This window comes from Vibrio sp. 10N.222.51.C5 (genome assembly GCF_041474575.1).
Lineage (GTDB): Bacteria > Pseudomonadota > Gammaproteobacteria > Enterobacterales > Vibrionaceae > Vibrio > Vibrio crassostreae_C.
This window is the reverse complement of sequence record NZ_JBFRUJ010000026.1, coordinates 1-45,965: the sequence shown is the minus strand read 5'-3', so window position 1 is coordinate 45,965 and position 45,965 is coordinate 1. Positions and strand designations below refer to the sequence as shown.

Annotated in this window: 40 protein-coding genes and 1 tRNA gene; 32 read left to right on the top strand and 9 right to left on the bottom strand. The window is 44.1% G+C overall.

Annotation, left to right across the window (positions count from 1 at the left end; translation table 11 throughout):
• The first annotated feature begins 23 nt into the window (after positions 1–23).
• A tRNA-Gly gene (locus AB4558_RS09420) sits at positions 24–99 on the top strand.
• Positions 100–711: 612 nt separating this feature from the next.
• Here the strand turns inward: AB4558_RS09420 and queG are convergent.
• Positions 712–1,890 (bottom strand): tRNA epoxyqueuosine(34) reductase QueG, encoded by a 1,179-nt coding sequence (gene queG, locus AB4558_RS09415; RefSeq protein WP_017059922.1) that lies wholly within the window; start codon positions 1,888–1,890, stop codon positions 712–714.
• Between the two features lie 240 nt (positions 1,891–2,130).
• On the opposite strand from queG, the gene tsaE reads away from it, so the two are divergent.
• The 8 genes from tsaE (at position 2,131) to hflC (ending at position 11,659) form a co-directional block, all read left to right on the top strand.
• Positions 2,131–2,595, top strand: a complete 465-nt coding sequence (gene tsaE / locus AB4558_RS09410; RefSeq protein ID WP_004735870.1) for a tRNA (adenosine(37)-N6)-threonylcarbamoyltransferase complex ATPase subunit type 1 TsaE — start codon at positions 2,131–2,133, stop codon at positions 2,593–2,595.
• Positions 2,589–4,304: an N-acetylmuramoyl-L-alanine amidase gene (locus AB4558_RS09405; RefSeq protein WP_372158715.1), complete on the top strand. Its 1,716-nt coding sequence runs from the start codon at positions 2,589–2,591 to the stop codon at positions 4,302–4,304. Before tsaE ends, AB4558_RS09405 begins: the two co-directional genes overlap by 7 nt.
• Positions 4,305–4,406: 102 nt before the next feature.
• Positions 4,407–6,611, top strand: coding sequence for a DNA mismatch repair endonuclease MutL (mutL, locus tag AB4558_RS09400; protein WP_372073257.1), 2,205 nt, complete (start codon positions 4,407–4,409; stop codon positions 6,609–6,611).
• A gap of 97 nt (positions 6,612–6,708) precedes the next feature.
• Positions 6,709–7,641, top strand: coding sequence for a tRNA (adenosine(37)-N6)-dimethylallyltransferase MiaA (gene miaA, locus AB4558_RS09395; protein WP_017059926.1), 933 nt, complete (start codon positions 6,709–6,711; stop codon positions 7,639–7,641).
• A 192-nt stretch (positions 7,642–7,833) separates the two neighbouring features.
• On the top strand, positions 7,834–8,097 hold the full coding sequence (hfq, locus tag AB4558_RS09390) for an RNA chaperone Hfq (protein WP_017059927.1): 264 nt from the start codon (positions 7,834–7,836) through the stop codon (positions 8,095–8,097).
• 44 nt (positions 8,098–8,141) lie between these two features.
• On the top strand, positions 8,142–9,449 hold the full coding sequence (hflX, locus tag AB4558_RS09385; RefSeq protein ID WP_017059928.1) for a ribosome rescue GTPase HflX: 1,308 nt from the start codon (positions 8,142–8,144) through the stop codon (positions 9,447–9,449).
• A gap of 27 nt (positions 9,450–9,476) precedes the next feature.
• Positions 9,477–10,679: an FtsH protease activity modulator HflK gene (hflK, locus tag AB4558_RS09380; protein ID WP_017063176.1), complete on the top strand. Its 1,203-nt coding sequence runs from the start codon at positions 9,477–9,479 to the stop codon at positions 10,677–10,679.
• A 2-nt stretch (positions 10,680–10,681) separates the two neighbouring features.
• Positions 10,682–11,659 carry a protease modulator HflC gene (hflC, locus tag AB4558_RS09375; protein ID WP_372158713.1) on the top strand — a complete coding sequence of 326 codons (978 nt, stop codon included), beginning with the start codon at positions 10,682–10,684 and terminating at the stop codon, positions 11,657–11,659.
• A gap of 190 nt (positions 11,660–11,849) precedes the next feature.
• Here the strand turns inward: hflC and AB4558_RS09370 are convergent, their stop codons facing one another.
• Complete coding sequence (locus AB4558_RS09370) at positions 11,850–12,038, bottom strand: DUF2065 domain-containing protein (protein WP_010434105.1); 189 nt, start codon at positions 12,036–12,038, stop codon at positions 11,850–11,852.
• Positions 12,039–12,210: 172 nt separating this feature from the next.
• On the opposite strand from AB4558_RS09370, the gene AB4558_RS09365 reads away from it, so the two are divergent.
• Positions 12,211–13,527 (top strand): adenylosuccinate synthase, encoded by a 1,317-nt coding sequence (locus tag AB4558_RS09365; protein WP_010434108.1) that lies wholly within the window; start codon positions 12,211–12,213, stop codon positions 13,525–13,527.
• Positions 13,528–13,826: 299 nt separating this feature from the next.
• On the top strand, positions 13,827–14,462 hold the full coding sequence (gene motX, locus AB4558_RS09360) for a flagellar protein MotX (RefSeq protein ID WP_048661600.1): 636 nt from the start codon (positions 13,827–13,829) through the stop codon (positions 14,460–14,462).
• A 128-nt stretch (positions 14,463–14,590) separates the two neighbouring features.
• Here the strand turns inward: motX and AB4558_RS09355 are convergent, their stop codons facing one another.
• Complete coding sequence (locus AB4558_RS09355; protein WP_372158711.1) at positions 14,591–16,000, bottom strand: amidohydrolase; 1,410 nt, start codon at positions 15,998–16,000, stop codon at positions 14,591–14,593.
• Between the two features lie 247 nt (positions 16,001–16,247).
• Between AB4558_RS09355 and rnr the strand changes: the two genes are divergently transcribed.
• From rnr to rplI, 5 genes are all read left to right on the top strand, one after another.
• A complete protein-coding gene (rnr, locus tag AB4558_RS09350; RefSeq protein WP_017063179.1) occupies positions 16,248–18,749 on the top strand; it encodes a ribonuclease R in 2,502 nt (833 codons plus the stop codon).
• Positions 18,750–18,925: 176 nt separating this feature from the next.
• Positions 18,926–19,666: a 23S rRNA (guanosine(2251)-2'-O)-methyltransferase RlmB gene (rlmB, locus tag AB4558_RS09345; protein ID WP_017063180.1), complete on the top strand. Its 741-nt coding sequence runs from the start codon at positions 18,926–18,928 to the stop codon at positions 19,664–19,666.
• Between the two features lie 277 nt (positions 19,667–19,943).
• Complete coding sequence (gene rpsF, locus AB4558_RS09340; protein WP_004741278.1) at positions 19,944–20,333, top strand: 30S ribosomal protein S6; 390 nt, start codon at positions 19,944–19,946, stop codon at positions 20,331–20,333.
• Between the two features lie 112 nt (positions 20,334–20,445).
• A complete protein-coding gene (rpsR, locus tag AB4558_RS09335; protein ID WP_000090472.1) occupies positions 20,446–20,673 on the top strand; it encodes a 30S ribosomal protein S18 in 228 nt (75 codons plus the stop codon).
• A 38-nt stretch (positions 20,674–20,711) separates the two neighbouring features.
• Entirely contained in the window at positions 20,712–21,164 is a 453-nt protein-coding gene (gene rplI / locus AB4558_RS09330) for a 50S ribosomal protein L9 (RefSeq protein ID WP_010434182.1), read from the top strand.
• A 180-nt stretch (positions 21,165–21,344) separates the two neighbouring features.
• Here the strand turns inward: rplI and AB4558_RS09325 are convergent, their stop codons facing one another.
• The gene (locus tag AB4558_RS09325; protein WP_372158709.1) at positions 21,345–22,262 is read right to left on the bottom strand and encodes a DUF481 domain-containing protein; all 918 of its coding nucleotides are present in this window, start codon (positions 22,260–22,262) and stop codon (positions 21,345–21,347) included.
• A 176-nt stretch (positions 22,263–22,438) separates the two neighbouring features.
• Here AB4558_RS09325 and AB4558_RS09320 point away from each other — a divergent pair, with 176 nt between their 5' ends.
• The 3 genes from AB4558_RS09320 to AB4558_RS09310 are packed head-to-tail and all read left to right on the top strand — an operon-like array spanning position 22,439 to position 26,151.
• Complete coding sequence (locus tag AB4558_RS09320) at positions 22,439–23,830, top strand: replicative DNA helicase (RefSeq protein ID WP_016767560.1); 1,392 nt, start codon at positions 22,439–22,441, stop codon at positions 23,828–23,830.
• 6 nt (positions 23,831–23,836) lie between these two features.
• Positions 23,837–24,922, top strand: coding sequence for an alanine racemase (gene alr / locus AB4558_RS09315; protein WP_017065624.1), 1,086 nt, complete (start codon positions 23,837–23,839; stop codon positions 24,920–24,922).
• 23 nt (positions 24,923–24,945) lie between these two features.
• A complete protein-coding gene (locus AB4558_RS09310) occupies positions 24,946–26,151 on the top strand; it encodes a BamA/TamA family outer membrane protein (RefSeq protein WP_372158707.1) in 1,206 nt (401 codons plus the stop codon).
• A gap of 118 nt (positions 26,152–26,269) precedes the next feature.
• Here the strand turns inward: AB4558_RS09310 and AB4558_RS09305 are convergent, their stop codons facing one another.
• A complete protein-coding gene (locus tag AB4558_RS09305) occupies positions 26,270–26,689 on the bottom strand; it encodes a secondary thiamine-phosphate synthase enzyme YjbQ (protein ID WP_372158705.1) in 420 nt (139 codons plus the stop codon).
• 326 nt (positions 26,690–27,015) lie between these two features.
• On the opposite strand from AB4558_RS09305, the gene pgi reads away from it, so the two are divergent.
• Positions 27,016–28,668, top strand: coding sequence for a glucose-6-phosphate isomerase (gene pgi / locus AB4558_RS09300; RefSeq protein WP_017071572.1), 1,653 nt, complete (start codon positions 27,016–27,018; stop codon positions 28,666–28,668).
• A gap of 138 nt (positions 28,669–28,806) precedes the next feature.
• On the opposite strand, the gene AB4558_RS09295 is transcribed toward pgi, so the two are convergent.
• Positions 28,807–29,268 carry a chemotaxis protein CheX gene (locus AB4558_RS09295; protein WP_017059940.1) on the bottom strand — a complete coding sequence of 154 codons (462 nt, stop codon included), beginning with the start codon at positions 29,266–29,268 and terminating at the stop codon, positions 28,807–28,809.
• 17 nt (positions 29,269–29,285) lie between these two features.
• Positions 29,286–29,744: a zinc uptake transcriptional repressor Zur gene (zur, locus tag AB4558_RS09290; RefSeq protein ID WP_017059941.1), complete on the bottom strand. Its 459-nt coding sequence runs from the start codon at positions 29,742–29,744 to the stop codon at positions 29,286–29,288.
• Positions 29,745–30,177: 433 nt separating this feature from the next.
• On the opposite strand from zur, the gene AB4558_RS09285 reads away from it, so the two are divergent.
• The 5 genes from AB4558_RS09285 to AB4558_RS09265 all read left to right on the top strand — a co-directional run bounded on the left by AB4558_RS09285 (position 30,178) and on the right by AB4558_RS09265 (position 35,885).
• Positions 30,178–30,387, top strand: coding sequence for a hypothetical protein (locus AB4558_RS09285; protein WP_372158703.1), 210 nt, complete (start codon positions 30,178–30,180; stop codon positions 30,385–30,387).
• A 24-nt stretch (positions 30,388–30,411) separates the two neighbouring features.
• A complete protein-coding gene (locus AB4558_RS09280) occupies positions 30,412–31,566 on the top strand; it encodes a hypothetical protein (protein ID WP_102394619.1) in 1,155 nt (384 codons plus the stop codon).
• 216 nt (positions 31,567–31,782) lie between these two features.
• The gene (locus AB4558_RS09275) at positions 31,783–33,261 is read left to right on the top strand and encodes a glycerophosphodiester phosphodiesterase (protein WP_372158701.1); all 1,479 of its coding nucleotides are present in this window, start codon (positions 31,783–31,785) and stop codon (positions 33,259–33,261) included.
• A 43-nt stretch (positions 33,262–33,304) separates the two neighbouring features.
• Complete coding sequence (locus AB4558_RS09270; protein WP_372158699.1) at positions 33,305–35,668, top strand: hypothetical protein; 2,364 nt, start codon at positions 33,305–33,307, stop codon at positions 35,666–35,668.
• An 85-nt stretch (positions 35,669–35,753) separates the two neighbouring features.
• Complete coding sequence (locus AB4558_RS09265; protein ID WP_017059946.1) at positions 35,754–35,885, top strand: hypothetical protein; 132 nt, start codon at positions 35,754–35,756, stop codon at positions 35,883–35,885.
• Between the two features lie 203 nt (positions 35,886–36,088).
• On the opposite strand, the gene AB4558_RS09260 is transcribed toward AB4558_RS09265, so the two are convergent.
• Both AB4558_RS09260 and AB4558_RS09255 read right to left on the bottom strand, forming a co-directional pair.
• Positions 36,089–36,925: a hypothetical protein gene (locus AB4558_RS09260; RefSeq protein ID WP_372158697.1), complete on the bottom strand. Its 837-nt coding sequence runs from the start codon at positions 36,923–36,925 to the stop codon at positions 36,089–36,091.
• A 346-nt stretch (positions 36,926–37,271) separates the two neighbouring features.
• Positions 37,272–38,354, bottom strand: a complete 1,083-nt coding sequence (locus AB4558_RS09255; RefSeq protein ID WP_372158695.1) for a tyrosine-type recombinase/integrase — start codon at positions 38,352–38,354, stop codon at positions 37,272–37,274.
• Positions 38,355–38,464: 110 nt separating this feature from the next.
• Between AB4558_RS09255 and dusA the strand changes: the two genes are divergently transcribed.
• The 7 genes from dusA to AB4558_RS09220 all read left to right on the top strand — a co-directional run bounded on the left by dusA (position 38,465) and on the right by AB4558_RS09220 (position 45,619).
• Complete coding sequence (gene dusA / locus AB4558_RS09250; protein ID WP_016787865.1) at positions 38,465–39,466, top strand: tRNA dihydrouridine(20/20a) synthase DusA; 1,002 nt, start codon at positions 38,465–38,467, stop codon at positions 39,464–39,466.
• Between the two features lie 206 nt (positions 39,467–39,672).
• Entirely contained in the window at positions 39,673–39,894 is a 222-nt protein-coding gene (gene pspG, locus AB4558_RS09245; protein WP_017059950.1) for an envelope stress response protein PspG, read from the top strand.
• 135 nt (positions 39,895–40,029) lie between these two features.
• On the top strand, positions 40,030–40,701 hold the full coding sequence (locus AB4558_RS09240; protein ID WP_372158693.1) for a TIGR04219 family outer membrane beta-barrel protein: 672 nt from the start codon (positions 40,030–40,032) through the stop codon (positions 40,699–40,701).
• 202 nt (positions 40,702–40,903) lie between these two features.
• Positions 40,904–41,134 (top strand): hypothetical protein, encoded by a 231-nt coding sequence (locus AB4558_RS09235; protein WP_004735813.1) that lies wholly within the window; start codon positions 40,904–40,906, stop codon positions 41,132–41,134.
• Positions 41,135–41,257: 123 nt separating this feature from the next.
• Positions 41,258–43,123 carry an assimilatory sulfite reductase (NADPH) flavoprotein subunit gene (locus tag AB4558_RS09230; RefSeq protein ID WP_372158691.1) on the top strand — a complete coding sequence of 622 codons (1,866 nt, stop codon included), beginning with the start codon at positions 41,258–41,260 and terminating at the stop codon, positions 43,121–43,123.
• Positions 43,123–44,850, top strand: coding sequence for an assimilatory sulfite reductase (NADPH) hemoprotein subunit (gene cysI / locus AB4558_RS09225; RefSeq protein WP_017065747.1), 1,728 nt, complete (start codon positions 43,123–43,125; stop codon positions 44,848–44,850). The genes AB4558_RS09230 and cysI overlap by 1 nt, the downstream gene beginning before the upstream one ends.
• A complete protein-coding gene (locus tag AB4558_RS09220; RefSeq protein ID WP_017059954.1) occupies positions 44,843–45,619 on the top strand; it encodes a phosphoadenylyl-sulfate reductase in 777 nt (258 codons plus the stop codon). Before cysI ends, AB4558_RS09220 begins: the two co-directional genes overlap by 8 nt.
• The last annotated feature ends 346 nt before the right edge of the window (positions 45,620–45,965 follow it).

The following is a 45,965-nucleotide window of genomic DNA, read 5'->3' as shown; positions in this document are numbered from 1 at the left end:
AGTATGAGCAGCGAATAACTTATGCGATACTAGCTCAGTTGGTAGAGCGCAACCTTGCCAAGGTTGAGGTCATCGGTTCGAACCCGATGTATCGCTCCAGCTTTCTTCTAAAAAAGCTAATAAGTACTTTAAACCTCTGTGTTTAAAGGCGACCGCAAAGGTCACGCTCTTTCTTTAATGCTGCGAAGCATAATCCCCCAAAAAAGCAAATAATCCTCCATCATGGTGGATATTTTTTTGTCTTAAATTTTTCTTAGCAACTGAAATGCTAGTAAATATCAGGTCTCTGAAGCAGACACTTGAGGTTTTTCACATCTATAAACAGACTTATCCACAAAATGTTAGGTGTGGATAACTTGGTTGATAAAGTTGTTTCAGGCTTAATTCTTTACCTATCCCTAAAAGATCTTTCTTGTTTTCAATATATTAGATGAATTGCAGCGATCGTAACTTGTTGTTTTTTATCAAGTTGGATGCCTATCTTGGATTTAATAAAAGATCGTTAACTTGTTGTTTTTTGATCTTAATCATTTATCGGTACTGTGTTTAACTTTGCTCGGGTGTCGGAAGTTTACGAGAGTTCTGAATTTTTTCCACATTGTTAGAATTGAGAACAAGGTCAAACATTGTTCTAAAATTATGTGCAACGAGTTGTCTTAAATATTGGACTATCGTTGTGGGTGTCGCTGTCAATCGTTGATACCAAAAGGGCTAGGCGTCTCTTGGTAGTCCTTTCTCAACGATGCGTATCAGCCGGTGCTTTTTGGTGGAGATTTTGCTGTTACTTTTTTGCACACAGCTATTTTTCTGCGTAGAGCTATCTTCTTGCACACTGCTAGCGTTGGGTAACTGCTGTAGTTGTTTATTCAAAGCCCACTCAATATGCACATCAAGCATTTCGTTTTTGCCTTGATGAGACTCCAGGGTTTCAATAATGCGTTGTTGAAATGGTGCATTGCCCATCGCAACAAAGATATTGCGTAACCACTGGGTGTGGCCGATACGTCTGATTGCTGAGCCTTCCATTTTCTTTAGGAAGGTTGCTTCGTCCCAACTTGAAAGTGAAACCAGATCGGCTTCTTGGAAATCTTCTCTGCGGTGAAAGTCTGTTTGCTCTGTGAGTTCGGCATGACGATTCCACGGGCAAACTAACTGACAATCATCGCAACCGTAGATACGGTTACCAATGGCATCTCTATACTCTTCAGGGATCACACCATCATATTCAATGGTTAAGTACGAGATACATTTGCGAGCATCCACTACGCCATCAGCAATAATGGCACCCGTTGGGCAAGAAGTGATACATGCGGTGCATTTGCCGCACTCATCAACACTGGGTTCATCCGTGGGAAGAGGGATGTTAACTAACAGCTCCCCTAGAAAGAACCAAGAGCCAGCGTCTTTATCAAGAATTAATGAGTGTTTACCTGTCCAGCCCAACCCTGCTTTTTGAGCGAGTGGTCTTTCCAAAATGGGCGCTGAATCGACGAAAGGGCGTGAGTCTAAACCCTCGACCTCTTTTTCAATTCTTTGTCCTAGCTTTTTCAACTGGTTACGGAACAATTTGTGATAGTCGCGGCCTAAAGAATAGCGGCTGATGTAGCCTTGAGTGGTATCGCTTAGGTTAGAGGCGAACTGAGCTTCTGGTGGTAGGTAGTTCATTCGAGCGCTGATCACTCGAATTGTGCCTGGGTGAAGTTCATCAGGACGTGCACGCATCATCCCATGTCGAGCCATCCAATCCATTTCGCCGTGGTTGCCAGCATCTAGCCATGCTTGAAGAGGGGCTTCGTGTTCACTTAAATCAACATCGCAGATGCCAACTTTTTGAAAGCCCAGCTCTTTTCCCCAGATTTTAATTTTTTCAGCAAGATGGTCTAGATTCATGGCTTATTTCTTATTTTCTCTGTTTTACAATTAGAGATAAGGCTAATTAAAATTAGGTTCGGCAAAAATGGGGGCGGATCTTAACGGATCTTAGTGGTGTTGACCAGAACAGACGCGTTTTGAGCAGTATTTTTCATAGAACTTACACTTGAGTGCTTGTCTCCCAAAAGCATCACGGTTTACTATTCTTGTTCTTTTGATTTTTATATAGTCAACGATCGATTTTTAGAGAACGTATTCATGAGCACGAAACAATTTACTTTGAAAGATGAACAAGCAACGATTCAATTAGGAACGGAGCTTTCGAATCTTTGCTCACAGCAGACGACTATTTATCTGCATGGTGATCTTGGCGCAGGCAAAACGACCTTTAGTCGTGGCTTTGTAAAAGCACTTGGCCATCAAGGAAATGTAAAAAGCCCAACGTATACTCTAGTTGAACCTTATCAACTTGCAGATTGGCAGGTGTACCACTTTGACCTTTATCGCCTAGCAGATCCTGAAGAGTTAGAGTTTATGGGAATTCGTGACTATTTTACGCCGGATGCTATCTGTTTGGTTGAGTGGCCTGAGAAAGGTTATGGGATGCTACCAGAAGCCGATTTGGATATTGATATTCGTTACCAAGACGATCACCGTATTGTTTCTTTAACCGCTAATAGTGAATACGGACAGCGCTTACTTAGTCAGTTGGAGTTATGTTGATTTCTAAACGCCTTATTTCAACAGTGGCCATGATGGCTGCTGTTTTTTCTATACTGTTTTCTTCACTTGTTTCTGCAAACTCACTGAAAAGTTTAAGGGTTTGGCCTTCTCCAGAAGAAACTCGTGTGGTTATCGACTTAAAATCAGAAGCGGACTTTAGCTATTTCACCCTGAGTAGCCCGAGTCGCTTAGTGGTTGATTTAAAAAATACCAGTCTTGCGACTAAGTTACCGGTCGAGGTGAAAGACAGCCCTGTTCTATCTAAGATTCGTAAGAGCTCACCGCCAGACAAAAACACCTATCGCTTGGTTTTTGAGTTAAAGAAGTCGTCTAAAGCAGAATTATTCAAACTGAGCCCGACCCCAGGTGGTCAGTATGGACACCGTTTGGTGATCGACTTACCTCATGGTGCGGCATTTAAAGCGACATCGACACCGAGTAAGCCAACGGTAAGTAAGAACATTAATCAGGTTAAGCGCCAGAAAGATATTCTAATTGTGATTGATCCTGGCCACGGTGGTGAAGACCCAGGTTCGATTGGTCCTACGCGTAAATACGAAAAAGACGCGACTCTGAGTATTTCTAAGAAGTTAGCAGCTCAACTGAATGCGGTCCCGGGGATCAAAACTCGTATGACTCGTAATGCTGATTACTTTGTGAACCTGAATCGACGTGTTGCGATTGCTCGAGAGAATGAAGCTCACCTGTTGATCTCTATTCACGCCGACGCCTTTACGACGCCTCAACCAAGAGGTGGTTCAGTGTTTGTATTGAACACTCGACGCGCAAATACAGAGATCTCTCGTTGGATTGAGAATAAAGAGAAACAGTCTGAATTGCTTGGTGGTAGCGGTGCAGCGTTCACAAGCAATATTGATGATAAGAACGTAAACCAAACCCTGCTTGATTTGCAGTTTAGCCACTCTCAAAAAGAGGGCTACAAACTGGCAACGGCAATTCTGTCTGAAATGGGTAAGGTTGCGAAACTGCACAATAGCAAGCCGATTAACACCAGCTTAGCAGTATTACGTTCACCACAGATCCCATCAGTACTGGTAGAGACAGGTTTTATTTCGAATCCGACGGAAGAGAAGCTTCTTTTCCAACGTTCGCACCAAGATAAATTGGCACGAGCAGTGACTAAAGCGGTGGTTAAGTATTTGAAGGCTAACCCGCCTGAAGGGATTATCTTGTCTAACGCAACGTCATCAACGGGCAGCGTGAGCCAACATAAAGTCTCTCGTGGTGAGTCTTTGTCTGTGATTGCGAGCAAGTATGGTACGTCGACACAGACGTTGATGAAGTTCAACAATCTGAAATCGAGCAGCCTAGCAATTGGTCAAGTACTTAAGATTCCAGGCAGTGCTTCAACTTCATCATCAAGCAGTGCGGTTAAAACTAAGACCATCACTCACACGGTTAAGTCTGGAGAGTACCTAGGTAAGATCGCCAGCCGCTATAAAGTGTCGGTGGCTGATATTAAACGTGAGAACCGTTTGAAATCAGAGACGGTAAGAGTAGGCCAAAAGTTACGTATTACGGTTGAAGTTAAAGATGTTCCTCTGCGCAAACACAAAGTTGCAAGAGGTGATTACCTTGGCAAGATAGCTTCGAAATACGGCGTGAGCGTCAACAGCATTCGCCAAGCGAATAAGCTAAGATCTGACAGTCTAGCTATCGGCCAAGTGTTGATTATTCCTCACAAGTAGTCTTGGGAATGCTAAACAGCTTCAGGTATATCAATGATAAAAAATAAGAACTAGTGCAAACGTAGCAGCGTTTCCATCAATGGCAGTAAGGTAGCTATAAATATGACGATCAAAATACTGCCAGCTCGGTTAGCTAACCAAATCGCAGCGGGTGAGGTGGTAGAAAGACCCGCTTCTGTTGTAAAAGAGTTGGTTGAGAACAGTTTGGATTCGGGTGCCACTCGTATCGATATTGATATCGAGAAAGGTGGCGCCAAGATGATCCGCGTTCGTGACAATGGTAAAGGCATCGTAAAAGATGAGCTTGCCTTGGCACTGAGTCGTCATGCTACCTCCAAAATCCACACTCTTGATGACCTAGAGGCGATCGTCAGCCTCGGTTTCCGTGGTGAAGCGCTGGCGAGTATTAGCTCGGTTGCGCGCTTGACCATGACTTCACGCCCTGCCACTCAAGATCAAGCTTGGGCAGCACACAGTGAAGGCCGTGATATGCAGGTGAAACTGCAGCCTGCGGCGCATCCTATTGGCACTTCGGTTGAGGTGTTGGACCTGTTCTTTAATACGCCAGCACGCCGCAAATTCTTACGTACCGAGAAAACTGAATTCACCCATATTGATGAGTTGCTTAAACGCATCGCATTGAGTCGTTTTGATGTGACGATCAACCTTCGTCATAACGGCAAGATGATTCGTCAGTACCGCGCTGCAAAAACACAAGTTCAAGCAGAAAAGCGAATCGCTGCGGTATGTGGCAATCCTTTTGTTCGTCATATGCTTAAGATCGAACTTGAGCATCAAGGCCTAAAACTTCATGGCTGGATCACCACGCCAGAAGGAGCAAGACAACAAAGCGACCTGCAATACTGCTATGTGAATGGTCGTATGATGCGTGACAAGCTGATCAATCATGCGATTCGTCAAAGCTACGAAACCAGCCTGCGTCCAGACCAATTCGCGACGTATGTGTTGTTCATTGAACTCGACCCACATCAGGTGGACGTGAATGTCCACCCTGCAAAACATGAAGTGCGTTTTCATCAAGCGCGCCTTGTGCATGACTTTATTTACCAAGCATTGAGTGATGGTTTAGCACAGAGCAAGCAGATCGATGCTGCACCAATCAATCAGTCGGCTTTTCATCAGTCAGAAGTGATTCATCATCAGCAAGATAGTACGAGCTCTGCAGTTGATGGTGTTGCAAGTTTCGCTGAGCCAGAAAGCGTAATGCCTAGCAGTTCGGATCAAACCCAAGTTTCGGATAGGGTGCGACACGCTATTGAGCAAACGCCTGCCTACCCGAGAAAAGCAGAATCAGAGCACGCTTTTGATAAGCCTCAACACAGCGTTAATGATGGTGGGCGACATTATGTTTCATCAATTAGCCCAAGCTCATCAACCAGTCCAAGTTCATTAGCTGGCCGAAGCTCGTCTGCTAGTGAAAGCAACTTTACAGGCTCTCCTCGCCAAGAGTGGATTGAGTCTCGACCTGAACCTAAAAAAGAGAAAGAGCCACACCAACATCATGGTGAACCCGCGCCATCTAAGCGAGAAGTGAAAGCCTATAAAGAGCTTCTGAAAACGCCAGATTTTGATGAGCAAGTTGTACAGCCTTCATCTTCTCAAGAGCATGTGGCACCAGTAGAAACCAGAGACAACTTAGAAAATAAAGAAAATAAAGAAGCTAAGCCTGCTCAACAGAATCCTGTTCATTTAAAGCCAAGATCACCTGTAACGGACTTGGGCAAAGCGGTCTCGATTGTGGAACGTCAGTATCTGGTAATGGGCAATAAGAACGGCAGTGTGCTGGTTTCCTTAGCTAAGGCTGAGTTATTGCGTGTTGTTGGTCAGCTTGATACTCGAGGTGGTGCGTTAAAAAGCCAACCACTATTGGTGCCTTTATCGATTAAGCTGGGTAGTGAACTTGTCGAAGTTGCTAAGGCGCTGAGTCAAACTCTGGCATTACTGGGGATTGAGCTTAAGGCGCGAAACAGCGAGGCGGTAATGGTGATGGGCGTGCCTTCTCCTTTAAGGCAGCAAAACTTACAAATTTTGATCCCAGATCTGTTATCTTACGCGGCTTCAATAAATGCCCAGGGTGCAGTGAAGCAACCTAATGACATGTTGTCAGCTTTGGTTAACTGGATCGGGATTCAAACCGCACAAGTAAAAAGCGACTACACTTTATCTGAAGCGGTTCAACTAGTTGGGGAACTAGAACAACTTTGGCATGGTCTACTTCCATTAGATGATCCAGAGTTTGTTAATCCTATCGACTTTTCAGCGACTATAGCCGCGTTTACGGTTTAATTTTTTCGCGACGACCTTTGTCTTTTTAGCTGAATACGTCGCGACACAAAGCCCTTTGCTAAAAAGCGCTAAAACAGAGAAGCAAATACAAAATATCATGACTGAAAAATTACCTTTAGCGTTGTTTTTAATGGGCCCAACGGCGTCAGGAAAAACAGATTTAGCTATCCGCTTACGTCAGAAATACCCTGTAGAGATCATCAGCGTCGATTCGGCATTGATCTACAAAGACATGGATATTGGTACCGCTAAACCGGATGCGGAAGAGCTTGAGCTCGCGCCTCATCGCTTGATTGATATTTTGGATCCAAGCGAAGCGTATTCTGCGGCAGATTTTCGTCGTGATGCGATCAATGAAATGAATAAGATTGTAGCGGAAGGCAAAATCCCGTTACTTGTTGGTGGCACAATGCTGTACTACAAAGCATTGTTGGAAGGTTTATCGCCATTACCAGCCGCGGATCAAGAGATTCGTAAGCAGATTGAAGCGGAATCTATCGAACAAGGTTGGCAGGCATTGCACGATCAATTAAGAGAGATAGATCCCGTATCCGCTGAAAGAATACACCCAAATGATCCACAAAGGCTTTCAAGGGCATTGGAAGTTTACCGAATTTCGGGTAAAACATTAACAGAGCTAACTCAAACGAAAGGCGATAGCCTGCCATTTCGTGTAAAACAATTTGCAATAGCTCCCAAGGAAAGGACTGAACTCCATCGCCGCATTGAGCTGCGTTTCGAGAAGATGATAGAAGCTGGGTTTGAAGATGAAATGAAGGCGTTGTACGCGAGAGAAGATCTTCACCCTGAACTGCCATCGATCCGATGCGTTGGTTATAGGCAGATGTGGGATTATTTAGACGGTAATTGTGATTTAGACGAAGCGGTTTTCCGTGGTGTCTGTGCAACCCGTCAGTTGGCCAAGCGACAAATCACCTGGTTGCGCAGTTGGGATGATTTAACTTGGTTAGATAGCGAAAACATTGATCAAGCGTTAGAAACTCTTTCAGATGCAATAGCATCTGATTAGTATTGCTGTGTATAATGTGATCGCTTTTGCGTGAATATACTCTGGAAAGGATCCGTTATTGAGGCTTTTAAAAATCACAGCCTTTCAATAACAACGGAGTTTTTTTATTCATTTAGCTCAGATGCAAAGGCCGCACCTTTTTGTGCACCACTAGCTAAATAATTACAACAAAATACAAATAAGGAAAATAAAATGGCTAAGGGGCAATCGCTACAAGACCCATTCCTAAATGCACTCCGTCGTGAGCGCATTCCAGTCTCTATCTATCTTGTTAACGGCATTAAGCTGCAAGGTCAGATCGAGTCTTTCGATCAATTCGTGATCTTATTGAAGAACACAGTAAACCAAATGGTTTACAAGCATGCGATTTCTACTGTGGTACCTGCTCGCGCAGTTAGTCACCACAGCGGCGAGCAACGCACGCCATCTGATCGTCCAGAGAAGACTGAAGATTAATCGTTCAATTTGTACAGCTTGCGCTGTAATAAGGAGTTGGTTGCTTGTTTGACCGTTATGAATCCGGCGAGCGAGCCGTACTTGTTCATATCAACTTCACGCAAGAGGGAGAATGGGAAGATCTAAGCGAATGTGAAATGCTGGTCTCCTCTGCGGGGGTAGAAACGCTACAAGTGATTACTGGTAGCCGACAATCCCCACTCCCTAAATACTACGTTGGAGAAGGTAAAGCCCTAGAAATCGCACAAGCTGTTCAGCTGACCGGTGCTGAAATTGTGATTTTTAACCACTCCCTCTCTCCTGCCCAAGAGCGCAACCTCGAGCAATTGTGTAAATGTCGTGTGATTGATCGCACGGGTTTGATCTTAGATATTTTTGCACAACGTGCGCGAACTCATGAAGGTAAGCTACAAGTTGAGCTCGCTCAGCTTCGTCATATCTCTACCCGATTGATTCGTGGTTGGACTCACCTTGAAAGGCAGAAAGGTGGTATTGGTCTTCGTGGTCCAGGTGAAACTCAACTGGAAACCGATCGACGTTTGTTGCGTGACCGTATAAAGGCAATACTACGTCGTTTAGCGAAAGTTGCTAAACAGCGTGAACAAGGACGACGTGCTCGTAATCGAGCTGAAATCCCAACAATTTCTTTGGTTGGTTATACCAACGCAGGGAAATCAACACTTTTCAATCGCATCACAAGTGCTGGTGTTTATGCGGCAGACCAACTGTTTGCAACCCTAGACCCAACACTACGTAAGATTGATTTGGCAGATGTCGGGCCTGCAATTCTCGCAGATACCGTAGGTTTTATCCGTCATCTACCACACGACTTGGTCGCTGCGTTCAAGGCAACATTACAAGAGACGCAGGAAGCTGACATTTTGTTACATGTTGTTGATGCCAGTGATGACCGTTTTCGTGAGAACATTCAGGCTGTTCATGAAGTATTAGAAGAAATCGATGCTCATGAAGTGCCAACCCTTGTAGTCATGAACAAAATTGACTGCATGGAAGACCAAAAACCTCGAATTGAAAGAGACGAAGAGGGCGCACCTCGCGCTGTTTGGGTTTCTGCAATGGAAGGAGAAGGTATTGAGCTACTGTTTGAAGCTTTAACTGAGCGTTTAGCTAGCCAGATGGTTCAATTCCGGTTGTGTATTCCACATCAACATCAGGGTCGCATTCGCAGCTTATTCTTCGAGATGAAATGTATTCAACAGGAAGAGTATGATGAAAATGGTAACTTGTTGATAGATATCCGAATGCAACAAATAGATTGGTCTAAACTTGAAAAAAGAGAAGGGGCGCTCTTAGGTGACTTTATCGTTACCAAAGAGACTGCTACAGTATAACGTCATATCAAATGATGGAGCTTTCTAATGGCGTGGAATGAGCCTGGAAATAACAACAACGGCGATAATAACGGCCGCGATAATGACCCTTGGGGTAATAAAAATAATCGCGGCGGCCGAGATCAAGGACCGCCAGATCTAGACGAAGTGTTTAATAAACTAAGTCAAAAGTTAGGTGGCAAGTTTGGTAAAAAGGGTGGCAACGGTAACGGGCCATCTATTGGTGGTGGCGGTGCAATTGGCTTTGGTGTCATTGCCGTTATTGCTATTGCTATCTGGTTCTTCGCTGGTTTCTACACCGTTGGCGAAGCAGAAAGAGCAGTAGTACTTCGACTGGGTCAGTTCGACCGTATCGAAGAACCTGGTCTTAACTGGCACCCACGCTTCATCGATGAAATCAGTGATGAGCAACTAGTAAACGTTCAAGCGATTCGTTCTCTACGTGCTGCTGGCACGATGCTAACGAAAGATGAAAACGTTGTGACCGTTGAAATGGGTGTTCAATACCGTGTTTCTGACCCATACAAGTACTTGTATCGTGTAACGAATGCAGACGACAGTTTACGTCAAGCAACCGATTCCGCGCTTCGTGCGGTAATTGGTGACTCACTAATGGATAGTATCCTGACAAGTGGTCGTCAGCAGATTCGTCAAAGCACTCAAGAAACGTTGAACCGTATTATTGATAGCTACGATATGGGTATTCTGATTGTTGATGTGAACTTCCAGTCAGCACGTCCACCTGAGCAAGTGAAAGATGCATTTGATGATGCTATCGCGGCTCGTGAGGATGAAGAGCGTTTCGAGCGTGAAGCTGAAGCTTACCGAAATGACATTCTTCCAAAAGCAACAGGTCGTGCTGAGCGTTTGAAGAAAGAAGCGGTGGGTTACTCAGAGCGCACAGTTAATGGTGCTCTAGGTCAAGTTGCTCAATTCGAGAAACTGCTACCTGAATACCAAGCTGCTCCTGAAGTAACACGTAACCGTATGTACCTAGATACAATGGAAAAAGTGTACTCAAGCACATCGAAAGTCCTGATTGATTCTGAATCAAGCGGTAACTTGCTATACCTACCAATTGATAAGCTAGGCGCACAAGGTGGTTCTCAGTCGGGCTCTCGCCCTGCAAAAGCATCATCAACTTACGATCAAATTGAGTTAGAAACTCAAGCGGATCCAAAGCCTAGCACTCAAACTCGTTCAGACAGTTCACGCCAAGGGAGATACTAATAATGCGTAAATTAATGATCCCTGTATTAGTTGTGACGATTGCCCTTCTATTGATGTCAGTGTTTGTGATTCAAGAAGGTGAGCGTGGCATGGTAATTCGTTTTGGTCGAGTTCTCGATGACAACGGCGTATCACGAATCTATGAACCAGGTCTGCACTTTAAACTACCGATGTTTGATCGCGTAAAAGTACTTGATGCTCGTATTCAAACGATGGATGGCCGTTCTGACCGTTTCGTAACATCAGAGAAAAAAGACGTTCTAATTGATACTTACGCAAAATGGCGTATTGCTGATTTTGGACGTTTCTATCTGAGTACCGGTGGCGGTAATATCATGACGGCAGAAGCACTTCTTGAGCGTAAAGTGACAGATGTTCTTCGTTCTGAAATTGGTTCTCGTGAAATTAAGCAGATCGTGTCAGGCCCTCGTAACAAGGACATCCTGCCAGACTCTGCTGATAGCGAAGTCGTCACAACGGTAGCGGCTGCAGAAGCACTAGAAGTTGATGGCGAACGCGATAAGATCATGGAAAACGTTTTGTCTGGAACGGCAGAAAGTGCGATGGCTGATTTAGGTGTTGAAGTTGTTGATTTTCGTATGAAGAAGATTAACCTTCCTGACGAAATCAGTGAATCTATCTACCGCCGTATGCGTGCAGAACGTGAATCGGTTGCTCGTAGACACCGTTCTCAAGGTCGTGAGAAAGCGGAAGTTATCCGTGCTCAAGCTGAGCTAGAAGTGGCAACAGTTCTTGCTGAAGCTGACCGTACAGCTCGAATCACTCGTGGTGATGCGGATGCAGAAGCAGCGAAGATCTACTCTGATGCGTTCAGCAAAGATCCTGAGTTCTACGGCTTCATGCGTTCATTGCAAGCTTATGAGACATCATTTAACGATAAGAGCGACATTCTAGTACTGGATCCGAAGACTGACTTCTTCCAATACATGAATCAAGCAAGCGGCGCTCCAGCAAAATAAGCTGATGCGTTAGCGAATGCTTAGCTTAATAAGCAAAATACGTTAAAACTTAAAAGGCTCCCATTGTGGGAGCCTTTTTGTTTTCTATGACTTCTTTCAGGAGGAGACATGTTTGTGGATTCACTATTGGGGCGCGAGGGAAGGCGCTTAACAGAGTGGTATTTATAAACAGATTAGTACTTATAGAAACCTAGCGGTAGGTCATGAAAGCGATAACCGCTCCAGCCACCACAAGACAGCCTCCAATGCGGCGCAGTTGCGTGTCTGGTTGCTCGCTCAGTTGCGCGACCATGTTTCTCCAGCCATTGGGTGCAATCAAGGGGCCGAGCCCTTCCACAATAAGTACGAGCCCAATAGCGAGCCAAATTGATTGAGACATGGTTCTGCCTTTTGTCTGTAAAAAAGCAATGATATCAGTATCTTTACACATCTGCCCCCAGTTATGGCTGGTTTATTTTTGTACAGCGTTAACGTTTATGAACAAAAAGTGACTGCAAGAAGTGTGATTCAGTGCTAGAATCCATTTTTAATTAGCAACAGAAATTGGAAAGATGGGAAATAACGTAGTCGTTCTAGGCACCCAATGGGGTGATGAAGGTAAAGGTAAAATCGTTGACCTTTTAACTGAAGATGCAAAATACGTGGTTCGCTACCAAGGCGGTCACAATGCAGGTCACACACTTGTAATTGACGGTGAAAAAACCGTTCTTCACTTAATTCCATCAGGCATCCTACGTAATAACGTTAAATGTGTTATTGGTAACGGTGTAGTATTATCGCCTGACGCACTTCTAAAAGAAATGAAGCCTCTTGAAGATCGCGGTATTCCAGTACGTGAACGTCTTTTCATCTCTGAAGCTTGTCCTCTAATTCTTCCGTACCACATTGCAATCGACAACGCGCGTGAAATCGCTCGTGGCGCTAAAGCTATCGGTACAACGGGTCGTGGTATCGGTCCTGCTTACGAAGATAAAGTTGCTCGTCGCGGTCTACGCGTTGGCGACCTTTTCGATAAAGAAGCATTTGCTGAGAAGCTAAAAGAAGTGATGGAATTCCACAACTTCCAACTAGAGCACTTCTACAAAGCTGAAACAGTAAGCTACGAAGAAGTTCTTGAGCAAGCGATGAGCTACGCAGATATGTTAACTGCGATGGTTATCGACGTAACTGACGAACTAGACGCAGCACGTAAGCGCGGCGACAAGATCATGTTCGAAGGTGCTCAAGGTACGCTACTAGATATCGACCACGGTACTTACCCATACGTAACGTCTTCTAACACGACTGCTGGTGGTGTTGCTGCAGGTTCTGGTTTCGGTCCTCGTCACATCGGTTACATCCTTGGTATTACTAAGGCTTACTGTACTCGTGTTGGTTCAGGTCCATTCCCTACTGAGCTATACGATGGCCTTGAGAAGCAAGACCCAGTTGGTAAACACCTAGGCGATGTTGGTCACGAGTTTGGCGCAACAACTGGTCGTCTACGTCGTACTGGTTGGTTCGATGCTGTTGCTATGCGTCGTGCAATCCAAATCAACTCTCTATCTGGTATGTGTCTAACTAAACTAGACGTTCTAGATGGCCTAGAAGAACTAAAAATCTGTACTGGTTACAAGATGAAAGATGGTTCTATCCTAGAAGTTTCTCCAATGGCTGCTGAGTCATTCGAAGAAGCGACGCCAATCTACGAAACAATGCCTGGTTGGTCTGAAAACACATTTGGTGCTAAATCTATCGACGCGCTTCCACAAGCTGCTCTAGATTACATCAAGCGTATCGAAGACCTAACTGGCGTTCCAATTGATATCGTATCAACTGGCCCAGATCGTAACGAAACTATCATCAAGGTTCACCCATACGGCGCTTAATGCCCGCATGAGTGATTACCAGGCACGAACAGTGCTTTGATAATGAAATAGTTTTCTAAAAGCCGACTTTATTAAGTCGGCTTTTTAATACCTGCAATTTAGCCGTTCACTCTTTGATGGTGATCTTTTAAGCGTCATCTGGCAAAATATTGCCCATTAGCGGCAAGTTTTGTCTAAAGCCATCAGGGTTATTGCCGATACAGATATCATGGAAAGTGAAGTTCACCCTGTTTTGTGCGTGTAGAAATCCTCTGCACCCCTCAATAGATAACTTTAGCGACAGATAATAGAGTGCAGGTATGAAGCTACGAATTGTAGCAGCTTCATTGATAATGGCGCTGAGCTCATCCTTGAGTCATGCTAATTTGGCTGATGTGGGAGAGCCCGTTCCAATATATACAGAAGCTGAACTGATTAATTTAATCGAAAATAATCAACATCTAGAGCGAGTGAAAGCTGATAAGTGCCAGTTAGTTGAAGATATCGTTGCTCGTGCAACGCGTATTAGCTTGCCTTCTTATGAGTTTTTATACGGCGATATGTTGGCTTGGGGTGTGTGTGTTCCACAAGATGTAGAGCTTGGCCTTTACTATATGGAAAACGCGGCACATCAAGGTTTACCCGCTGCATTAGAGCAGTTAGGTCGTTATTACTCTCGTGGTACTTTGGTACAACAAGACAAAGAGCGTGCGATTCCGTATCTACGTGAAGCGGCTTCGATGGGGAATCTAAGTGCGAGTATTCACTTAGCTGAACTCTTGTTACGTGACTACGGTAGTCCATTGGATTATGAAGATGCTTACCGTTGGTTGTATAACTCGGTAACGGCAGACCAAAGACAACACAGACGTATCACTGTGCTTCGTAGTGGTCTGGAACAGAGAATGCCAGACAATATTATTGCTCGAGCAAAACGTCGAGACGTGTTCTGGTAATACCGAGCAAAAAAACTGTAATGATCCCTGCACTCATTGTTACAGGAAATAAGATTTAAAAAGCCCCGCCTAATTGAATTAGTGCGGGGCTTTTTACGTTTAGATGGTCATGCTATTCGATAGCGAGCTTATTGAACAACCTCACCAGACTCAATGACCGTTTCACGAACAACCTTGGTGAAATCGAGTGCTTCTTGACGAATCTTGTCTTCGTCTACCGTTAGCATGTCGCGGTCTTGCATGATGATCTTGCCATCAACGATGGTGTGGCGAACGTTACCCGAGTTAGCAGAGTAAACTAATGCTGAGTATGGGTTGTACACTGGAACCATGTTTGGTGCCTTGGTATCGATCACTATGATGTCGGCGAGTTTGCCTGCTTCAAGAGAGCCAATCTTATCTTCCATGTGTAGCGCTTTTGCTGCGCCCATGGTCGCCATGTCGATCACTTTGATCGGCGGCATCGCAGCACGATCTTTATTAACTAGCTTGTGAACCTTAGCGACTTGGTTGAACTCATCAATCGTGCTCAGTGTGTTACCAGACATTGGGCCATCGGTACCTAAACCGATACGCACGTTCTCGTCATACATCTTAAGGGCAGGTGATACACCTTTTGCTGACTTGATGTTAGCACTCATGTTATGAGCTACACCCATATCCGATTTCTTCACCAGTTCGATATCATGTTCGTCAACGAGGATCATGTGTGCACCCACCAAGTTCTTGTTGAGTGCGCCAATGCTGTCCATGTATTGAACCGGGGACAATCCATCAGAACGCTCTGCGATTTTCTCTTCTTCACGGTGTGATTCTGCAAGGTGAATCATTACTGGAACATCTAATTCTAGGGAGAGCTTAGATATTTTCTGAAGGATCTCTGTGGTGTTGGTGTAAGGCGCATGTGGGGCAAACGCTGGTGTGATGCGTGGGTGATCTTTGTATTCTTCAATGAAGTTCAACGCGTACTTAATGCCTTCTTCTGCGTTGGCCGCGTCGGCGACTGGGAACTTAATCACCGTTTCACCTAGGATGGCACGCATACCGATCTTATCGACGGTTTTTGCGACTTCATCTTCGAAGTAGTACATGTCGGCGTAAGTGGTCACACCGCCTTTCACCATTTCAACGTTACCTAGGTTGGCACCAATGCGTACCATGTCTCGCGATACTAGCTTCTTCTCTAGCGGGAAGATGTAGCGGTGTAGGCGATCTGGCACATCATCGGCCAACGAACGAAAAACTGTCATTGATACATGAGTATGAGTATTGATGAGACCCGGCATAACGATATCGCCATCAACGTCTAACACTTGCTTAGCTTGGTACTGCTTCTCTAGTGAAGCATCACCCACCGCAATGATTTTGTTGTCTTTGACGACAACAGTACCGCTTTCATAAACCGTTTTGTCTTGGTTCATGGTTAGAACCATCGCATCGGTAATCATCAGGTCAGCCTTTTCCATTGCCGAACTTGCGAATGGGAACAGCGCTAGGCTCGCCATAGCTGAAGCCAATAAAGTGCGTTTTAGTTTCATATCATACCCAGAACAGGAGTTGGTAAAGTGCGTGGATAATAGTGTATTTCATTCATGGCGCAAACGTTTGTTTTATCGTTTGCTTGAAGTTTTGATGATAATCCACGTCTATGAAGCGATGTTTCACAAAGTGAAGATATGTATCAATCTGAGGTTATTTGAGTGTTTTCTAAAGCATATCTGTAGCTTACCCCTAGCATCAGATATACTAGGGGTATATACCTTCCTTGCTTAAGCAGGCCCGCCTATGTCAAAAAACACACCAACGTCAGAAAATACGACAGCGACAACCACTGTTGATCCTTTTGCCGACCGAGAGTCGAAAAATTACGATAACCCAGTACCAAGCCGAGAGTTCATTATTTCGTTTCTAACAGACGCGAATATTCCGATGAACCGCAACGATCTATTCGAAGCTTTGGGTCTTGCTGGAGAGGAACAATATGAAGGGCTGCGTCGTCGTTTGCGTGCAATGGAGCGTGATGGACAGCTTATCTTTACTCGTCGTCAGTGCTACGCATTGCCTGAGAAGATGGAACTGATCAAAGGCTATGTGATTGGTCATAAAGACGGTCATGGTTGGGTTCGCCCAGACGGCAGTGTGGGTAAAGACAATGATATCGTGCTGCCGCATCATCAGATGAAAACCATCATGCACGGTGATTACGTATTGGTTCAGCCTACTGACAACAGTAAGCGTGGCCGTCGTGAAGGTCGCTTGGTTCGTGTGCTTGAAGAGCGTAAAACGCCACTTGTTGGTCGCTTCTTCCTAGAGTACGGGCATTCTTACGTTGTTGCTGATGATTCGCGTATTAGTCACGACATCCAGATCCCTACTGAGCATAAAGGCGGTGCTCGAATGGGTAATGTGGTTGTGATTGAAATTACGGATCGCGGTGGTCGTTCTCGTAACATGATGGGGAAAGTAACCGAAGTTCTTGGTGAAAACATGGCGCCGGGTATGGAAACGCAGATTGCGATCCGTACTCACCAGATCCCACAAGAGTGGCCTGAAGCGGTAGATAAGCAAATCGAAAACCTCGGTGAGCATGTTCCTGAAGAAGCAAAAGAAGGACGTGTAGACCTGCGTAAACTGCCATTGGTTACCATTGATGGTGAAGATGCGCGTGACTTCGATGATGCGGTTTACTGTGAAGCGAAGAAAGGCGGCGGCTGGCGTCTATGGGTAGCGATTGCTGACGTAAGTTACTACGTTCGCCCAGATACAGCGCTAGACAAAGAAGCGATTAACCGTGGTAACTCGGTATACTTCCCGTCACAAGTCGTGCCAATGCTGCCAGAAGTGCTTTCAAATGGTTTGTGTTCATTGAACCCTCAGGTAGACCGTTTATGTATGGTGTGTGAGATGACTATCTCAGACAAAGGTAAACTGTCAGGCTACAAGCACTACGAAGCGGTAATGAATTCTCATGCTCGTCTTACTTATAACAAAGTAGGCGCGATCTTAGATGGCAATGAAGAATTACGTGAGCGTTACGAACCTGAAGTACCACATCTTGAAGAGCTTCATAAGATGTATAAGGTGCTTAAGAAAACGCGTGACGAACGTGGTGCGATTGAATTTGAAACGGTAGAAACTAAGTTTATCTTCAATGCGGATCGTAAGATTGACCGTATTGAGCCAGTAATTCGTAACGATGCACACAAGATCATCGAAGAATGTATGATTCTTGCGAATATCGCATCGGCATCTTACGTAGAAAAAGCGAAAGAGCCTGCGCTGTACCGTGTTCACGAAACTCCGGGCGAAGAGCGCTTAATGGGCTTCAAGAGCTTTTTAAGTGAATTAGGTTTAACACTGGAAGGTGGTCTGTCGCCATCACCAGTAGACTATGCACAACTGATGCAACAGATTAATGAACGTGAAGATCGTGAATTAATCCAAACTATGCTGCTACGCTCAATGAAGCAAGCGGTATACAACGCGGATAACGCGGGTCACTTTGGTTTAGCTCTTAAACGCTATGCTCACTTTACCTCGCCAATTCGTCGTTACCCAGATTTGCTATTGCACCGTGCGATTAAGTACCTTATTGCGAAAGAAGAAGGTCGTAACAGCGAACGTTGGACGCCAACTGGTGGTTACCACTACACTTTCGATGATATGGACTTCTACGGCGAGCAGTGTTCAATGACTGAACGTCGTGCTGATGACGCAACGCGTGAAGTAAACGACTGGTTGAAGTGTGAATACATGCAAGACCATGTCGGTGAGGTGATGGATGGTGTGATTGCCAACGTGACTGGTTTTGGCTTCTTTGTTCGTCTAACTGAACTGCACATTGATGGCTTGGTACACATCTCAGCGCTAGCGAATGATTACTACCAATTTGATGCTGTTGGTCAGCGTCTAGTGGGTGAAAGCTCAGGTAATATCTACCGCTTGGGTGATTCGGTTAAAGTGAAGGTTTCTGCGGTTAATTTAGAAACTCGCCAAATCGACTTTGACTTAGAAGACACTGATCGTCAGCCGCGTGGCAAAGGCAAAACAGCCAAGAAGCGTGCAGCCGAAGCGATGAAAAAGGCGAAAAGCAAGAAGCGCTCAGCAGTGAAGAGTAATAAGCCAGGTGTATCAGCGAAGCCTATGGTTGAGCCAACTAAGCGACCTGACGGAAGCAGCGAAGGCCCTGCTAAGAAGAAAAAGCCAGCGAATAAAACCGGTGCTGCTAAAGCTCGCGCTAAGAAAAAGCGTGCAGCAAGCCGTAAGCCAAAGGCTGATAACTCTTAAGACTGATAAATCTTAAGGCTAATAAGGCGCTCTGCTAATCAGGTTTAGCGCCTAACTGATTTAATTTAATGCGAGAGTATCAGGCGTAAGACGCTACTCTCGAAATGAACAACACAGAGAGGGATGCATCGGCATTGATGTCATTCTTCTCTGAGCAATAAGAGTAACTTGAGACAATGAGTAACGAATTTATTTACGGTATTCACGCGGTGAAAGCCGTACTAGAAAAAGATCCTGCACGTTTTATCGAAGCGTATGTATTGAAAGGTCGCCAAGACGAGCGTCTTCTTCCATTACTGAACCAACTGCAACAGTTTGGTGTGTCGATTCAACAGATGGGTCGTAAGCCGTTGGATGAAAAAGCACAAGGTGCGAATCACCAAGGTCTTATTGCTAAGGTGAAGCCTGCTAAGCAGCTTAATGAAACTCACCTAGACGATATCCTAGCGCAGCACGAACAGCCTTTGCTGTTAGTTCTAGACGGCGTAACAGACCCTCATAACCTAGGCGCTTGTCTACGTAACGCGGATGCCGCAGGTGTCGCTGCTGTTATCGTACCTAAAGATCGCTCTTCGCCGTTAACAGCAACGGTAAGCAAGGTTGCATGTGGCGCAGCTGAAACGGTTCCTCTCGTGCGCGTAACCAACCTAGCTCGCACAATGCGTGCACTGCAAGAGCAGGGCGTATGGTTTGTGGGTACGGCAGGTGAAGCAACGCATGATATCTATCAAGCGAAGCTAACGGGTCCTCTTGCGGTAGTTATGGGTGCAGAAGGTGACGGTATGCGTCGTTTAACTCGTGAAACTTGCGATGATCTGATTAAGATTCCAATGGCAGGTAGCGTATCGAGCTTAAATGTTTCTGTGGCGTCGGGTATTTGCCTGTTCGAAGCGGTAAGACAGCGTTTAGCTCAGTAATGCGTTAACGCTGCTTTAAGTCTATGAATTTATTAGCGCTCACCACTTGCTGGTGGGCGTTTCTTTTTAGGCTGTTATAGCAAAATCCATCGGTTTGTCGGATGGCTAGATGGCGACAGAAAAACTGTTTCATTATTCACCAAATAGCGCTTGCCAATACCGGGTTCTTTCTATAACATTTGCCGTCCTTAAAACTCGGTCATTTATCTTTAGTTCCTTGCTTCCTCTGGACGACCGGGCCACTCGTGGAAGCTAATAATCCGTAAGGAGCAACCAAATGCGTCATTACGAAATCGTATTCATGGTTCACCCTGATCAAAGCGAGCAAGTTGCTGGCATGATCGAGCGTTACACTGGTTCTATCACTGAAGCTGGCGGTACTATCCACCGTCTAGAAGACTGGGGTCGTCGTCAAATGGCTTACCCAATCAACAAGCTTCACAAAGCTCACTACGTTCTTATGAACGTTGAAGCTGGTCAAGAAGTGATTGACGAGCTAGAAACTGCTTTCCGTTTCAACGATGCAGTTCTACGTAACATGATCATGCGCACTAAAGGCGCTGTGACTGAGCAATCTATTATGCTTAAGCAAAAAGAAGAGCGTGCAGAGCGTGCTCCTCGTCGCGAAGAGCGTACAGAAGCTAAACCAGAAGCAGCTGCTGAGTAATTCTTTTTTGGCTTAACGCCTTAAAAAATTCTCAACTTGTTTTAGGTCATTGATAGTTATTTCGATAATTGTGAAAGACCGCTTTACTAAATTTAAGATCAGGAGATAGCCCATGGCTCGTTTCTTCCGTCGTCGTAAATTCTGCCGTTTCACTGCAGAAGGCGTACAAGAGATTGACTACAAAGACGTAGCAACTCTTAAAAACTACATCACTGAAGCTGGTAAAATCGTACCTAGCCGTATCACTGGTACAAGCGCTAAGTACCAGCGTCAACTAGCTCGCGCTATCAAGCGTTCTCGTTACCTAGCTCTACTACCGTACACTGACAAGCATCAGTAATCGGTAATAGTTAATAATAGTTTAAGAGGACTAAGATAATGCAAGTTATTCTACTTGATAAGATCGGTAACCTAGGTGGCCTTGGCGACCAAGTAAACGTTAAATCTGGTTACGCTCGTAACTTCCTTATCCCACAGGGTAAAGCAGTTATGGCAACTAAAGACAACGTTGCTATGTTCGAAACTCGTCGTGCTGAACTAGAAGCTAAAGTTGCTGAGCAACTAGCTGCTGCTGAAGCTCGTGCAGAGAGCGTTAACACTCTAGAAGGCGTTACAATCGCTTCTAAAGCTGGTGACGAAGGTAAACTATTCGGTTCTATCGGTACTCGTGACATCGCTGACGCTATTACAGCGGCAGGTGTTGCAGTAGCTAAGAGCGAAGTACGCCTACCTGAAGGCGCTCTACGTAACATCGGCGAATTCGAAGTAAGCATCCAACTTCACTCTGAAGTTTTTGCTACTGCGAAAATCGCTATCGTTGCAGCTGAGTAATTTCAGTACCAAGACGAATTCTTTCTTTTGAAAGTTTTAAACACCAGCTTCGGCTGGTGTTTTTTTATGTCTGGAATATAGGAAAGTACAAGGAAGGGCTACATTAGGTAAAAAGCTTACGGTGATCCATAAGCTGTTATTGCTGAACAAGTTGTTCTCAAGGTTAGAGGTGGTCTAAGATTAGAACTGGAAGAGCAAGTTGATCGATAGAACAGAGTCTTGTTTGCTTAAGCCTTCAGGCACTTTATCGTGGTACTGGCGAGAGTGAGCGATCTTCAGCGCGATATTGTCAGTAATATCGTTGATGGCTTCTAACTCAGTATCAAACTTTAGGTTACTGTGACCAGAGACAAGCGTCACGTCTGCCTTGAGCTGCAAATTCTTCAACACCTGCCATGACGTATTCACGTTGCCACGGAAAATTGCCTCTTCAACAATCTCTGGGAAGATGATGTCATCATCATCAATCTCATCAAGGTTCGGTTCTTGGTAACGAAAACCTGGTCCCACTTCGACTTCCAACACAAACTCTTCGGTATTCGAAAACTGGTAACCCAGACCACTCGAAATTGTGTAGTCCTTAAAGTAAGCACTGTATCTCGAGTCGACTCCTTTGAAACTGCCGTAAAGGTAGGTTTTAGGGCTTAACTTGTAGTCACTCTGAGCTGAGTAAGTCGATTGCCTTTTATCTTCTTCGCCATCTTTGTAGAGGTTGTAGTATTTCCATTCACCACTGGTTCTATGACGGCCAGCCGTGTACTCACCGTTAAGGCGTGCGTTAAGCGCTCGTGAATCAGAGTTACCAGTATGCGACTGATATCCAAATTCGACTTCCGTTTTTAGCGGGCTCGGCAGTTCTGTATCACTTGTATCACTCGGTGCGATATCCAACTCTTTTTCTTCAGGTGTCGGTGCAACGACGATCGGCTCAGCAGTAGGTTCTGAAACTACTATAGAGTCGAGAATAGAATCAACAGAGGTATTAGCATCAACAGAGGCTTTAGTATCATCAGCTAAGACCAACGGAGTGCTCAGGAGACCGATGCTTAGAAGACTAGAGCTTAGAAGACCAGTGCTCAGAGCCAATAATTTGGACACGCATACCTCTAGTTATACAGTGAGTGAATGGCAGGATCGTAATGCTACCCTTGGTTAATTCCGTCAGCAATAGGTAAATTCTTCCTGAAGAATAAAACAAACTCATAGGATCGGATTACAAACGGATGTTCTTGGGTATAATGAACGATCATTATTAGTTATTGAGTGTAGTCATAGTGGATACCAAAAGTCAGAAATCAGCCAACGATCAGGTGGACGCCATCAAGGTCCCGCCACATTCATTAGAAGCTGAGCAATCTGTTATTGGCGGTTTGTTATTAGATAACGAACGCTGGGATACAGTTGCCGAAAAGGTTGTGGCCAAAGACTTTTATAGCCGTCCTCACCGTCTGATCTTTGAAGCGGTAAAGGATATCCTTGAAGAAAGTTCTCCTCTGGATCTTATTACACTCTCTGAACATTTAGAGCTGCGTGAGCAACTTGAAGAAGTGGGTGGCTTTGCTTACCTTGCTGACTTAGCGAAAAACACACCAAGTGCCGCAAACATCAATGCGTATGCGGATATCGTAGCGCAACGTGCACTTGTTCGTAGCCTGATTGGTGTCGCGAATGAGATTGCTGATTCTGGTTATGACCCTCAAGGTCGTACTTCGGAAGAGCTGGTTGATCTTGCTGAAAGTAAAGTCTTCGCGATTGCCGAAGGCCGTGCAAGTGAAAACGAAGGTCCACAAAACGTTGATAGCATTCTAGAGAAGACGCTAGAACGTATCGAGATCCTATACAAAACGCCGCAAGATGGTGTGACAGGTGTCGATACTGGCTTCAACGACCTCAACAAGAAAACAGCAGGTCTACAAGGCTCTGACTTAATTATTGTTGCTGCTCGTCCATCGATGGGTAAAACCACATTTGCGATGAACTTGTGTGAAAACGCGGCGATGAAGCAAGACAAACCGGTTTTAATCTTCTCGCTAGAGATGCCAGCCGAACAGCTGATGATGCGTATGCTTGCGTCACTTTCTCGCGTAGACCAAACCAAGATTCGTACTGGTCAGCTAGATGATGAAGATTGGGCTCGTATCTCGTCGAGTATGGGTATTCTGATGGATAAGAAGAATATGTATATCGATGACAGCTCGGGTCTAACGCCAACAGAAGTGCGTTCTCGTGCTCGACGTATCGCTCGTGAACACGATGGTATCTCTATGATCATGATAGATTACCTTCAATTAATGCGTGTACCTTCGTTATCTGATAACCGTACTCTTGAAATCGCCGAGATTTCTCGCTCATTGAAAGCGTTAGCAAAAGAGCTCAACGTTCCGGTTGTGGCACTTTCTCAGCTTAACCGTTCCCTAGAGCAACGTGCTGATAAGCGCCCAGTAAACTCGGATTTGCGTGAATCAGGTTCGATTGAGCAAGATGCCGATTTGATCATGTTCATCTATCGTGATGAGGTTTATAACCCAGATAGTTCCTTGAAAGGCATTGCTGAGATCATCCTTGGTAAGCAACGTAACGGTCCGATCGGTTCTGTTCGTCTTACGTTCCAAGGCCAACACTCCCGATTTGATAACTATGCAGGCCCTGCATTTGATGATGAGTAATCGCTAATGACTTACATGAAAGCGGCGACGGCGAGCATTGACTTAAACGCGCTCGAACATAACCTGAACCAGATAAAGTCGAAGGCTCCTCAGTGCAAGGTCATGTCTGTTGTGAAAGCCAATGGCTACGGACACGGCTTACTGCATATCGCCAAGCATTCAAAAAGCTCTGATGCTTTTGGTGTGGCGCGTATTGAAGAAGCGTTACAACTTCGTGCTGGTGGCATTGTTAAACCTATTTTGTTGCTGGAAGGATTTTACTCTTCGGGCGATTTACCAATCCTGGTGACCAATAACATTCAAACAGTAGTGCATTGTGAAGAGCAATTAAGCGCGCTAGAGAATGCAGATTTGGAAACACCTGTTGTGGTATGGCTAAAAGTCGACAGTGGTATGCACCGACTAGGTGTTCGCCCTGAGCAATACCAAAACTTTGTCGAGCGTTTGCATCAATGTGCGAATGTTGCCAAACCTCTCCGTTACATGAGCCACTTCGGTTGTGCTGATGAGCTGGATAGAGCAACCACTGTTGAACAGACAGAGCTTTTCTTGTCTCTTACCGAAGGTTGTGAAGGGGAGCGTTCACTTGCTGCCTCTGCGGGTTTGCTCGCTTGGCCAGACAGCCATCTTGATTGGGTTCGTCCGGGAATCATCTCTTACGGTGTTTCTCCGTTTGTTGATAAATCAGCGCAAGAGCTTGGCTTTTTGCCTGTGATGACACTGACCTCACACCTGATTGCAGTTCGCGATGTGAAAGCCGGTGAAAGTGTGGGTTATGGCGGAAACTGGACCAGTGAACGTGATACCAAGGTTGGTGTTATCGCGATTGGTTACGGTGATGGTTATCCTCGTACTGCACCTAACGGTACTCCAGTGTTCGTTAACGGTCGAAAAGTACCGATCGCAGGACGTGTGTCAATGGACATGCTAACGGTTGATCTAGGCCCTGATGCGGCAGATAAAGTGGGTGATGAAGCGACTCTGTGGGGTAAAGATTTACCTTCAGAAGAAGTGGCTGAACATATCGGCACTATCGCTTACGAGTTGGTCACTAAGCTGACTTCGCGTGTTGCGATGGAGTATGTGAAGTAATCATGGATCTTGATAAGTAAATTATGTTCAAGCGAACGACTCGAAACTGGCTAATGTCTGCAATGACATTACTCGGTGTCAGCTTTTCTTCTTCCGCTGCGAGTGAAGAAAAAGATTCAGCCTTTGTCCCTTTCTATTTTAGTACTGAAACTTTGGGCAATACCTTTGGGGTTGCGGGTGTCGCAAAGGGTGTTTGGCAACCTCAAGCCGCTCTGTTTGGTATGGCACTCTATTCAGACAAAGACAGTTATGTCGGTTTTCTATCGGCCTTTAACTACGCTTTGTCTGAGAATGTTTTATTCAGTACTCAGATGTACCAAGCGCGCTTCAACGACAACCCTTATTACATAGGCTCTCAAGGCGATAACGATTCATCTATTGATGATAAAACCATTGCCGATGGCCTAGAGCAAAACTATCAGTTTGAATTTAAGTATTTGCTACCTTGGGGCAATGTTGCAGAACATGGCTTGTTAGGGGCTTTTCAGCCAATCAAAGATGTGAGTTTTGCTTCGCCAGTCGAGTCGGGTGTCAGTTCGATTATCTTCACGCCTTTTTATACGGCACGTGAGCTAGAAGGTTTAAACAACACGGAAGAGGCGACAGGCTTTAGTCTGGCATTGGATTGGGATAACCGTGATAGCACACGTAACCCAACCACGGGCTCTCATACTAACCTTGAATTCACGACCGGCGCAGAAAGTTGGTCTAACGATGACTTGTGGCTTAAGTGGACCTTCCAAAATAGCCAGTACTTTGCTTTAGGTCCTTTAGGGGACTTATTCGATCAACAAGTTTTAGCATTCGATTTCTATACCGCTGACACGCCAACGTGGGACAACTGCTCTGGGCAAGACTGTGCTCGCCCACCAGAAACGGAGCAAGCTCGATTGGGTGGTTTGTATCGTTTACGAGGTTATACCGGAGGTCGTTATCACGGTCGCTCTGCAGTTCATTATTCTGCTGAGTACCGAGTACTTCCTGACTGGCAACCACTTGGTGATATCCCACTGATAAACTACTACGATTTGCCTTGGTGGCAATGGGTAGCGTTTGCTGAATTAGGGCGCGTTGCCGAAGAGTACGACATCAAAACACTGCACTCGGATATGAAATGGAGCTTAGGTGGCGCGGTGCGTTTCCAAGTGGAAGGTATTGTTGTTCGTGCAGAATTAGCGCGAGGCGGTGATGAAGGAACCTTTAGGGTTATGATAAACCAGCCCTTCTAAAGCTTTCGGCCTACAGTAGGCCAAATACTATCTTGATAAGAGTGGTCGTGGAAACACACCACTCTTTTTGTATTAAAAAGGCACTGTTTTTATTAATAAAATCTTGCTTTCAAATAGTCTACTCACCTTGAATAGTCGCAATCACTGTGCGGCTTCCACCACAATCTCGGTGCTCTCCTAAGTAAATGCCCTGCCATGTTCCTAAAGCTAAACGACCATTGCTAATTGGTATTGTCACACTGGTGCCAAGTGTCGATGCTTTAATGTGGGCAGGCATGTCATCATCACCTTCATAGGTGTGTCTGTAGTAGGGCGCTCGCTCTGGGACAAACTTATTGAAGTGCGACTCCATATCGTTACGGACGGTAGGATCTGCGTTCTCATTTAGTGTGAGGCTGGCAGAGGTATGTTGGATAAAAAGATGTAATAAACCAACAGATAGAGAATTGATATCGTGTATCTGTTGTTCAATTTCATCAGTAATGAGATGAAATCCACGCTTTCGTGCATTTAGGTGTATAGTCTTCTGAATCCACATACGCCATCCTTTATAATGTATTTGGAAAAAAAGTGGTTTAACGCTATCTTTTGAACTTGAATTTATCAGGTATCGCTCACATTTAATTATGTTAGAGCTAGAGTCTGTACCGATTCTTCTGTCAGGAAATCTAATCCTGATTTATCTCAAGGTACAGCTCTTCATATGCGGCATAATACGTCGTGAAAAAAAATTACAAAGAATCTTTCAGTGGTGACGCGGTTTGGTCATCACAGAAAAATATAAACTTTCGCCTAATCGGGGGTTCTATTCATCACCCAGGTGACGTTTAGAATAAAACCTACAGTAACATCGGGATAGATACCATGTTGAAAAATATCAACCCAACGCAAACACAAGCGTGGAAAGCTCTAACGGCACATTTTGAGTCTGCTCAAGATATGGATATGAAAGAGCTGTTTGCTCAAGATGCAAAGCGTTTCGAGAGCTTTTCTACTCGTTTCGGTTCTGACATCTTAGTGGATTACTCTAAGAACCTTATCGATGCTGAAACTATGCAGCACCTATTTGCTCTTGCGAACGAGACTGAAGTTAAGTCTGCAATCGAAGCAATGTTCGGTGGTGATGCAATCAACAAGACTGAAGGTCGTTCAGTACTTCACACTGCTCTACGTAACCGTAGCGACAAGCCAGTAATGGTTGACGGCAAAGACGTAATGCCAGCAGTTAACGCTGTACTAGCAAAAATGGAACTGTTCACACACCGCATCGTTTCTGGTGAGTGGAAAGGTTACACAGGTAAAGAGATCACTGATGTTGTAAACATCGGTATCGGCGGTTCGGATCTTGGTCCATACATGGTGACTGAAGCACTAACGCCATACAAAACTCGCCTAAACATGCACTTCGTTTCTAACGTAGATGGCACTCACATCGTTGAGACACTTAAGCCTCTTAACCCAGAAACAACGCTATTCTTAGTGGCATCTAAAACATTCACGACTCAAGAAACAATGACTAACGCGCACTCTGCACGTGATTGGTTCTTGGCTGAAGCGGGTGACAACGCACACGTAGCTAAACACTTCGCAGCACTATCAACTAACGCAACTGCGGTCGCTGAGTTTGGTATTGATACTGACAACATGTTCGAATTCTGGGACTGGGTTGGTGGTCGTTACTCACTATGGTCTGCAATCGGTCTTTCTATCTCACTATCTGTTGGCTTCGATAACTTCGTTGAGCTACTAGAAGGTGCTCACGAGATGGATAACCACTTTGCTTCAACTGAGTTTGAAAGCAACATTCCAGTAATCCTTGCGCTTATCGGTATTTGGTATAACAACTTCCACGGCGCTGAGTCAGAAGCAATTCTACCTTACGATCAATATATGCACCGTTTTGCGGCTTACTTCCAACAAGGCAACATGGAATCGAATGGTAAATTTGTTGACCGTGACGGCAATCCAGTAGAATACCAAACTGGTCCTATCATCTGGGGTGAACCAGGTACAAACGGTCAGCACGCTTTCTACCAACTGATTCACCAAGGCACTAAGCTGATCCCATCAGACTTTATTGCTCCTGCTATCAGCCACAACCCAGCATCTGATCACCACCAGAAGTTGATGTCTAACTTCTTTGCTCAAACTGAAGCACTAGCATTCGGTAAGACAAAAGAGACAGTGGAAGCTGAATTCCTGGCGGCTGGCAAAACAGCTGAAGAAGTGGCTGAGCTTGTACCTTTCAAAGTATTTGAAGGTAACCGTCCAACGAACTCTATTCTTGTTAAGCAAATCAACCCTCGCTCTTTAGGTAACCTAATCGCGATGTACGAGCACAAGATCTTCGTTCAAGGCGTTATCTGGAACATCTTCAGCTTCGACCAATGGGGTGTAGAACTTGGTAAGCAACTAGCAAACCAAATTCTTCCAGAGCTTGCTGACGATGCTCAAGTAACGTCTCACGACAGCTCAACTAACGGTCTAATCAACGCATTTAAAGCGCTTAAAGCTTAAGACTGTTTAAGTAACACCAAGTAATAACTGTAAACGCCAGCCTTTCGGTTGGCGTTTTTTATGTCCGTTGATTTTACGGCAATAAAAAAGGCTGACGTATGTACGTCAGCCTTTCGTTTTATATTTACTCGATTGTCTCTATTCGAAACAGATCTCGATGAAAGCATTACCCCATTGAGATGAGAAAGGCATGATGATGATTGCCCCATCACACTTGTGACGAATCGTATGACCTTTACCGGAAACCACGATTGGTGTTGCCATATCGAAGTCAAAACCGCTTTCCGCAAGAATACGTTTCGCACCGCCAGTCACCATGTTAGTGATTTCACCCACCATATCGGTCACTTCTTCGTTGAGGCCGTTTGGTCGTTCACCAAGCATGTTTTCCATGATTTCGAGAGCGAGACCTTCATCAAAGGTGATCGACATAGAGCCACGAGATTGTGTACCCACCATACCAATTAGGCCGGATACATCACCACGAGCGATTTCATCTTTCTTAACTCTCGGTTTTTGTGGCTTCAATTCTAGAGAAGCCATCGTTTTTAATACGTTCATCAAAGAAGCTAAAAACGGGTTTACAAATTCAGCGCGCATAATGTTCTTCTATAATCTTATTCTTTCATCTCGGAGGAGCAAGATTGGCAAATGCCATGCGATTCAATGACATGATTCGTCAATTGAAAGCCATGCTTCTCAGCGTTACTGGCGAGTAGGGTGACAAGCGCATCGTCCTGCAGTTCTATCACAGTGCCACATTTATCGCAGATCAGTAGTTGGGAGAAATGTTTGTTGGCATTGCAAGAGCAGCAGCATATGAAGCTATTGGTTGACTCAACTCTGTGAATGAAACCTTGCTCCAACAAGAAATCCAAAGCGCGATATACTGTAGGTGGCTTGGCTTGCGGTTCACTGACTTTCAACTGCTCTAATAATTCATAAGCACTGGAGGCTTTTTTATTAGAGAGGATGAGCTCAAACACTCGCTTTCTTTGAGGTGTTAATCTAACGCCTCGCGATGCGCATATCCCTTCAACTTGCTCTATTAATGTGTGGTCCAAATTTTTCACCATTCAATCGGACATCCCTAATCAAACCTTATTTCTAGGTTACTACGTTTTGGGAGCCAATGATTTCTATTAAAGTCAGGTACAGAGCGTATTGTGACCCACGACTTTGAATAAGACAAGGTAACTCAAAATGACAGTGTGACTCAAGGCATAACTGATTAATGAGGTTGAATTAGAGATCTGGTGAATAGGTTTATAAAAAAGTATGAGGTAAAGTTGATATGACATCTTCATTTGAGTTCAATTTAGCTCAATTAATTTTTCTTACAATAATGTGCTGTTTTAAATCACATTTCTTATCGCATATTGTTCCTTATTCGATAAGATCGATGCCTAATATAGACTAGAAGAAGACTATTGACCCCTCCTGTCAACATGAGCTTGTCATGGTGTATTGTAGTTTTAGTCTTTAATTTCAAATGCTTGGAGTTAAGCTGTGGAGCAAGTAAACAAAGAATCATTTCTGAAACTGTTGTCCATCTATAATCAAAGAGAAAAACGTTATCAACAACGTTTGGATGACTTTAAGGCCATGAGGGATAAGCTTGAAGAAGTGGAAGAACCAAGAGTTAAAAAAAATGAGCGATACATCAAACTGGCTATAGCCGCAGCTATTATTTTAGTCATCGCCTTTATCTTTATTTAAGTCGTCAAATTGGAAGGGAATAAAATGAAAAAGCATTTTGACGCTTTGGCTAAAGCTTCATTAGAAAGTAGTCATCTTAACCTTGGTGAATGGTATGAAAGCTATGGTTTAGCACTGCACTTATTCAAGTCTGATAGCAAAATTTACACAAAGGCGATGAAAAAGCGAGACGGTCATAAAAAGCACATTGCAAAATATATTGAACCTAAGTTACTCACCACGGAAGGAGTAACTGAGGAGTTTAAAAAAATAATGCGTTGGAAGACCTTTGTTGAACGATGGGACGCATATTACGAACCTATTGCAAAGCCTCAAGATCGCGTGCATCACTTGTCTGCAGTATTGGAGGCTTTGTCCGATGAAGATGTTCCACGAGCTTTAATCGAAATCGATAATTTGCCGGTTGACTACTTGATCAACGATACTTTTTGGGGCGAGGTCATTCTCTTTATCGTTGCCGCAAGATCAGGAGATCAAGAGCAGGCCCGATCAATAACGCAAGGACTGTACAACATGGCGCAGAGCGATCACAACACAGCGTTACTTAGCCATTTGTTACCAGCTTTATGTAAGAAATATTTAGATGAAGAGTATTATCCATGGCAAATGAAGGCTCGTGTAGTGAACTGGAATGGAGAAACTTATCATTGTGTTCCGGTATTAATACACAACTTTGATGCTTTTGGTGGTCAAGAGTACATAAACCATACTCCTGTCAGACAACGTGCTCGCGTTGAAAGAAAACATAGCGTGGATTACGTGTATTCTACAGACCGTTATGGAAACCGAGGTCAAAGCATCGCGAGTGCGACTGCTAATGTTGGAATCGCCGTAGCGAGTGCGACAGGTAAAGTTATCGGCCATACTTTGCTTTTGGGCGCCGCAGGGGCGATATATCTAGCGTTAGCCGGTAAGATTCGAGTAAATCACTACAATAATTCCAATCATAAAATAGTCTTAAATCGTAAGACCGAGATGCCTGTCAATTCGTGTGGTTATATCGTGACTAAACAGAACAGTACTATTGAACCATGGCAGGATGAAGAGGGGAGCGAAAGCATAGACAATAGCTTTTCGTTTTTGAACTTCACAGATGGTTTGGCTTATCCATGTCGAAAGGGGTATGACATCCCAGATGAACAAGGGCTTATTCAATTATTATTTGATGAAATAATGTAATCATGATTTGTATTTATGAGTTTTTGAGCCTTTGCTTTCAATCAAATTGAACCATTAAATACGTCCACTCCAACAACATATCAACAATCGAAATCAATGGTTGGAGTCATCATATATTAGCACTTTGCGGTCTCCGTGCTTGGAGGCCGACTTTGTCGTGCTCAGCGTGTGAAACCCAGTTATGTCACATATAAGCTACCAACGGATAAGGATCTCATGTTTTCACCACCTTCACGTGTAACCACGCTTTCAAGAGGGCTGCTTGTCACTACTATTGCTCTTATTCAGGGATGTTCATCTACAGATAAAGTAACACCACCACCACAACCAACCTTGGAGCGAGGGCTTGGATTACCTGCAGATGCAAAACTAATCTCGAATCATAACTCAGCAGAGGGGCGAGAAATGTTTCGTGATATGCAGTTGGCGTTAAAATCGCGCAATCTTTATCAAACCATGGGAGGGGATATCTCTTACATCAAAGGACAGTGCCCTATTGATGTTATCGCCCACCGTGGCAGCTCTAATTATGCTGAAAACTCTCGTAATGCGATTCAAATGGCGGCGGTAAGTGGTTTTGATGGAGCAGAAATTGATGTGATGCTGACGCGTGATAAAGATTGGGTTGTACATCACGACATAGAAACAGGAAGAGCAACCGCTCGTAGTGATGGTAAGCGATATCGCGTGAGTCGTATGAAGAGTAGTGAGTGGAACTCTCTGAGTGGAAGGAGCCCTGACGGAACATTAGATGGGTATCGTCCCGCTTATTTCAATGAAGCCGTGAATGATTGGTACCATTACGCAACGATTGAACAACCCCTTAATATTGAAATAAAAACATCAGATGGCTCCATGGAAGATTTGTTTAAACTCGACGAAATGGCCAGACAAAGTCTCCCCTATAGAAACTATTTTTATTCATCAATGGATATGGACGTTCTGAAAAAAATGCGGGAAATCAATTCAAGTGTTTATCTTGGGTATGTATGGGAGCCTCATTCGGCGTCGGTTGCTCAGTTTAAGCGGGATGCAAAACGAGGCATGGGTTCTGATGATTATTATCAGAAAAATAAAAAGAATATCGATCGCGCCTTTGCTATGGAGGGGCGTTATCGTAAGCATAAGCCCAAACATTCCGCTAAAACGGTAAAACGAATACTTGGCCCCAATAGTGGATTACATGTTGATATAAGAAGTTACCGACAATATGCGACAATTTACAGCCGTGCGAAAGCGCAAGGCATGAAGGTGGTGACTTATACGATTAACGGAACGGATTACCACCAAGATCAATTGGTCTCGTTAGCTAAGGCAGGTCGACCTCTGCCAGATGAGGCGATCATGGATACCAGTAAGTTCTCTATTTGTCAGCAGCTTGCTCCACAGCTTGTCGTTCAATCAAATGGCTACCAACCCACAACGTTAGCAGGCGAAACCGTTGCTGGCCTACCCAATGACGCTGATTTTCACCGACTCTATGAACAAATAGATTACCTCAAAGATGGCCATTACATCACTAACCGAGGTCTCATTAGGAGTGTGTCATATTCCAAGCCTGCTAGCGTGAAAGGTGTGAAAAAAAGAACGCAAACAACGCAGAGCGCGAAGCCAGCAGTGCTGTTTGATATTCAAGATGAAGATTTAAATTTAAGTAACGATGCGATCAGCATTTCGATGCCGACAGAAAAATGATGTTTGATGAGAACAGGGATAGACAAATTATGGAAGCGTTAAGATGAAACCAGTTCCTAGCCAGGACGTAATAACCACAAATAATAAGAAGCCGAAATGGTTGGCTGTTTTGTTGTTTTTTTGTTCACTTCTTTATCTTTTTCCTGAAGTCGCTTTCAACGCCAAGTTGGTTGAAATTGCGGGTGGAATCGATGTTAGTGATGCTCAATTACATAAAACGGAGCTATTTGGCCGAACCATCTCAGGGATCGGGGTGACTTTAATTGTTGCGGATTTTCTACTTAAAGGATGGCTGACCACGACGAAGTTTCGCGCTATTTCATCGTTGGTCGTGATTACAGCTTTGGTTTGGCCAACGGTTTTTTTTGGTCAAAAGGCGGTAATAGATAAATGGTTGATTGAACCGAGTAGTGCAAAGCAGAGACAGGAGGCTTTCTTTTCCTCTGTACTGCGATCTAGTTTAGCGATGAATGCGATTAATATCGAAGGGATCCCTTATAACTCAGAGGCGAGTACCGAGTCGTCAGAAATGACTTTTCTCGCTTTGATCGGTGGGTTGGTTTACAGCAATGATGCATTCTTAAGTCATATTGATGATAAGAAAGTTCAAATTTTGGATCGTTATATTCAAAATCGAGCAAACGCCAATTTCGATGAGCACTATGCGAACTATAAAGTATTACGGAGTGAAGTTCAGCAATCGTGGCATCAATATAAAAAACATGTTGGTGCGTATAATCAGACGGTAGAGTCTCGCCATCAAAAGGCCAATCAAGCGTGGGAAGAGGTCGAGTCGACCGTCGCGACGGGGTATCGTGATTATCAACAGGCGAGTAAGGCCTATTTAACGAGAGCAGAGGCGAGAGCACAAAGAGTTGCACAACCTATTTTTGACCTATTTGATGATAAAGAACGCTGTTATAAACGCAAAGGAAGCTCAAGAGCCAATTGTATCAGCCGCATTGAAGATCGCTATGAACGCTTATTAAAAGATAACTCGATTCCCCACCAACCGATGGATTATTGGTTAGAGAAAACCTTTCGACGAACGAAAGGTGAAACATCTTGGGGGGAAGCATTCGGTTCTCTAGGCTTATCAGTTATCCAAGCCGGTATTGAGCAGGCGACAGGGCAAGCTGGAGAAGCCATTCAAGATAAAACGTATACCAATAGTGTCGCTCATTACACACCACGAATACTGGCAGTGTGGCAAAAACAGTTCTTAAAAGAGACCGGTTATCCTATGGGAATCGACTCTATGTCGGAGTTTCGCTCCCACTCTACAACAGCAAGTAAGGTTCGTACTCAAGTTCATCGAAAGGGGATCCATTTAGACTCCAATTGGCAAATAAACCAAATTAGCGTGTTTAAAAATGCAGTCAGAAACAAAGTTATGAAGGACACCAAAGCTCGTTGGCATGCCGAGGCAAAGCAGCGGGGTTACGACATTGAACCGAACTTATCTTGGAATGATTTTCAAAAAGTAGCCGAAGTTCAGCAACAAATAAAGAATCGTATGGGCGAACGTTATTACGTCGAGCCCATGATGGCGACGTGGAATAATAAGCAATTTTACCAACAGGTTATTGTTCCAAATGTGAGGCGTGAGAGAGATTATTGGCTAGGTTATATTGAGGCGTCACGTGCTCAGTTTGCTGATGATGGCCCTTATGCTGAACAAGGCAAAGCGGCATTGCGTTCTATCATTGTGCCGCCAATATCAATGGGACTATCGCTATTTCTCGTTGTCCTAACGGTGTTTAAGCTGCCAGGAAAATTTATCGTGTTGATGAATTACCATAAACCACGGCCAGCACCGAACTTGAAGAGCAAGGCTCTGAATATAGGCAGCTCGTTTATCGTCATATTCGTTATTCTTGTTGTGCCTGTGAATGTATTTTCATCCAAGTACACTCAAACGGACTCAACGATTGGCTTTTTCTTAGAGCAAGTCAGTGACACACTATCTCCGTCGGCTTCTTATGCCGTTCGTTGGGTGATACATACTCAACCGTTGATTCATCCACTTGGCGCTCAAATAGACAAAAGTATGCGTATTACTGATGGGTTTTCTACCTCTTTGGAGCATTCGGTAGCGGAGTTAGATGGTGTTTTTGCTCGTCATTTAACTCAGCGTGCTGAGAGCGAACCGGTGAGTTCAGCTAAAAACAATAATGAAGCCCAAACGGAGTTTCCTATGTACATCAATTCAAATGCACAGAACCAACCGGGTTTTAAGGTTCGAATAATGAATATTAAGCCTAGGTACCAAGCCGGTATGCGATTGCCAGAGGGTAATTATGATGTTGAGGTCCGTGCCAATGGATACCAACCAAAGCGTTTATGGGTAAAGCACAGTAAAGGAAAAGCCTCTCACCGAATCGAACTTGAAAAGTTGGTTATTTAAGTCCGCGTCATAGAAAGTGAACAGAAGAAAATGATCTGCTCCTTCCACTAAAAAGGGTTTAGCGTTACTTGGCGCGGGAGCTGCTTTGGTAGCTGGTCACCCTGAACTTATCACCGCGAGCGTATCGGCAGACGGTGTTCAATTCGGTGGCATTATTGGCGCAAGTGCCCCAATAGTATTTGGCCTATGGGAAACCCTACGCAATGAGTTCAAGTAATGGCAGAGTATCAAACACTAATAGTCGCTGTTGCTAGTGCCCTGTCTAGTGGTGTCGGTGTGGGCATTACACTCAAAACAGACGTTAAGTGGCTGCGCTTGATGATGGAAAAGATGGATCAGCGGATTGTAAAGTTGGAGAACCAACGGAATCTGTGAGTAAAAACTTAACCAAGCACAAGCAGTAGTGCTTGGTTGAGTTTTTTAATTGCTTGATTTTGGAGGGGTTTGATTCGCGACTTTGCTAACTCTTAGCATTTTTTGGTCGACTTGATCACCATTGGCTTGGTTGTTAACCCCAACGATATTTGCTGATACCACAGAGTTAGAATTTACACGCCCTGCAACATTTAGTCGGATTGCTGTTTGCGAGACGAAAGCATTCGTTATCTGTGTCATTTCAGAAATACTTAAATGTCCTTTAAATAACTCAGTCCCGATTGTTTCACCAGTAGCAATGCTTAACAGTTCAACTCTATAGCTGTTGGGTTTATGTTTGAGTAAGCTAATTTTGTATTCGCCATCTAGACGACGCAAATCACTTTCTTGCTTTGCCTTATGGGTAATTGCCTCAATTTGTGCTTTGGATAAGGTTGTTTTATCTATTGAAACTTGAGTGGCGTCAGGAACACTACGCAATACATTTAGCATAGCTTGGTTACCCTGTTCGCTAATTTCCTTTAGCTGAGGTTGGTTCTGTATTAAAGCCATAGTGATAGCTTGTTTATTAGCTGCTTCGGTGTCTTTCGATTGTGCGCCTAAGTAGTTGTTATATGTAGATTGTACCGCCCATATGGCCGCAACACCTAAGACAACAGTAACAACTTGTTTGCCAGTCATTTTTTCCATTGCAGTTTTACCTAGTTCTGTGAAGAAACCACCTAAGTCCGCAGTTACGTTCGAACTTCCTTGCTCGACCTTAAAAACGATCTCTAGTGCTTTTCGCTCTGAAGCTGTTAAGCACTTAGCCGATTTCCCATAAATCAATTCGGCGTAGACTTTATTTAAATGGTTCTGTAAGTCAACCAATGATTTCATCATAGATGTCGTCATTGTAGAATTATATCGGTCACCCTTTACGTTGATATGGAACTGCGGCCATTTGTCAAAGTCTAGCTCAATAACATCGTTGTCATACTTGCCTTCAAGTGCTTGCTCTAAAAATTGCCAAGCTAACTTTTCGTCAGTGATTGCGATAGAAGTAGTGGACAAGATATGTACCTCTGCGGGTTTTGTTTGTAGTTAGGCCGCAAATTCTATCATCAATATCAATAGTCTACAGTGGTATTGAGTTGTTTTGTGATTGATTTTATTGACAAAAATATCCGTAAAAAGAGGTTATTTAATAGATTTAAATACTTACATTAAATCTGGTTGAAGAAAATAATTAAAAATTATTGCGAGTCTGAGACTTCTGATGCAGTTCTGATGGGTTTAACTGAGTGTAAACTTGCCACAAAATGTTTAAGTTTCTATGCCCAGTTACTTGAGCTACTTCTTCTATTGAGTACCCTTTCTCAAACAACCGACTTGCTCCCTCTCTTCTTAAGTCGTGATATCTCAGATCTTCAATACCTAATTCGTTTCTCACCCTTTGGAAGCCTGCGCTAACACTTCGTGAGTTGTACGGGAAAATGAGTTCGCCTTTGTCTGGTTGTTTCAGTGCGATCTCAAATGAATCGCCAAGCAACGGCACAATCATATGATTACCTTCTTTCTTCCTTGGGTCTTTCCTGTCTCTAACGAGTATCGTTTTATGTTCTTGGTTGAGGTCTTCCCAACGCAGCTTGCAGACTTCACCAATTCGCATACAAGTAAGAATGCTGAATTCTAGAATGTCAGTGAATGGGATTCGAGTTGTGCCGTTTGGCCGGAAAGACTCACGTTGTTCTAATCCAAGCTTTAAGAGTTTCAGTTCTTCAGAAGTTGGGCGACGTGTTCGTTTCTGGCTTTTACCTATTAGTGCCATATCAATGAGAACCGGAATTGCTTCATCAAATATCTGAAAGTTGGCCGCGATATTGAACACAGGTTTTGCTTTTTTCATCACAGAACGGAGGTAAGCAACATCGTGATAGACCGTTGCACCGCCAGCTCCTCCACCTTTTCTATTTTTACAGTGTTGGATTAAGTCGCTAGTTTTTAGCTTGTCGCTTTCACCCTTGGATATGTCACAGTCACGAAGAAGCTTAATTACGTATTGCTTCGTTCGTCCTGTTTTATCCCATAAATCAGGCTCTTCCATAAACTTGTCCAGAAGTACGTACAACGGTACGGATTTCTGTCCGGATTCGTCAGGGTTTTCTAGCTCAAGAACCCGCTTGTTTGCATAGGTTCTAGCGAGTTCTTTTTTCCTGAATGTTTTCGATTCCCTGTGTATAATCGCCGAATTCTTTTTGACTACAATGTCCACTGTGAAGCGTGATTCACCGCTTTTTAGTGTTCTTTTTTTAATGCTAAATGATGCCATTCGTCCTACTCCATCGATACGTACTATATGCGTACTGAAAGGGTGAGTTTGGGGCAACTCTAGCAAATTGCTGTATATATATGCAGTATATAGATTTCGAGTAACACCTTATGAAACCTGACAATACTAGTAAATACGCGGCTAACCGCTTATCCGTTGCACCCATGCTCGATTGGACTGACCGCCACTGTCGTTACTTTCACCGTTTGCTTTCTCAGCAGACTCTTCTGTACACGGAAATGGTAACAACGGGCGCGATCTTACATGGTAAGGGCGACTTTCTTGAATATAACGAGCAAGAACATCCTCTTGCACTTCAACTCGGTGGTTCAAACCCGGTTGATCTTGCTGCTTGTGCCAAGCTTGCTGGTGAACGCGGTTATGATGAAGTGAATCTTAACGTAGGTTGCCCTTCAGACCGAGTTCAGAATGGTCGATTTGGTGCATGCTTGATGGCTGAGCCCGAGTTGGTGGCAGATTGTGTTTCAGCGATGAAAGAAGTCACTGATATTCCAATTACCGTGAAAACGCGTATCGGTATCGATGACCAAGACTCTTATGAGTTTCTAACTAAGTTTGTTTCGACGGTTTCTGAAAAAGGTGGCTGTGAGCAATTTACTATTCACGCGCGTAAAGCGTGGTTGAGTGGCCTTAGCCCGAAAGAGAACCGTGAGATCCCACCGCTAGATTACGATCGTGCATACCAAATCAAGAAAGATTTCTCTGATCTGGTGATTGCCGTGAATGGTGGCGTTACTACTCTTGAGCAAACTAAGGAGCACTTGCAACACCTTGATGGTGTGATGATTGGTCGTGAGGCTTACCATAGCCCATTTATTTTGGCTGAAGTTGATCAACAGATCTTTGGTTTAGACACACCAATTAAGAAGCGCTCACAGGTTGTCGAAGAGATGTACCCGTACATCGAGCGTGAACTTTCAAATGGCGCAAGCTTAGGTCACATATCTCGTCACATGCTTGGTTTGTTTCAAAGCATGCCTGGTGCAAGACAATGGCGTCGCTACATCAGTGAAAACGCACATAAGAAAGGTGCAGGTATTGAAGTGATGCAAACAGCATTGGCTAAGATCCCTAAAGAGCTAAATGTTTAAGCTCCCTCTAAGTTAAAAACTTAAGGTTAAATTCGCCATTAGAGGCTAAATTTACCACTACAAGTTTCCGAAAAGCTACGCATGAAGATGTGTGGCTTTTTATTTATCTGATAAATAAGGATTTTCTTGGGTTGGCATACTTGGTATGGAAGCTGCAATGTTAGAAAGTAGGAAAGATAGGTCATTAACTCATTAGGGAGACCATTATGTTTGAATTAATCTTTGTTCTTATTTTCGTCGCAACTCTACTTGTCACTGGTATCACGTTTATGACGGTATTGGCTGCAACCGGAGTGGCGTTATTAGTCATGTTGGTCTTAGGTATGATGGGCGTCGTGTTTAAGTTACTGCCTTGGTTGATCGTGATTGCAATCGGTGTGTGGTTTTTCAAAAATTTTGTACACAGTTCTAACCAGAGACGTTACTAAGGTCATCGTGCCGTCAAATCTTTACTCGTCAGCGGTTTATCGTTTTAGAATTTAAGATGTGTGGTAGAATTTTCCCCAATAATCTATGAATGTGCATACAATTAGCACAACGATATGGAATTGGAGCTATCTCAAATGAATAAAATGCCATTAATTGCTTTAGTGGGAATGCTATCTTTAAGCTCGGCAGTGTCTGCTGAAGAAGAGTTTTCTTACACGGCTAAAGTCGGTGCCGATATGTGGTGGGGAAGTACAAAGCTAAACGAAGTTAGACAAGATGATGACTCTAACTCACCTTCGTTGTATTTCGCATTTGAGCATAATGCCCCGATGCTACCAAACGCTAGCTTTCGCTATACTTCTGTTGATGCAGATTCATTGGCTTTCGATAAGTACGATTACACCTTCTATTACACGTTGTTAGATCACAAGCTGATGAACTTCGATGCGGGTGTGACGTTTACTCAATACTCAAACTCGAATTACATTGAACCAAAAGCAACAGGTGCGAAAACATCGACGTTTGATGAGTTCACGTGGAGCTTCTACGGTAACGCAGAGATCAATGTGCCGGACACCAACTTCGATATCATTGGTACCATCGAGTTTGGTGATAGCAGTGGTATTAAGAGCACTGACTTGATGGCGGGTGTTCAGTACCGAATTCCAGTAGCAGAATCTGAAATTGCCCTGCGTGGTGGTTACCGTGTTATCGATTTAGATTCGGATGAGTTCTTTAGCTCAGAACTAGGCAAGAGCTTTGTCATGGTTGATGGTTGGTTTGCTGGTGCTGAAGTGCGCTTCTAGGCCATATAAAGCAAATTTAGAACGAATTTTAAGAACGCCACTTTATTAAGTGGCGTTTTTTTATATCTATTGGTTACTTGAGTATATATCTTTCTGGAATTAGTTAGCACATTCATCACTTTCGACCATCCTTAATACAGAGAGCCAATTTGCGTCTATTCTTATAAGGTCTATGTAGTGAGGTCAAAGCAAGGGATGGAATATGACACTCAATGAATTGAGAAATTTATATAGAGAAAACCTGTTAGTTGAAGCCATCATAGAGCCCTCAATTCAAGAAGGGTCTTGGGTTGTGGAGTTTCGTCATATGGGTGGTGGCTTCGTTCTGCTTACTGATGTTCATGGTGAAGAATGTCATTACGCGGATTTAGACCTAGCATCTAAGTCGGCAATGGCGGTTGGCTTTCAGCAAGTACGCATTGAAAACCAGTAAGACAATTTACGTTTCAATCGGTTTTTACTTCCAAAAAGTTATAAAACATACTTTTCTATTCTTTCTTGTTATTAAAAGGAGTGGTTAATCTATCGTCACGCAATGATTAGGGATGTCGTGACCATGTCTTTAAATAAGAAAGAGTCTTCACAAAATAATAATGCACAGTCTGGGGCTAATGAGTTACCTGGGCTAGCAGCACCACTTAATGACCAACAATTGGGTCATCTTCAGCAAACTGTTTCTGAACTGTCTTCACAACAACTGGCATGGGTCAGTGGTTACCTTTGGGGAGTGAGCCAAGCTCAGCCTGTCGGTGCTGCTGCGCCAATCGCTCAAGCGGCCGCTGCAGTAGCGGCTAAGCCAGCGGGTAAGCTCAGCATTATCTTCGCTTCTCAAACCGGTAATGCGAAAGGCGTCGCTGAATCGCTAGAGGCAGAAGCAAAAGCCTTAGGTATTGCTGTCGAGCTTTTCGATGCAAGTGATTATAAAGGTAAGAACCTAGCCAAAGAGACACACGTCATTTTTGTGGCTTCAACCAATGGTGAGGGCGAAGCCCCTGATAACGCGATTGAGTTGCATGAATTCCTACAATCGAAGAAAGCGCCAAAATTATCAAACCTACAATACGGTGTGATTGGTTTAGGTGACTCAAGCTATGAGTTCTTCTGCCAAACGGCTAAAGACTTCGATAGCTTCCTCGCTAAGCTTGGTGCGAAATCGTTTGTCGACCGTCTTGATTGTGATGTTGATTACGAAGAATCAGCAACGGAATGGCGCGCTAAAGCATTAGAGCAAGTAAAAGAGACGCTATCGACAGGCACTGAAGCCGATGTGGTTCAATTACCAGTCGGTCAAGCGGCCGCCGGTCATTCGCAATACACCAAACAAAATCCATATACAGCGACACTATTAACCAGTCAAAAGATCACCGGTCGTGACTCGGGTAAAGATGTTCGTCATATCGAGATTGATCTTGATGAGTCGGGCATTACCTACCAACCCGGCGATGCGCTAGGCGTATGGTATGAAAACAGTTCAGAACTCGCAAATCAGATTCTTTCTAAGGTTGGGTTATCGGGTATCGAAAGTGTCGATGTCGATGGTAAGAATCTATCTATCCATAGTGCGCTAGTGAGTAAATTTGAGATTACCACTTCAAACCCTCAACTTGTGACTAAGTTTGCTGAGTTATCGGGCAGCAAGAAGTTAATCAAGCTGGTGGAAGATAAAGACAAGCTTCGTGAATACGCGGGTAATACTCAAGTTGTCGATGTTTTAGCTGAGAAGAAAACTAAGCTATCGGCTGATGAGTTAATTGGCCTGTTACGTAAGCTGACACCGCGTCTCTATTCTATTGCATCAAGCCAAGCAGAAGTAGATGAAGAAGTTCACTTGACGGTTGGTTTGGTTGAATACCAAAAAGGCGAAGAGTCTCGTTTAGGCGGAGCTTCTAGCTTCTTAGCTCAACGTCTTGAAGAGGGTGGTGAAGTGAAGGTGTTTGTTGAGAACAACAATAACTTCAAATTACCACAAGACGACAATACACCAATCATCATGGTCGGCCCGGGTACCGGTATCGCACCGTTCCGCAGTTTTGTTCAAGAGCGTGAAAACAATGATGCTGAAGGAAAAAGCTGGTTGTTCTTTGGTGACCGTACCTTTACTCAAGATTTCTTATACCAAGTTGAATGGCAAAAGTACCTCAAGTCTGGCGCGCTAACTAAGCTCGATGTTGCCTTTAGCCGTGACCAAAAAGAAAAGGTTTATGTTCAGGACCGTTTAATCGAACAAGCAGAGCAGGTGTGGCAATGGCTGCAAGAGGGCGCGTACCTCTATGTCTGTGGCGATGCGACTCGAATGGCTAAAGATGTTCATGAAGCGTTAGTTTCGATAGCGGAAAAGCATGGCAACCAGAGCCGCGAGCAAGCTGAACAATATATTAATGATTTACGTAAAGCGAAACGTTACCAAAGGGATGTGTACTAATGAGCAAGCAAGTAATAGAGCAAGAAGTGCTAGGTCAAGTACTTGGACCTTTGGCTGACAATGAGCGTCTTAAGCGTGAAAGTAATAACCTACGCGGTACGATTGAACAAGATCTCCAAGACCGCATAACAGGTGGCTTTACTGCTGATAACTTTCAGTTGATTCGTTTCCACGGTATGTATCAACAAGACGACCGTGATATTCGTAACGAACGTACCAAACAAAAGCTCGAACCGTTACATAACGTCATGCTTCGTGCTCGTATGCCTGGTGGCATCATTACCCCTAAGCAGTGGTTGGCGATTGATAAGTTCGCAGACGAAAGTACCTCTTACGGTTCAATTCGTCTAACAACTCGTCAAACGTTTCAGTTCCACGGTGTCTTGAAGCCGAACATTAAGTTGATGCACCAAACGCTAAATAGCATTGGCATTGATTCAATTGCGACAGCGGGTGATGTAAACCGAAATGTTCTATGTACGACAAACCCGGTTGAATCTGAACTTCATCAAGAAGCTTACGAGTGGGCGAAAAAGATCAGTGAACATCTATTACCGAAGACTCGTGCTTATGCAGAAATCTGGTTAGATGGTGAAAAACTAGAAACAACGGATGAAGAACCTATCCTTGGTAGCAACTACCTACCGCGTAAGTTCAAGACGACGGTTGTCATTCCTCCGCAAAATGATGTGGACGTCCATGCTAACGATCTTAACTTTGTTGCTATTGCTGAAGACGGAAAGCTGGTGGGCTTTAATGTGTTAGTCGGTGGCGGTCTTGCTATGACACATGGTGATACCTCTACTTATGCACGTAAAGCTGACGACTTTGGTTTTGTGCCATTAGATAAAACGTTAGATGTAGCAGCGGCGGTGGTAACGACTCAGCGTGACTGGGGTAACCGTTCAAACCGTAAGAATGCAAAAACCAAATACACACTAGACCGTGTTGGTATTGATGTATTCAAAGCAGAAGTAGAAAAGCGTGCAGGCGTAGAATTTTCTGAAAGCCGTCCTTATGAGTTTACTGGCCGTGGTGATCGCATTGGTTGGGCGGAAGGCATTGATGGTAAGCACCACTTGGCGTTATTCATCGAGAATGGTCGTTTACTTGATTTTCCGGGTAAAGCTCTGAAAACAGGTGTTGCTGAAATAGCGAAGATCCACAAAGGTGACTTCCGCATGACTGCAAACCAAAACCTAATTGTTGCGGGTGTGTCGACGAGTCAAAAGGCCAAGATTGAAAAACTGGCGCGTCAATATGGCTTGATGGATGATGCTGTTTCAGAGCAACGTAAAAACTCAATGGCGTGTGTGGCTTTCCCAACATGTCCTTTAGCAATGGCAGAAGCTGAGCGCTTTCTTCCTGAGTTTGTAACGGATGTTGAAGACATTCTGAAAAAACATGGATTACCAGAAGAAGATAACATCATCCTTCGAATCACAGGTTGTCCAAACGGTTGTGGTCGTGCAATGTTGGCTGAACTTGGTTTAGTGGGTAAGGCTCCGGGGCGTTACAACATGCACTTAGGTGGCAACAAAGCCGGAACTCGTATCCCTAAGATGTATAAAGAGAACATCACTTCAGCTCAGATCTTAGAAGAGATTGATTCGCTGGTGGGACGTTGGGCTACGGAACGTAACGACAATGAAGGGTTCGGTGATTTTACAATCCGAGCTGGCATCATCGAAGAGGTGATCATTTCCAAGAGGGATCTGCATGCATAATTCTGTCGCTTCAAAATTGAAGTTAGCAGAGCTACTCGCATTGACTAAGACGGAGCAAATACTTCGTCTTGGACAAATCAACGCAGAGTTAGAGCAGCTAACCGCATTAGAAAGAGTTAAGTGGGCTTTAGATAATTTAGAAGGGACACATGTTGTGTCTTCTAGTTTCGGAATCCAAGCAGCATTGATGTTGCACCTAGTGACCCAAGCAAAACCAGATATTCCGGTTATTTTGACTGACACAGGGTATCTATTTCCGGAGACCTATCGCTTTATTGATGAGTTAAGTCAGAAGTTGACTCTAAACCTTCAAGTCTTTCGCGCCCAACAGAGCCCTAATTGGCAAGAAGCGCAATATGGAAAACTTTGGGATCAAGGTATAGAAGGGATAGAGAAGTACAACAAGCTTAATAAAGTTGAACCGATGAGAAGAGCGTTGGATGAGCTCGAGGCTGGGACATGGTTTTCCGGTTTAAGAAGAGAGCAATCTCAATCGCGTGCAAATTTGCCAATCTTATCTATCCAAAATGGTGTGTTTAAATTTTTGCCGGTAATCGATTGGACGAATAAAGATGTTCACTATTACCTAGAAGAGCATGGTCTCGGTTATCACCCGCTTCGAGAGCAGGGTTACCTTTCTGTTGGAGATACACATACAACTAAGAAGTGGGAACCGGGTATGACTGAAGAGGAAACTCGTTTTAATGGGTTGAAACGCGAATGTGGTCTCCATGAAGATGATGGAGAGCAATATGGTTCTGGGATTTAGACTCGTTGCCATTTAAAAAGCTGCCATGAGGCAGCTTTTTTGTTTTCTAGGATGAAAATTAGATCAATTGTGGATAAGTCTGTGGTTATTTTGTAAGTACTCTGTAGTTAAACTTGCACAAATAAGGCTTTGAGTGTTTATTCGCCATGTAATCGTTATTTTTGCATCTTTCTTTAATAAACACTTGCCAATGTGATGAACATCTCTATAATGCCGCCTCACTGACACGGCAGACGCCACAAGGCTTCAGCGCAGAATGTTAGTAAGGCAACTAGCTTTAAGCGATAATTCGCTCCTACTTTTAGAAAGTAGAAATTAATTTTTAAAAGTGTTTGACACTGAGAAT

Bases quoted from the DNA above. Each gene is read 5' to 3' on its own strand.
- queG (WP_017059922.1), bottom strand. From the start codon at position 1,890: ATGAATCTAGACCATCTTGCTGAAAAAATTAAAATCTGGGGAAAAGAG.
- tsaE (WP_004735870.1), top strand. From the start codon at position 2,131: ATGAGCACGAAACAATTTACTTTGAAAGATGAACAAGCAACGATTCAA.
- AB4558_RS09405 (WP_372158715.1), top strand. From the start codon at position 2,589: ATGTTGATTTCTAAACGCCTTATTTCAACAGTGGCCATGATGGCTGCT.
- mutL (WP_372073257.1), top strand. From the start codon at position 4,407: ATGACGATCAAAATACTGCCAGCTCGGTTAGCTAACCAAATCGCAGCG.
- miaA (WP_017059926.1), top strand. From the start codon at position 6,709: ATGACTGAAAAATTACCTTTAGCGTTGTTTTTAATGGGCCCAACGGCG.
- hfq (WP_017059927.1), top strand. From the start codon at position 7,834: ATGGCTAAGGGGCAATCGCTACAAGACCCATTCCTAAATGCACTCCGT.
- hflK (WP_017063176.1), top strand. From the start codon at position 9,477: ATGGCGTGGAATGAGCCTGGAAATAACAACAACGGCGATAATAACGGC.
- hflC (WP_372158713.1), top strand. From the start codon at position 10,682: ATGCGTAAATTAATGATCCCTGTATTAGTTGTGACGATTGCCCTTCTA.
- AB4558_RS09370 (WP_010434105.1), bottom strand. From the start codon at position 12,038: ATGTCTCAATCAATTTGGCTCGCTATTGGGCTCGTACTTATTGTGGAA.
- AB4558_RS09365 (WP_010434108.1), top strand. From the start codon at position 12,211: ATGGGAAATAACGTAGTCGTTCTAGGCACCCAATGGGGTGATGAAGGT.
- motX (WP_048661600.1), top strand. From the start codon at position 13,827: ATGAAGCTACGAATTGTAGCAGCTTCATTGATAATGGCGCTGAGCTCA.
- AB4558_RS09355 (WP_372158711.1), bottom strand. From the start codon at position 16,000: ATGAAACTAAAACGCACTTTATTGGCTTCAGCTATGGCGAGCCTAGCG.
- rnr (WP_017063179.1), top strand. From the start codon at position 16,248: ATGTCAAAAAACACACCAACGTCAGAAAATACGACAGCGACAACCACT.
- rlmB (WP_017063180.1), top strand. From the start codon at position 18,926: ATGAGTAACGAATTTATTTACGGTATTCACGCGGTGAAAGCCGTACTA.
- rpsF (WP_004741278.1), top strand. From the start codon at position 19,944: ATGCGTCATTACGAAATCGTATTCATGGTTCACCCTGATCAAAGCGAG.
- rpsR (WP_000090472.1), top strand. From the start codon at position 20,446: ATGGCTCGTTTCTTCCGTCGTCGTAAATTCTGCCGTTTCACTGCAGAA.
- rplI (WP_010434182.1), top strand. From the start codon at position 20,712: ATGCAAGTTATTCTACTTGATAAGATCGGTAACCTAGGTGGCCTTGGC.
- alr (WP_017065624.1), top strand. From the start codon at position 23,837: ATGACTTACATGAAAGCGGCGACGGCGAGCATTGACTTAAACGCGCTC.
- AB4558_RS09310 (WP_372158707.1), top strand. From the start codon at position 24,946: ATGTTCAAGCGAACGACTCGAAACTGGCTAATGTCTGCAATGACATTA.
- AB4558_RS09305 (WP_372158705.1), bottom strand. From the start codon at position 26,689: ATGTGGATTCAGAAGACTATACACCTAAATGCACGAAAGCGTGGATTT.
- pgi (WP_017071572.1), top strand. From the start codon at position 27,016: ATGTTGAAAAATATCAACCCAACGCAAACACAAGCGTGGAAAGCTCTA.
- AB4558_RS09295 (WP_017059940.1), bottom strand. From the start codon at position 29,268: ATGCGCGCTGAATTTGTAAACCCGTTTTTAGCTTCTTTGATGAACGTA.
- zur (WP_017059941.1), bottom strand. From the start codon at position 29,744: ATGGTGAAAAATTTGGACCACACATTAATAGAGCAAGTTGAAGGGATA.
- AB4558_RS09280 (WP_102394619.1), top strand. From the start codon at position 30,412: ATGAAAAAGCATTTTGACGCTTTGGCTAAAGCTTCATTAGAAAGTAGT.
- AB4558_RS09275 (WP_372158701.1), top strand. From the start codon at position 31,783: ATGTTTTCACCACCTTCACGTGTAACCACGCTTTCAAGAGGGCTGCTT.
- AB4558_RS09270 (WP_372158699.1), top strand. From the start codon at position 33,305: ATGAAACCAGTTCCTAGCCAGGACGTAATAACCACAAATAATAAGAAG.
- AB4558_RS09260 (WP_372158697.1), bottom strand. From the start codon at position 36,925: ATGATGAAATCATTGGTTGACTTACAGAACCATTTAAATAAAGTCTAC.
- AB4558_RS09255 (WP_372158695.1), bottom strand. From the start codon at position 38,354: ATGGCATCATTTAGCATTAAAAAAAGAACACTAAAAAGCGGTGAATCA.
- dusA (WP_016787865.1), top strand. From the start codon at position 38,465: ATGAAACCTGACAATACTAGTAAATACGCGGCTAACCGCTTATCCGTT.
- pspG (WP_017059950.1), top strand. From the start codon at position 39,673: ATGTTTGAATTAATCTTTGTTCTTATTTTCGTCGCAACTCTACTTGTC.
- AB4558_RS09240 (WP_372158693.1), top strand. From the start codon at position 40,030: ATGAATAAAATGCCATTAATTGCTTTAGTGGGAATGCTATCTTTAAGC.
- AB4558_RS09235 (WP_004735813.1), top strand. From the start codon at position 40,904: ATGACACTCAATGAATTGAGAAATTTATATAGAGAAAACCTGTTAGTT.
- AB4558_RS09230 (WP_372158691.1), top strand. From the start codon at position 41,258: ATGTCTTTAAATAAGAAAGAGTCTTCACAAAATAATAATGCACAGTCT.
- cysI (WP_017065747.1), top strand. From the start codon at position 43,123: ATGAGCAAGCAAGTAATAGAGCAAGAAGTGCTAGGTCAAGTACTTGGA.
- AB4558_RS09220 (WP_017059954.1), top strand. From the start codon at position 44,843: ATGCATAATTCTGTCGCTTCAAAATTGAAGTTAGCAGAGCTACTCGCA.